The organism is Bacillus cereus group sp. BfR-BA-01383, assembly GCF_022663495.1.
GTDB lineage: Bacteria > Bacillota > Bacilli > Bacillales > Bacillaceae_G > Bacillus_A > Bacillus_A cereus_AU.
Genome location: NZ_JAKUFP010000028.1, coordinates 1 through 57,134 on the forward strand (window position 1 = coordinate 1; position 57,134 = coordinate 57,134).

Sequence of the window (57,134 nt, forward strand, 5' to 3'; positions counted from 1 at the left end):
AACTCTCCAATAAAGTTAGTTTGTCTAGCATCTAAAAATAAAAATTGACGTTTCACGTTGTTTGTTTCGTTCAGTTTTCAAAGAACTACTTTGTCGCTCATTTGCGACTTCCTTATGTTAACATCTTCGTTTTTCGATGTCAACTAAGTTTTTCAATTTCTTTTTTGTCGTTTTCTGCGTTTCTGCATCAGCGACGGTTATTAATTTATCATATACTAACTATTAACGTCAATACTTTTTAATAAAAATTTCTTTTTCTTACATAACGAATACATTCTTCTGCGCTAGCAATTCTCCGAAACAAACAAAAAATGATTTTATATCTTTCTTCCATCGCTTTTTTTACAACGGCATGAATACGCTCATCTTCAAAATCAAATAAAAGTTCTTCTAACTCTCTCTTCAATATGTATTCCATTTCTTTTCTCTCTTCTTTCGTCAGCATAAGCCCCAGCAAATCATCACCTCAATCATTCCTTACAGAGCAATAAACGTTCCGCTCATTTTCACTTATCAAAATCCTATCATTCATTATATCCACCGTTTACGATGTTAATCCCTTGTTCTCTTTTTTATATTTTAAGCATATATGTAACTGAAAAGGATTGGACAAAGGGGCGTAATATTATGTTTTTCTTTTTTATTACGAGTAAAAGAACTTTTAAACACATTAGCTTAATAGTGATACTTTCCTTATTTACGGCATGGCTTCTCTTTTTAAAAACATATTCACATGAGTCTGCTTTTTCAACCGCTACAGGACCTAAGGTAATTTACAAAGGAGACACAGCTAAAAAACAAGTTGCATTCACGTTTGATATTAGTTGGGGAGACAAAAAAGCTATTCCAATCCTTGATACACTTAAAGAAAGAGACATTAAAAATGCAACCTTCTTTCTTTCTGCTGCATGGGCAGAAAGACACCCTGATATTGTTGAACGCATCCTGAAAGATGGACATGAAATCGGTAGTATGGGCTATAATTACACGTCCTACACTTCTCTAGAAACAAATGAAATACGAAGAGATCTTTTACGTGCACAAGATGTTTTTACAAAACTCGGTGTGAAACAAGTCAAGCTATTACGTCCACCTAGTGGAGACTTTAACAAAGCAACACTTAAAATAGCAGAATCACTCGGATACACAGTTGTTCATTGGAGTAACAATTCGAACGATTGGAAAAACCCCGGTGTAAATAACATCGTTTCCACCGTCTCTAATAATTTGAAAGGTGGAGATATCGTCTTATTACATGCATCCGACTCTGCCCTTCAAACAAATAAAGCTTTACCACTGCTCCTGCAAAAATTAAAGAGTGACGGATATGAACAAATATCCGTATCACAGCTCATCTCCAACACCAGTACAAAAAGTGAAGATGTAAAGTAAGTTCCCTACCATCCCTCACACATAAAAAGCTCTACTACCTTTCACTAAGGTAATAGAGCTTTTTTTATCTCGATATTTGCAGTAGTACAACTACCGCTACGTAAAAATCCAAGAGAATCCTCTTAAATTAAGCTGATTTACTCGTTTTTCCAATTAAACGATGTAATACAAGTAGCTGATATGCATTACATAATAAAAGTGGTATAACCATTAAATATAACCAATCTGTATCATTAATTCGAAGCGCTGGTACCCATTCAAGAATTGTTACAACAACCATAAAAAACAGGGCGGGCACAAATGCTTTTTTATTCGTTTCTTTACTTTTTATATAAGCAACAATTGCTCCAAATACAAATAACATCCCAGCCACAAATATGTTATTCCCTAATGAAACTTCTCCATTTGCAATAAGTACGGATCTTAAATACACAAAATCAAATAATACAAATGCAATAAAGAAAAGCTGTACTACATTCCATAAAGAAGGTGACCGAAACATTCCTAATCCAAAACGATGGATTGTTAAATATGCAAAGAACCCCATCTGACTTATAACACTAAAAATAAATCCTACACCCATCAACCAGAAAGAGACCGCTAGAATCTCCCCGACGTCGAAATTTTGAAAAAACTTAGCGTACTTGTCCCACTCTAAAACAAATCCAATAAAGACCGTGCTAATCCCACCAAGAAACAACGTCGTTAAAAATAGTCGTACCCATTTGCGGCTATTCAAAACACATCCCCCATTATTCGTATATTTCTAATTAAATTGTATCAATGACAATTTCAAAAAGCTAGCCATGTTCATGTATAAATTCCTTAAAGATATTTATATTAAAAAAGAGAACTGTGTTGAAAGGAGTTCCAATTTATGAAACGGATGCTACTCGTTTTGATTTCTTCTTTTCTATTTATCGCACTTGTAGCATGTGCACAAGAAAAAGAAGCTAAATCCGAACTAGATTACGATCAAACAAAGAAAATGATTATTGATATTTTAAAAACCGACCAAGGAAAGAAAGCCATTCAAGATGTATTAACAGACGAAAAAATGAAACAAGCACTCATACTAGATGAAACGGTAGTAAAGAAAACGATTGAAGATGCAATGGTATCCGACAAAGGGCAACAATTCTGGGAAAAGCTCTTTAAAGACCCTGAGTTCTCATCTAAATTTGCAAAAAGTATGGGGAAAGAACAGACAAACTTAATGAAAACTCTCCTAAAAGATCCTGAATACCAATCAGGTGTTATAGAAATTATGAAGAATCCTGAAGTAGAAAAAATGATGCTACAAACAATGAAAAGCAAAGAATACCGTCAATATTTACAACAAGTACTAACAGAAACCGCTGAAAGCCCACTCTTCCAAGCTAAGATGATTGACATTATTAGTAAAGGTGTACAAAAAGCTGAAAAAGGCGGGTCTGATAAGAAAGAAGCCGGCGGTGAAGGTGGTTCCCAAGACGGGAACAAGGAACAACAGTAAAAATACTAACTATAATAATGAGTGGACAATATATGTATCGTCCACTCATTATTACTTTACTTTTGTGTAACTGCTGTTTTATCAATTACTGTCTCAGCTATCATACGATAAATAAGACCCGTTGTATGTGTATCTTCATATACTGACGGCGCAAAGTCCTCTTTATTCCAATCGGGTTGTTGAAGTGGGATTCGGCCAAGTACATTCGTTTGTAGTTCGGCAGCTAATTTATCTCCTCCACCTCTCCCAAATACATACTCTTTCTCACCAGTTACTTTACTTTCAAAATACGCCATGTTTTCAACAACACCAAGGATACTATGTTCAGTACGTAAAGCCATCGCTCCAGCACGCGCTGCTACGAACGCCGCTGTTGGATGAGGCGTCGTTACAATAATCTCCTTACAAGCCGGTAACATTGAATGTAAGTCTAGCGCAACATCACCTGTACCTGGAGGTAAATCTAATACTAAATAATCTAAATCGCCCCATTCTACTTCTGTGAAGAAGTGATTTAACATCTTCCCAAGCATTGGCCCTCTCCAAATAACTGGTGCATTATCTTCTACAAAGAATCCCATCGAGATTACCTTTACACCTAGTCGCTCCACTGGGATTATCTTATCGCCTCTTACAATAGGACGTTTTTCTATCCCCATCATATCCGGTACGCTAAAACCGTAAATATCCGCATCAATAATACCAACCTTTTTTCCTAGACGAGCTAAAGCAATTGCAAGGTTAACAGAAACTGTTGATTTTCCTACCCCACCTTTTCCACTCGCCACTGCTAAAAATGTCGTTTTTGAATTTGGTGATAATAAAGATTCGCTCTTCTCTTCTTGCGGTGGCGCAAACTGGGCTAATTCCTCTTCCGTAAATTCTGCAAAACGAAGTCCAACCGTTGCCGCCCCAAGTTCTTTTACTAACTTTACGATTCCAGCTTGCAATTGCATTTGCTCCGCTGTACCCATTTTTACAATGGCAATTTTAACACTCACATGTTCCTTCTCCGGCTTGACTGTTACCTCTTTAATCGCATTTGTTTCTTTTAACGTTTTATGTAAAAACGGATCTACAACCCCTTCTAACGCTTCCACTACTTGCTCTTTCGTTACCATAATTAGCCCAGCCCCCTGTATGAAAAATAACATAATGTTATTTAAGCTTCTCTTTTTATTCTTTAAATAAATGCGTTTACATTTCTAGTATAACATATTTTCCGAAAACTTCGTTAATGAGAGAAACTCAAAAAATCCTCCTTAATCTGGAGGATTTCCTTTTTCAGTGAAATAGCGTAATATACCACGATATATAGCAGCTGCTACTTTTTGCTGATATTTCTCCGAATTTAACATATATCTTTCATTCACATTCGATAAAAACCCTGCTTCAATTAAAGCACCTGGTGTTTTCGCATACTTTAATAAATATACATGAGAAATCGTTTTAGCAGAACGATCCGTATTCTCTAAACTCGTTCTCAGTTCAGCTTGTATAAATTTTGCAGCGCGTTCATTTTCAATTAAAGAACGGTAGTAGAACGTTTGTGCCCCTTTAGATCCACTACTAGTTAAAGCGTTTAAATGAATACTCGCAAAGAAGTCGACATCTGGTTTATTAATAATCTCCACACGCCTTCTTAAATCCTCCGCTTTACGTCTACTATACGACTTTGTATCTTTGTTAGCTAAGTCATAATCTCCCTCACGTGTTAAAATAACTAGCGCACCTTGTTCTTGTAAATAATCTTGTACTTTTTTCGTAATCTCAAGCGTAATATCTTTTTCGATAATATCCTTTCCACCAACAGCCCCTCCGTCTGGCCCACCATGTCCCGCATCGAGTACAATCACTTTCCCTGATAAGGGCAAATTCCAAGCACGCCACGATTTTGTAATTTGAAATTCTTGTTTAACTAAAAAAAACAAAACAACCGCAGCGAGCGCAAAAGAGATAATTCGAATTCTCTTCATACCTTTCCTCCTCCAGCTAGTCCCTCTAATTACTTATATGGGACAAGAGGAAAGTTTATGCTTGTCTTAATGAAGCTTTAATCGATATCTTCTTTCACCTTTTTCATATCCTTCCTGCCACCATAAGCCGATAAACTGCTGGCAAGATTCAAAAAGTAATTCCTCATCTTTTAATTTAATTTCTCGTATAGTCATACTCGTTAAAAATTGAAATAGCGTTTCAGTTAATTGTTGCTCTTCTTCTAAAGCTCTATATTTCACATCAAAAAATGATTCACCATAATAACCAAATTTACTGTATCTCGCTCCTAATAAATAAGATTCTATTCCTAGTTCAATACAGTAATCTTCATACTGACGATGAAGCTCTTGCATTTGAAAAGCATCACGAATATTTGAACGCAATGTTTTTAATGATAATTCTCGCAGCATCTTCCGTTCATATTTCAACTGCTTTTCTTTTTGTTTTTCTTGTAAGCTGACAATGACATTCATAGTACTTATAAACCTCCCTAATACGTATTAGTCTAAACTTCTAAAGAAGAAGCATACGCGAGGCAGTAGCACTAAAATATTCCAAACTACAAAAATTACAAAAGAGGAATGAAACATAAAAAAACCCCAACCAAAATGGTTGGGGTTTGTAGTTCGCAAAAATTAACGTTTTGAGAACTGAGGTGCACGACGTGCGCCTTTAAGACCGTATTTTTTACGCTCTTTCATACGTGCGTCACGAGTTAATAGACCTGCACGTTTTAGTGTTAGACGGTATTCTGGATCAGCTTTTAATAAAGCGCGAGAAATACCGTGACGAATAGCACCAGCTTGACCAGTGTATCCACCACCATTTACGTTTACAAGTACATCGTAGTTACCTAAAGTTTCTGTTGCAACTAGAGGTTGTTTCACTACTTCACGTAATGCAGCAAATGGGATATAGTTTTCAAAATCACGACCGTTAATGATAACGCGTCCTTCGCCTGGAACTAGGCGTACGCGCGCTACTGAACTCTTACGACGTCCAGTGCCATAGTATTGAACCTGTGCCAAAGTAAGCCCTCCTTTAATTGATTATCCGCGAAGTTCGTAAACTTCTGGTTTTTGTGCTTGGTGTGGATGCTCTGCTCCAGCATACACGTTTAATTTCTTAGATACTTGACGTCCTAAACGTCCTTTTGGAAGCATCCCTTTAATTGCAAGCTCTAACATTTGTACAGGGTAGTTTGTACGCATTTCTAGAGCTGTTCTTTGCTTAAGTCCACCTGGGTGGTTAGTGTGACGGTAGTAAATTTTATCGTTTAATTTATTACCTGTTAAATGAATTTTCTCAGCGTTAATAATAATTACATGATCACCCGTGTCAACGTGTGGTGTAAATGTAGGTTTGTTTTTACCACGTAAAATGGATGCTACTTCACTAGCTAGGCGACCTAAAGTTTGACCTTCAGCGTCAACCACATACCATTTACGCTCAACTTCGTTAGCTTTTGCCATAAAAGTCGTACGCATGTGTTTCCCTCCTCGTTATCTTTTCCATAGAAAAAATCTATTGTTTATCTTAAACACGATTTCCTTCCGGGGCTAATCGTGGTTTTAGAAACAATACCATATGTTATGATATACTTTTGAGTTTCTAATGTCAAGCAAATGTTACACCAGGATTAGTTGTTATAGTTTACCTGCCATAAGTAAAGTCCATGACCTGGAGCCATCTTTCCAGCAAACTGACGATTTTGTTTCGCTAAAATCTCTGGAATGCTATCTGGATCAAGCTTTCCTTGCCCTACGCTAAGTAGCGTTCCAACAATAATCCTGACCATATTATATAAAAATCCATTACCTACAAAACGAAAAATTAATTCATCATCTTGCTCAATTAACTCGATTTCATAAATTGTTCGCACTTTATCTTTTTTGTCAGTTTTTGCCGAACAAAAAGAAGTAAAATCATGCGTTCCAATAAAATAAGGAATCGCTTTTCTTATAGAGTTTATTTCGAGTGGATATGGATATTGATATACGTAATTTCTACGGAATACATCCGCAGTTTTTGATAATAATACACGATAACGATATTCTTTTCTCTCAACACCGTAACGGGCATGAAATTCTTCTGTTTTTTTCTCTACCTGTCTGATAACAATATCATCCGGCAACATTGTGTTTAAAGCGTTACTCCATTGCCACTCTTCAAGAGACAAAGGGGTATCAAAGTGTATTACTTGTCCTTTGGCATGAACGGTAGAATCCGTTCTGCCCGATGCCTGAACACGAACAAGTTCGCCTTTATGCAATTTCTGCAATGCTTTCTCTATCTCTTGTTGAACAGTACGATGCTGCGGCTGAATTTGATAACCGCAAAAATGCATGCCATCATATGCAACCGTACATTTTATTCTATCCATTTCTCTATTCTCCATTACGATCGCACCCATGCCAAAATACAAGCTAAACAAAGTAAGCTTATAATTGTTACTGTATCGCCTGTTTTCCAGCGTAGTTGCCTAAATTTAGTACGTCCTTCGCCACTTTGATATCCACGGGCTTCCATCGCAATTGCTAAGTCTTCTGCACGCTTAAAAGCACTAATAAATAGCGGAACGAGTAGTGAGATAATAGCTTTCATCCTATCTTTTATCGGCCCTCCGGCAAAATCAATACCACGTGACGCTTGTGCCTTCATAATTTTACTCGTTTCATCCATTAATGTCGGGATAAAACGAAGTGAAATTGACATCATTAATGCGATTTCATGAACGGGAACTTTTATGCGCTTCAACGGCTTTAATAACGTCTCCAAACCATCTGTAATTTCAATAGGTGTCGTCGTTAACGTTAATAATGTCGTCATTAGAATAATAACGAAGAAGCGTATAGAAATATATATTCCTTGCTCTAATCCTTTTTCATGTATAGAAAACCAACCAAGTTGGAATAGTACATCCCCTTCTTTATTTGTAAAAATATGCAGGAAAAATGTAAAAAGAAAAATCCATAAAATTGGTTTTAAGCCCGAAAGTACATAACGAATCGGCACTTTTGCAAAAAATAAAGCAATGAGTGCATATAAAAATAAAAATCCATATGAAATCGCATTATTTGCCAAGAAAACAACAAATACATATAAAAAGACAATCAGCAGCTTCGTACGTGGATCAAGTTGATGAATAAGTGAATTCCCTGGGATATATCTCCCAATAATCAACTGCTGCATGATTCATGACCACCTTTTCGTAACACCTGCACAACTTCATGAGTAAGATCCTCTAAAGATAAGGTAGCCTTTGGAATTGAAATACCAAACTTCTCTTCAATTGCACGTTTATACTTTAAAGACATAGGAAGATCCACACCGATTTCTTCCAATTCATCAGCATGTGAAAATACTTCCTCTGCACTTCCTTGCAAAAAGACCGTTCCTTTATGCATGACTACAATCTGCTCTGCATACTTAGCAGCATCCTCCATATTATGCGTTACAAGGATAACTGTAAGACCTTTCTCCTTATGTAGCTTATAAAACATCTCCATAAGTTCATTCTGTCCTTTGGGATCTAGTCCTGCTGTAGGTTCATCTAATACAAGCACTTCGGGTTCCATCGCCAGTACACCCGCTATCGCAACACGCCTCATTTGTCCACCACTTAACTCGAACGGAGAACGTGTTAATAGTTCTGGCTCTAATCCTACAAGTTCAATTGCCTCTCTTGCCTTTTGCTTCGCTTCCTCTACAGATACCCCAAAATTCGTAGGACCGAAACAAATATCTTTCTCCACAGTCTCTTCAAACAACTGATGTTCTGGGAATTGAAAGACAACCCCTACTTTTTTACGTAGTGGCTTTAGCTTCTTTTCTTTCTTTCCTGCCGAAATGAAATGTTCACCAATTTGAACTGTACCATTTGTCGGCTGCAATAAACCATTTAAATGTTGAATCATCGTCGACTTACCTGAACCAGTATGACCGATAATGGCATAATAGCCCCCACTTGGAAACGACACGTCTATATCATAAAGTGCACGCCTTTCAAATGGAGTTTTATATTGATAACGATGTTCTACTTTTTGGAATGTAATCTCCAAAGTTCGTTCACCAAGCTTTCCATTGTAAGATGCGTATTTTGCAAGAGAATTTCATTTCTTTTTAATAATTCTGCTATTTTCACTGAAAATGGTACATCTAATCCAATTTCTTGGAGCATATGAGAGGACTTAAACATTTGTTCTGGGGTTCCTTCCTCTAATATTTCTCCCTTGTTTAAAATAATAACACGGTCTGATTGTGCCGCTTCTTCTAAATCGTGCGTAATTGATAACACGGTAATACCTTTTTGATTAACAAGTTGTCTAACCGTTTCTACTACTTCACGTCTCCCTTGAGGGTCTAGCATTGACGTTGCTTCATCTAGTATTAAAATAGATGGCTGAAGCGCTAAAACGCCTGCTATTGCGACTCGCTGCTTTTGCCCACCAGATAGCGAATGAGGTTCATCGTTAAGAAATTCTTCCATACGGACAAGTCGCAGGGCCTGTTCCAATCTTTCTATCATCTGTTCTCTTGGCATCCCAACATTCTCTAAGCCAAATACAACGTCATCTTGCACTGTTGTTCCAACAAATTGATTATCTGGATTTTGAAATACCATTCCAATTTGTTTTCGAACATCCCATACCGTTTCCTCTGATAAAACTATCGTGTCATTTACTGTAATAGTTCCTGATTCTGGTAAAAACAAACCATTCAATAATTTTGCAAGTGTAGACTTTCCTGAACCGTTTTGTCCGATAACAGATACCCATTCTCCTTCATATAAGGAAAATGAAACATCCTTTAATGCATAAGAGGCTGCCCCAGGATATTGAAATGATATATTTTCTGTCCGAAGTTTCTCTTTTTTCAATACAAGGCACCCTTTCCTTCGCCAAGTTAGCCTAATTTTTATATTTAAAAAAAAAGGGCCATGACCAGTTACTTGAAAAGAACTGTCCTGCCCCTTTAATTATCATTATACTAACTCGATAATTACCATTGGTGCTGCGTCTCCGCGACGTGGACCAATTTTTGCAATACGAGTGTATCCGCCTTGGCGCTCAGCATAGCGTGGAGCTACATCAGCGAATAATTTTTGAAGTGCATCTTGACCAGTCTCAGCGTTTGCAACTTCATTGCGAATGAAAGCTGCTGCTTGACGACGAGCATGAAGATCTCCGCGTTTACCTAAAGTGATCATTTTTTCCACTACAGAACGAAGTTCTTTTGCACGAGTTTCTGTCGTTTGGATGCGCTCGTTGATAATTAAATCAGTAGCTAAGTCACGTAACATAGCTTTACGTTGCGCACTTGTACGGCCTAATTTTCTGTATGCCATTCGTAGTTCCCTCCTTTGTTGATGGGTTTAAATCCTCAGTCGTCTTTACGTAAACCTAAACCTAATTCCTCAAGTTTATGTTTAACTTCTTCTAAGGATTTACGTCCTAAGTTACGAACTTTCATCATATCTTCTTCTGTTTTGTTCGCAAGCTCTTGTACAGTATTAATTCCTGCACGTTTTAAGCAATTATAAGAACGAACAGAAAGATCTAGTTCTTCGATAGTCATCTCAAGAACTTTCTCTTTTTGATCTTCTTCCTTCTCGACCATAATCTCAGCATTTTGTGCTTCATCAGTTAAACCAACAAAGATATTTAAATGCTCAGTTAAGATTTTGGCACCTAAAGAGATAGCTTCTTTTGGCCCGATGCTTCCATCCGTCCATACATCAAGCGTAAGCTTATCATAATTAGCCACTTGTCCGACACGTGTCTTTTCCACTTGGTAAGTCACACGTGATACTGGAGTATAAATAGAATCAATAGGAATTACTCCTATTGGTTGATCTTCGCTTTTATTTGCATCAGCTGGCGTATACCCACGGCCACGCTTTGCAGTTAAACGCACGCGGAAATGCGCATCCTTTGCTAACGTTGCAATGTGTAAATCTGGATTTAAGATTTCAACATCACTATCGTGAGTAATATCAGCAGCTGTGACAATACCTTCGCCCTGTACATCAATTTCCAACGTCTTCTCTTCTTCAGAGTAGATTTTAAGAGCTAACTTTTTCAAGTTTAAGATGATCGTCGTAACGTCTTCTACTACGCCCTCAACTGTTGAAAATTCATGTAATACGCCATCGATTTGGATAGCAGTAACAGCGGCACCAGGGAGTGAGGATAAAAGAATACGACGTAAGGAGTTACCCAAAGTAGTACCATATCCACGCTCAAGCGGTTCAATTACGAATTTGCCATATTTAGCATCTTCGTTAAGTTCAACCGTTTCGATTTTCGGCTTTTCGATTTCAATCATTAACTAAACCCTCCTTCAAAACGTCGAAACCCCGGTTAAACAAAGGTATAACCCCTGTCTAACCGAAAGTCCCCCTTAGGCAGTTCCCGATTGTGCACAACAAGCGATGTTTCTGTACGAAATTTCTCGATAATGCATCATATCCATTATAGACAAAAGGGAAAATTCTATACAGAAAAATTACACACGACGACGTTTTGGTGGACGACATCCATTATGAGGAACTGGAGTAACATCTCTAATTGCTGTTACTTCTAGACCTGCAGCTTGAAGAGCACGAATTGCAGCTTCACGACCAGCACCAGGACCTTTAACAGTAACCTCTAAAGTTTTTAAACCGTGTTCCATTGCAACTTTAGCAGCAGCTTCAGCAGCCATTTGCGCAGCGAATGGAGTAGATTTACGAGATCCACGGAAACCAAGTGCACCAGCACTAGACCAAGAAAGTGCGTTACCGTGAGTATCTGTAAGTGTTACGATTGTGTTGTTGAAAGTAGAACGAATATGAGCTATACCAGCTTCAATATTCTTTTTCACACGTTTTTTACGAGTGTTTGTTTTACGTGCCATTGTTAGTTCAACCTCCTTTACTTATTATTTCTTTTTATTTGCTACTGTACGACGTGGACCTTTACGTGTACGAGCATTGTTTTTAGAATTTTGACCACGAACTGGTAAACCACGACGGTGACGAAGACCACGGTAAGAACCGATCTCCATTAGACGTTTAATGTTAAGAGATACTTCACGACGAAGGTCTCCCTCAACTTTAATACGATCGATAACATCACGGATACGTCCTAGTTCGTCTTCCGTTAAATCACGAACTCGTGTTTCTGAAGAAATACCAGCTTCAGTAAGAATTTTTTCAGCAGTTGTGCGACCAATGCCGAATACGTAAGTTAAAGAAATAACAACGCGTTTGTCTCGAGGAATATCTACACCTGCGATACGTGCCATTCTGAATGCACCTCCTTCTGATTAACCTTGTTTTTGTTTATGTTTAGGGTTTTCACAAATAACCATTACTTTTCCACGTCTACGAATAACTTTACATTTTTCGCAGATTGGTTTAACTGACGGTCTTACTTTCATGTCTCGAACCTCCTTAAAGATTACGGAGTGCTATATTATTTAAAACGGTACGTAATACGACCACGATTTAAATCGTACGGAGATAATTCTACCGTAACTTTGTCTCCTGGTAAAATACGAATGAAGTTCATACGGATTTTACCAGAAACGTGAGCCAATACGACATGCCCATTCTCTAATTCTACTTTGAACATAGCATTTGGCAACGTTTCAAGAACGGTACCTTCGACTTCAATTACATCATCTTTAGCCATTCAATAGTTCTCCCTTCTTCAAATCAGTAACATTTTACACTGCTCTGAAATCCCGGAGAGCCAGCTACTTATAAAGTGGTAAGGATTTCGTATCCTGCTTCTGTAAGAGCAATCGTGTGCTCAAAATGGGCACACCATTTACCATCTACCGTTACCACTGTCCAGTCATCAGATAGTGTTTTTACATATCGTCTTCCTTGATTCACCATCGGCTCAACACAGATGACCATTCCCGGCTTTAATCTAGGGCCTCTATTTGGTGGACCATAGTGCGGGATTTGAGGGTCCTCATGTAAGTCTTGCCCGATTCCGTGACCAACATACTCCCTAACGATCGAGAATCCATTCTCTTCAGCATGGGTTTGAACCGCATGTGAGATATTTGATAATCTTTCGCCTGGTTTTACTTGTTCTAGACCAAGATACAACGATTTTTCTGTGACATCAAGTAGCTTTTGAACAGATTCAGAAATGTTTCCAACTGGATACGTCCATGCAGAATCTCCATGGTACCCATTGTATTTCGCACCAATATCGATACTGATGATATCGCCCTCTTGGAGCTTTCGCTTCCCTGGAATTCCGTGTACAAGCTCTTCATTTACAGAAGCACATATGCTCCCCGGAAATCCGTTGTATCCTTTAAAAGATGGCGTAGCACCATATTTTCGAATCGTCTTTTCCGCTATTTGATCGAGCTCTTTCGTTGTAATTCCTGGAGTAATATGCTGTTTCAACTCTTGATGAGTTAAAGCAACGATCCTGCCCGCTTCTCGCATGATTTCTATCTCGCGAGGAGTTTTGCAGATGATCATTACGCTAAGCCTCCGATGAGAACATCGATATCAGCAAATACTTTATTGATATCTTGCTCACCATTAATGCTTTGTAAGTAACCAAGCTCCTCATAGAAATCAAGCAAAGGTTTTGTTTGCTTAATATTTACATCTAAACGATTTGCTACAGTTTCTTCATTGTCATCAGAGCGTTGATATAATTCGCCACCACATTTATCGCACACGTCAGCTTTTGCTGGCGGATTGAATTCTAAGTGGTAAGTCGCACCGCACTCTTTACAAATGCGACGGCCTGTAAGGCGTTTTAATAACAACCCTGAATCCACATTAATGTTTAAAACATAGTCGATTTTTTTGCCAAGATCTTTCATAATCTCTTCAAGAGCTGATGCTTGTGCAACAGTTCGTGGGAAACCGTCTAGTAAGAAGCCTCTTACGCAGTCTTCTTGACTTAAACGTTCACGAACGATTCCGATTGTCACTTCATCTGGTACAAGAGCACCTTTATCAATAAAAGATTTTGCTTGTAAGCCCATTTCAGTTTCAGCCTTCATAGCTGCACGGAACATATCTCCTGTTGAAATGTGAGGGATGTTATACTTGGCAACAATCTGTTCGGCTTGTGTACCTTTACCAGCACCAGGAAGCCCCATTAAAATTAAGTTCATCCTTGTTCCCCCTCAGTACATGAGCATGTAGGGAAGACAATTCTTCCCACTTACTCACTGCTTGATAAACCCTTTGTAATGGCGTTTTACTAATTGGCTTTCTAGCTGCTTCATTGTTTCTAAAGCAACGCCGACAACGATTAACATACTCGTTCCGCCAATCTGTGCAGATGGAGGAAGATTTCCCAATTTCGTAAAGATAACTGGTAAGATTGCAATCGCTGCTAGGAAAATTGATCCTACAAAGGTCAAACGATACAAAATTTTGGTTAGATATTGTTCTGTATTCTTACCCGGACGAATACCCGGAACATATCCACCTTGCTTATTTAGATTCTCTGACATTTGCTCTGGATTAACCTGAACAAATGCATAGAAATATGTGAAGGCTACAATGAGCGCAACATATATGATCATTCCCACAGGGTGAGAATAGTTAAAGTTTGCAATAATCCACTGCGATACATCATGATCCGGGAAGAACTGTGCAATAGTTGGAGGTGTAATTAAGAATGAAACAGCAAAAATGACTGGAATAACACCCGCACTATTTACCTTAAGCGGTAAATGTGTGTTTTGTGCTCCAGCATGATTCCCATTCGCTCCTGTTACACGCTTCGCATATTGAATTGGGATCTTTCTAACAGCCTGTTGGATGAAAATAACACCCACAATAACTGCTAGCACAGCTAGTAAAATCAATACAACTTTAACGATACTCATGAACAATTGATCTCCGATATTTTGAAACTGTTGCTGATACACTTGAGATATAACACTTGGGATCGCTGCGGCAATACCAGCAAAGATAAGAATGGAAATACCATTACCTACACCTTTAGAAGTAATCTGTTCGCCTAACCACATTAAAAATGCAGTACCAGCAGTCAGTACCGTAGCAATGTATAAATAAGTGCTCCAACCAGGATTCAAAATTAATTGTCCACCTACCATACCGTTAAAACCGATCGACATACCAAACCCCTGAATAAACGCAAGAACAATTGTAAAGTAACGCGTGAATTGCGTTAATTTACGGCGGCCCATTTCACCTTGCTTCGACCATTCCGAAAATTTAGGAACAACATCCATCTGCAATAATTGCACGATGATGGATGCTGTAATATACGGCATGATTCCCATCGCAAAGATGGAGAAGTTTTTCAAGGCGCCACCGCCAAATGTATTTAGAATACCTAAGGCATTTAATTGATCTTGTGCTTTCAGTACGTCTCCATTTGTAAATGGCACTGGGATAAACGTGCCAATCCTGAATACGATTAACATCGCTAAAGTGAATAATATTTTACGTCTTATCTCAGCAACGCGCATAAAGTTGGAGATTGTACGAAACATTAGATCACCTCAACTGATCCGCCAGCTGCTTCAATTGCTTCTTTAGCACTTGAAGAGAACTTGTGCGCTTTAACAGTTAATTTTTTCTCTACTGCTCCGCTTGCAAGAATTTTAACACCGTCGTTTAACTTGCTGATAACGCCAGTTTCCAGCAATAATTCAGGTGTTACTTCTGTACCATCTTCAAAACGATTTAACGTTGATAAGTTTACAATAGTAAACTCTTTACGGTTAATGTTTGTGAAGCCGCGTTTTGGTAAACGACGGAATAATGGAGTTTGACCACCTTCGAAGCCAAGACGAACACCGCCGCCAGAACGTGCGTTTTGTCCTTTATGACCTTTACCAGCAGTTTTACCGTTACCAGAACCGATACCACGACCGACACGGTTACGTACTTTACGAGAACCTTCTGCAGGTTTTAATTCATGAAGTTTCATTCCCAGGCACCTCCTTATATTAATGAGTTATCCTTAAGCTTCTTTTACAGTTACAAGGTGAGAAACTTTGTTGATCATACCAAGAATAGCAGGAGTTTCTTCCTTAACTACAGTTGAATTCAACTTTTTAAGACCTAAAGCTTCTACCGTCGCACGTTGATCTTGTGGACGACCAATTACACTACGAGTGAGGGTAATTTCTAACTTTTTCGCCATTTGTTTTCCCTCCTTAACCTAGTAGCTCTTCTACAGATTTACCGCGTAATTTTGCAACATCTTCAGCGCGCTTAAGTTCGCTTAATCCGTTCACAGTAGCGCGAATCATGTTGATAGGTGTGTTAGAACCAAGAGATTTCGAAAGAATATCTTGTACACCAGCTAATTCAAGAACCGCACGAACAGGTCCACCAGCGATAACACCAGTACCCTCAGCAGCAGGTTTTAAGAATACTTCACCAGCTCCAAAATGACCGTTGATTGTGTGTGGAATTGTTGTACCAACTAATGGTACAGCGATTAAGTTTTTCTTAGCGTCTTCGATAGCTTTGCGAATTGCGTCTGGTACCTCTTGTGCTTTACCAGTACCGAATCCAACATGACCGTTTTTATCGCCAACTACAACTAGTGCAGCAAAGCGGAAACGACGACCACCCTTAACAACTTTCGCGACACGATTTATCGTAACTACACGTTCTTCAAGTTCTAATTTACTTGGGTCAATGCGATGCATCAATTTTCCCTCCTTTGACCATTAAAATTGTAATCCAGCCTCACGAGCAGCTTCAGCTAGAGCTTTAACACGGCCATGGTATAAGTAACCACCGCGATCGAATACTACTTCTTTAACGCCTTTCTCTACAGCACGCTTAGCAACTGATTCTCCAACTTTCGTAGCAGCTTCAGTATTGCTAGTACCGTTAAGAGCAAGGTCTTTATCAAGAGTAGATGCACTTACTAACGTTACACCATTCACATCATCAATAACTTGAGCGTAAATATGTTGGTTAGAACGGAACACGTTTAAACGTGGACGTTCTGCAGTACCAGTAAGTTTAGCACGTACACGTGCATGTCTTTTCTTACGAGTCGCATTTTTATCAGCTTTAGTGATCATTCTTGTCACTCCTTTCTCTCACCTAACGGGTTTACTTAGCAGTTTTACCTTCTTTACGACGAACAACTTCGCCTTCGTAACGAATACCTTTACCTTTATATGGCTCAGGAGCACGTACAGCACGGATGTTAGCAGCAAATTCGCCAACACGTTGCTTGTCGATACCTTTAATTACGATTTTAGTTGGTGCAGGTACTTCAACTTCAAGACCTGCTTCCGGAGTCATTTCTACTGGATGAGAATAACCTACGCTTAATACAAGTTTATCTCCTTGTTTTTGAGCACGGTAACCAACACCGACTAATTCAAGTCCGCGTGCGAAACCTGTAGTTACACCTTCAACCATGTTTCCGATTAAAGCACGAGTTGTACCGTGTAATGCACGGTGTTCCTTCTGTTCAGATGGACGCTCAACTGTTAGTGTATTTTCTTCAATTTTGATAGACATATCAGCATTGAATGTACGAGTTAATTCACCTTTAGGGCCTTTTACTGTTACAGTATTGTCTTCTGCAATTGTAATAGTAACACCTGCAGGGATTTCAAGAATCTTTTTACCAATACGAGACATGTGGTCACACCTCCGTTCGTTTTAAATATATATTACCAAACGTATGCTACTACTTCTCCACCAGTTTGTAATTGACGAGCGTCTTTGTCTGTCATTACTCCCTTAGATGTAGAAACAAGAGCGATACCTAATCCGTTAAGTACACGTGGTACTTCATCAGCTTTAGCGTAAACGCGTAAGCCAGGTTTACTGATACGTTTTAATCCAGTGATTACACGTTCATTGTTTGCACCATATTTCAGGAAAATACGAAGGATACCTTGTTTGTTATCCTCGATGTATTCTACATCACGAATGAAACCTTCACGTTTTAAAAGTTCAGCGATCTCTTTTTTGATTTTAGAAGCAGGAACCTCTAATTTCTCATGACGTACCATGTTCGCATTACGGATGCGAGTAAGCATGTCTGCAATTGGATCTGTCATCACCATGTGTTTTACCTCCTTCCCATTTGTGGGTTTTACCAACTAGCTTTTTTAACACCAGGAATTTGACCTTTATATGCAAGTTCACGGAAACAAATACGGCAAAGCTTAAATTTGCGGTATACAGAATGCGGACGACCGCAGCGTTCGCAACGTGTATACTCTTGTACTTTAAACTTAGGAGTACGCTTTTGTTTCGCTATCATAGATTTTTTAGCCACGTTTTCGCCTCCTCTACTTAGCGTTGGTTTCCATTATTTTTGGAATGGCATACCGAATTGTGTTAAAAGTTCACGAGCTTCTTCATCAGTTTTCGCTGTAGTAACGATTACGATGTCCATACCGCGGACTTTGCTTACTTTATCATAATCAATCTCAGGGAAAATAAGTTGCTCTTTAACACCTAATGTGTAGTTCCCACGACCATCGAATGATTTCTTAGAAACACCACGGAAATCACGTACACGTGGTAAAGAAACCGATACTAATTTGTCGAAGAACTCATACATTTGCTCGCCACGTAAAGTTACTTTCGCACCGATTGGCATACCTTCACGAAGACGGAAACCAGCGATTGATTTCTTAGCACGAGTTACAACAGGTTTTTGACCTGCGATTTGCGTTAATTCTTCTACTGCATTGTCTAAAGCTTTTGAGTTAGATACCGCGTCACCAACACCAGTGTTGATTACGATCTTTTCGATTTTCGGTACTTCCATCACAGATTTATAGTTAAACTTGCTCATTAGAGCAGGAGTAATTTCCTTTTGGAACTTCTCTTTAAGGCGATTCAATGAAGTGACCTCCTTTCTTAAGAAAATTATTTATCTAATAATTCACCAGATTTTTTTGCAATACGAACTTTTTTACCATCTTCTACTTTGAAGCCTACACGAGTAGGTTCACCTGTTTTCGGATCTAAAATCATAACGTTAGAAACGTGAATAGGTGCTTCTTTAGTAATAATTCCACCTTGTGGATTTAATTGAGATGGCTTAGAGTGTTTTTTAACGATGTTAACACCCTCAACGATAACACGGTTTTGCTTTGGGAAAGCCACAAGGATAACGCCTTGTTTTCCTTTGTCTTTACCAGTGATTACCTGTACTTTATCACCTTTTTTTACATGCATCTTAATTCTGCACCTCCTTAGCAAGGCAATACCTTAAATTATAGAACTTCTGGAGCTAAAGAAACGATCTTCATGAAGTTGCTATCACGTAATTCACGAGCTACTGGTCCGAAGATACGAGTACCACGTGGGCTCTTATCGTCTTTGATGATAACCGCTGCGTTTTCATCAAATTTGATATAAGAACCGTCCGGACGACGAGCTCCGCTCTTCGTACGTACTACTACTGCTTTAACAACGTCACCTTTTTTAACAACGCCACCTGGTGTTGCTTGTTTTACCGTAGCAACGATAATATCACCAATGTTAGCATATTTACGACCAGAGCCGCCTAATACTTTAATTGTTAAAAGTTCACGTGCACCAGAGTTGTCAGCAACTTTCAAACGAGATTCTTGTTGGATCATGTTATGAAACCTCCCTTCGGACTAAAAATTCCGATTCGTCTATTTAGATAATAACCGCTTCTTCAACGATTTCAACTAAACGGAAACGCTTAGTAGCAGAAAGCGGGCGAGTTTCCATGATTTTAACGATATCGCCAAGTTTCGCTTGGTTTTGCTCATCATGGGCTTTGTACTTCTTAGAATACTTAACACGTTTTCCGTACAAGGAATGAGTTTTGTAAGTTTCAACTAAAACTGTAATCGTTTTGTCCATTTTGTCAGACACTACACGACCAGTATAAACTTTGCGTTGGTTACGTTCGCTCACTATGCAAACCTCCCCTCAATTTATCGATTAATTCCGATCTCTCTTTCACGAACTACAGTTTTCATACGAGCAATCGCTTTACGCACTTCACGAATGCGAGTTGGATTCTCTAATTGTCCTGTAGCAAGTTGGAAGCGAAGATTAAACAACTCTTCCTTTAAAGCTTTAACTTTTGTTTCGATTTCGGCAGTGGTTAATTCACGAATATCATTAGTTTTCATTAGATTCACCACCATTTTCTTCACGTTTTACGAATTTACATTTCACAGGTAACTTGTGAGCTGCAAGACGTAATGCTTCGCGTGCTACCTCTTCAGATACACCCGCGATTTCGAACATAATTTTCCCAGGTTTTACTACTGCTACCCAGCCTTCTGGTGCCCCTTTACCGGAACCCATACGTACTTCTAGAGGTTTTGCAGTGTAAGGCTTAGAAGGGAAAATTTTAATCCATACTTTACCGCCACGTTTCATGTAACGAGTCATTGCACGACGAGCAGCTTCGATTTGACGGTTTGTAATCCATGAAGCAGCTTGTGCTTGTAAACCGAATTCACCGAAAGCAATTTCAGTTCCACCTTTTGCACGACCACGCATTTTACCACGATGCTCTCTACGATATTTTACGCGTTTTGGCATTAACATATTATTTTCCTCCTTCCTCAGAAGCTTTCTTTTTTGTAGGAAGGACTTCTCCACGGTAGATCCATACTTTTACGCCTAATTTACCGTATGTTGTATCAGCTTCAACTGCTGCATAGTCAATATCAGCGCGAAGTGTATGAAGTGGAACAGTTCCTTCACTGTAAGATTCTGCACGAGCGATATCAGCTCCGCCAAGACGACCAGAAACCTGTGTTTTAATACCTTTAGCACCTGCACGCATAGCACGTTGAATAACTTGCTTTTGTGCACGACGGAATGATACACGGTTTTCTAATTGACGAGCGATGTTTTCGCCTACTAATTTAGCGTTAAGATCAGCTCTCTTAACTTCTAAAATATTGATGTGTACACGCTTGCCTGTTAATTGGTTAAGAGCTTTACGAAGTGCTTCAACTTCAGTACCACCTTTACCAATTACCATACCAGGTTTTGCAGTGTGAATTGTAACATTTACACGATTTGCTGCACGTTCGATTTCTACTTTAGCAACAGCAGAATCTTTTAAGCGTACAGTAATGTACTCACGGATTTTGATGTCTTCATGTAATAATGTAGCGTAATCTTTCTCAGCGAACCAACGAGATTCCCAGTCACGGATAACACCGACACGAAGACCAATTGGATTAACCTTCTGACCCATCGATTATCCCTCCTTCTTTTCTGATACCACAACTGTGATGTGGCTTGTGCGTTTGTTAATTTGGCTTGCACGACCCATTGCACGTGGACGGAAACGTTTCAACGTTGGACCTTCGTCAACGAAGACTTTTTCAACAACTAGGTTGTTAATATCCATCTCATAATTGTGCTCTGCATTTGCGATTGCAGATTTTAAAACTTTTTCTACAACTGGAGAAGCAGTTTTTGGTGTGTGGTTAAGGATAGCAATCGCTTCACCCACTTGCTTACCTCGGATTAAGTCTACTACTAAACGAACTTTACGAGGAGCAATACGAACTGTTCTCGCTACTGCTTTAGCTTGCATTGAAGTGCCTCCTCTCATTATCTTCTAGTTTTCTTATCGTCAGCAAGGTGACCTTTATACGTACGAGTTGGTGCGAATTCACCTAACTTATGGCCAACCATATCCTCAGTGATGTACACAGGTACGTGTTTACGACCATCATATACAGCGATTGTGTGTCCGATGAACTGAGGGAAGATAGTTGAACGGCGAGACCAAGTTTTAACAACTTGTTTTTGCTCAGATGCAACTAATTTTTCCATTTTGCTCATTAAGTGATCATCGACAAATGGTCCTTTTTTTAAGCTACGAGCCATTTTGGTGCCTCCCTTCGTGATTGGCGTACGGTTCTTGAAATGAACCGTACTACAATCCCATTATTTTTTACGACGACGAACGATAAATTTATCAGACGCTTTGTTTTTCTTACGAGTCTTGAATCCAAGAGTTGGTTTACCCCATGGAGACATTGGAGACTTACGTCCGATTGGAGAGCGTCCTTCACCACCACCGTGTGGGTGATCAACCGGGTTCATTACAGAACCACGAACTGTTGGGCGCTTACCTAACCAGCGAGAGCGACCTGCTTTACCGATTTTGATAAGTTCGTGTTGTTCGTTACCAACTTGACCGATTGAAGCGCGACAAGCAGATAATACAAGACGTACTTCACCAGAAGTTAAACGTACAAGTACGTATTTACCTTCTTTACCAAGTACTTGAGCTGATGTACCAGCAGAACGAACTAATTGTCCGCCACGACCAGGCTTAAGCTCGATGTTATGAACAACAGTACCTACTGGAATGTTGATTAATGGTAATGCGTTACCGATTTTGATGTCAGCTTCTGGGCCAGACATAACTTCCATACCTACTTCTAAAGATTTAGGAGCAAGAATGTAACGTTTTTCACCGTCAACGTAGTTAATTAATGCGATATTCGCAGAGCGGTTTGGATCGTATTCGATCGTAGCAACGCGTCCTGGAATTCCATCTTTGTTACGCTTAAAGTCGATGATACGGTATTGACGCTTATGTCCGCCACCTTGATGACGTACAGTAATTTTACCTTGGTTATTACGACCAGCCTTTTTGCTTAAAGGAGCAAGTAAAGACTTTTCTGGTCTGTCAGTCGTGATTTCAGCGAAATCATTCGTAGTCATGTTACGACGACCGTTAGTAGTTGGATTATACTTTTTAATTCCCATCTCAATTTCCCTCCTTCTTTAGTAAGAATTAAACGCCTTGGAAGATTTCGATTTCTTTGCTGTCAGCAGTTAGCTTAACGATTGCTTTACGACGACGGCTAGTAAAACCAGCGTGACGACCAACACGTTTTGCTTTCGGCTTGTAGTTCATGATGTTTACTTTGTCTACATTAACACCAAAGATCGCTTCAATAGCGTCTTTAACTTCTGTTTTATTAGATTTAACGTCCACGTCGAACGTATATTTTTTTTCAGCCATCATTTCCATAGAACGTTCAGTGATAACTGGGCGCTTAATGATATCACGAGGATCTCTCATTATGCAAGCACCTCCTCTACTTTTGCCACTGCCGCTTTTGTCATGATTAACTTATCATGATGAAGCACATCTAGCACGTTTACGCCATCAGCAGTGATTACTGTTACTCCAGGGATATTGCGAGCAGATAACTCTACAGATTCGTTTGCATCAGCAGTTACGATAAGAGCTTTCTTCTCAACAGTTAATCCTTTAAGTACTGTTACCATGTCTTTTGTTTTTGGTGCATTTAACACTAGGTCTTCAAGAACTACAATGTTGTTCTCAACTACTTTAGTAGCTAATGCAGATTTGATTGCTAAACGACGAACTTTCTTAGGAAGTTTGTACGCATAGCTTCTTGGTGTAGGTCCGAATACCGTACCACCACCACGCCATTGAGGAGAGCGGATAGAACCTTGACGAGCACGTCCAGTTCCTTTTTGACGCCATGGTTTACGACCACCACCGCGAACTTCAGAGCGAGTTTTTACTTTGTGTGTACCTTGACGTAAAGATGCACGTTGCATCATTACAGCTTCGAAAAGTACAGCTTCATTTGGTTCGATACCGAAAATAGCTTCAGCTAATTCGATTTCACCAACCTGTGAACCAGTTTGGTTATATACAGTAACTTTTGGCATTGGAATTCCTCCTTCCTATTGTGAATTATTTGCTAACCTTCACAGCGCCTTGAACAACTACAAGAGATTTCTTAGCACCTGGAACGTTACCTTTTACTAGTAATAAGTTGCGCTCAGTGTCAACTTGAACGATTTCTAAGTTTTGGATAGTAACTTGGTCTCCACCCATACGTCCAGCAAGTTTTTTACCTTTGAATACACGGTTCGGAGCAACTGGCCCCATTGAACCTGGACGACGGTGATAGCGAGAACCATGAGACATAGGTCCGCGAGATTGTCCGTGGCGTTTGATAACACCTTGGAAACCTTTACCTTTAGAAATTCCTGTTACGTCAACGATTTCACCTGCAGCGAAAACTTCAACTTTTACCTCTTGACCAACCTCTAATCCGTCCACGTCTGCATCGCGGATTTCGCGAATGAAGCGCTTAGGAGTTGTAGATGCTTTAGCAGTGTGGCCTTGTTCAGGTTTGTTAGTTAACTTTTCACGTTTATCTTCGAATCCTAACTGGATTGCGTTGTAGCCATCAGTTTCAGTTGTTTTCTTTTGAAGAACAACGTTTGGATTAGCAGCGATTACCGTTACTGGGATTAACTCACCGTTCTCAGCAAATACTTGAGTCATACCGATCTTTCTTCCTAAGATTCCTTTGGTCATGAGTTACACCTCCTACATTTTTAAGTTATATAAATTATAGTTTGATTTCGATATCTACACCAGATGGTAAGTCTAAACGCATTAATGAATCTACTGTTTGTGGAGTAGGACTCACAATATCGATTAAACGTTTGTGTGTGCGCATTTCGAATTGCTCACGAGAATCTTTGTACTTATGAACAGCACGAAGAATTGTGTAAATAGTCTTCTCAGTTGGTAATGGGATCGGACCAGAAACTGTTGCCCCAGAACGCTTAGCTGTTTCTACAATTTTCTCAGCTGATTGATCAAGAATACGGTGATCATAAGCTTTTAAACGGATACGAATTTTTTCTTTTGCCATTATTTTCCCTCCTTCGTTCGCCTATTTCTAAAATAGACCTTCTCCATGGAAATTTCCCCACACCATGCCATGGCAAAGCGGCCGGGTGTGTCAGCAACCTTCCACTTCATCGCAGTCAAAGACCAACATTGTTTATTATACAATGTTATTCGTCTAGATGCAAGCATCTTTTTGTTTGCATCTGCTTTTCTCTACTTTTGCTATTATACATGGCACTTTAAAGAATTTCAAGTTTTCATCTAACAGAATTCGTTTTACAGTTTCTGGGTTTTGTTTTATTGATTTTATATACTATAGAAGAAACTCGTCAAAACAAAAAATATGATCTCGTTCATTATATAAATGCAAATAAAAAACCCAAGGGAAAATCCCTTGGGTTTTTATATATCAGTTAAGATTACTCAACGATAGTTGCAACTACACCGTAACCTACTGTACGTCCACCTTCACGAATAGAGAATTTAGTTCCCTCTTCGATAGCGATTGGAGCGATAAGTTCGATAGTCATTTCGATGTTGTCACCAGGCATTACCATTTCAGTACCTTCTGGTAATTGGATGATACCAGTTACGTCAGTTGTACGGAAGTAGAACTGAGGACGGTAGTTAGCGAAGAATGGAGTGTGACGTCCACCTTCTTCTTTAGATAATACGAAAACTTCAGCTTTGAATTTAGCGTGAGCTTTTACAGAGCCAGTTTTAGCAAGAACTTGTCCACGTTGGATGTCTTCACGAGCAACCCCACGAAGTAGAGCACCGATGTTGTCTCCAGCTTGAGCTTGGTCAAGAAGTTTACGGAACATTTCTACACCAGTTACAGTTGTAGAAGCATTCTCTTCAGCAAGACCGATGATTTCTACTACGTCACCAACTTTAACGATACCGCGCTCAACACGACCAGTAGCAACTGTACCACGACCTGTGATAGAGAATACGTCCTCGATAGGCATTAAGAATGGTTTGTCAGTTTCACGTTCTGGAGTTGGGATGTAAGCATCAACTTCAGTCATTAATTCGATGATTTTTGCTTCCCAATCAGCTTCTCCTTGAAGAGCTTTAAGAGCAGAACCTTTGATTACAGGAATGTCGTCGCCTGGGAATCCGTATTCAGATAATAGGTCGCGAACTTCCATTTCTACTAATTCTAATAATTCTTCGTCGTCTACCATGTCGCATTTGTTTAAGAATACAACGATGTAAGGAACACCTACTTGACGAGAAAGAAGGATGTGCTCACGTGTTTGAGGCATTGGACCATCAGCAGCAGATACTACTAAGATACCGCCGTCCATTTGAGCAGCACCAGTGATCATGTTTTTAACATAGTCAGCGTGACCTGGGCAGTCAACGTGTGCATAGTGACGAGTTTCAGTTTCGTACTCAACGTGTGCAGTTGAGATTGTGATTCCGCGCTCTCTTTCTTCTGGAGCAGCGTCGATTTGATCGTATCCGCGTGCTTCAGCACCACCAGCTTTTGCAAGAACTGTAGTGATCGCAGCAGTTAATGTAGTTTTACCATGGTCAACGTGGCCGATTGTACCGATGTTAACATGGGGTTTAGAACGTTCGAATTTAGCTTTAGCCATTCTAAATTCCTCCTTAGTTTATATAGGTTATTTTATATTTAGACTAGAAAGTGAAACTTAAGCCTCACTTTCTAAGCTTACATAAGTAGTTATACTTGAACAATCGATAAAAATCAATTATTCACCTTTATTTTTTTTAATAATTTCTTCAGAAACAGACTTTGGTACTTCTTCATAATGATCAAATGTCATTGAGAATGTTCCGCGTCCTTGAGTGTTAGAACGTAATGCTGTCGCATAACCGAACATTTCAGAAAGTGGAACCATAGCGCGAACAACTTGTGCGTTACCGCGAGCTTCCATACCTTCTACACGTCCACGACGAGATGTTACGTCACCCATGATATCTCCCATGTACTCTTCAGGAATTACAACTTCAACTTTCATCATTGGCTCAAGAATTACTGGGCTACATTTAGAAACCGCAGCTTTAAGTGCCATAGATGCAGCGATTTTGAACGCCATCTCAGATGAATCGACATCATGGTAAGATCCGTCAACTAATGCAGCTTTAATGTCAACTAGTGGATAACCAGCTAGTACACCATTTTTAAGTGCATCTTCAAGACCTGCTCCAACAGCTGGGATGTATTCACGTGGAACTACACCACCGACGATCTTGTTTTCGAATTCGAATCCTTTACCTTCTTCGTTAGGTTCAAACTCAATCCAAACGTGACCGAATTGTCCACGACCACCAGATTGACGAGCGAACTTACCTTCAACTTTCGCAGCAGCGCGGAAAGTCTCACGGTATGCTACCTGAGGAGCACCAACGTTTGCTTCCACTTTGAATTCACGACGCATACGGTCAACGATGATATCAAGGTGAAGTTCACCCATACCAGCGATGATAGTTTGGCCAGTTTCTTGGTCAGTGTGAGCACGGAATGTTGGATCTTCTTCAGAAAGCTTAGATAATGCTGTACCCATTTTATCTTGGTCAGCTTTAGATTTTGGTTCGATAGCTACAGAGATAACTGGCTCTGGGAATTCCATAGACTCAAGGATAACAAGGCTCTTCTCGTCACAAAGAGTATCACCAGTAGTAGTATCTTTTAAACCAACAGCAGCAGCGATGTCACCAGCGTAAACTGTTGAAATCTCTTCACGGCTGTTAGCGTGCATTTGTAGGATACGACCTACACGCTCACGCTTACCTTTAGTTGAGTTTTTCACGTATGATCCAGAGTTTAACACACCAGAGTACACACGGAAGAACGTTAACTTACCAACGTAAGGGTCAGTCATGATTTTGAATGCTAAAGCTGCGAATGGTTCTTCATCGCTAGACTTACGTTCTACTTCTTCATCTGTATCCGGAAGAGTACCTTTAATAGCAGGTACATCTAATGGAGATGGTAGGTAGTCGATAACTGCGTCTAACAGAATTTGAACACCTTTGTTTTTGAATGCAGAACCACAGATTACTGGGAAGAATTCTACAGAAGTTGTAGCCTTACGGATACCAGCTTTAAGCTCTTCAATAGTGATTTCTTCACCTTCTAGGTACTTCATCATCATTTCTTCATCAAGCTCAGCTACCGCTTCAATAAGTTTTCCACGGTATTCTGCAGCTAATTCTTTATGCTCTTCAGGAATTTCGACACGCTCGATGTCTGTTCCTAAATCGTTACCGTACATGTAAGCACACTCTTCAACAAGGTCAATGATACCATTGAACTCATCTTCAGCACCGATTGGTAACTGAATTGGATGTGCGTTTGCTTGTAAACGATCGTGGATTGTTCCTACAGAGTATAAGAAGTCTGCACCGATCTTATCCATTTTGTTAACGAATACGATACGAGGTACGCCGTAAGTAGTAGCCTGACGCCAAACAGTTTCTGTTTGTGGTTCTACACCAGATTGTGCATCAAGTACTGCTACCGCGCCATCAAGTACGCGTAAAGAACGTTCTACTTCTACTGTGAAATCTACGTGTCCAGGAGTATCAATGATGTTTACACGATGACCTTTCCATTGTGCTGTAGTTGCAGCAGAAGTAATTGTGATACCACGCTCTTGCTCTTGCTCCATCCAGTCCATCTGAGATGCACCTTCGTGAGTTTCACCGATTTTGTGAATACGTCCTGTATAATACAGAATACGCTCAGTAGCTGTTGTTTTACCAGCATCGATGTGAGCCATGATACCAATATTACGAGTGTTTTCTAAAGAGAACTCTCTTGCCATTTGGTGTCTTGCTCCTTCCATATATGGATTGGATTTTTTATTTTAAGTAGCAAAAAAGCCACTTTATATTGTTACATATGTCAGTATGTCCAGTACCCTCATTATGTAAAACGAGCGCCCAACGAAAGGGAGAGGCATTCTCCCTCTCCACACTTTCATAAGCGACAAATAAAGCGGTTTATGCTTACATTTATTTTACGTTGAATCCTACCAACGGTAATGAGCAAATGCTTTGTTAGCTTCTGCCATTTTATGAGTATCTTCACGTTTCTTAACAGATGCACCAGCGTTGTTAGCTGCATCTAAGATTTCGTAAGCTAGACGCTCTTCCATAGTTTTTTCACCACGAAGACGAGCATAGTTTACTAACCAGCGAAGACCTAAAGTTGTACGGCGTTCTGGACGAACCTCAACTGGAACTTGGTAGTTAGCACCACCAACACGACGAGCGCGTACTTCAAGAACAGGCATGATGTTCTTAAGAGCTTGCTCGAATACTTCCATTGGTTCTTTATCTGAACGTTCACGAACGATATCGAAAGCGTTATAAAGAATTGTTTGAGATTTACCTTTTTTACCGTCAACCATCATTTTGTTGATTAGGCGTGTTACAAGTTTCGAATTGTACATTGGATCTGGTAACACGTCACGTTTTGCAACAGGTCCTTTACGAGGCATATTGAGTTCCTCCTTTCATTTTAAATTTATTATTTTTTAGCAGGTTTTGGTCGCTTAGTACCATATTTAGAACGTCCTTGCATACGTTTGTCAACACCAGCTGTATCAAGCGCACCACGAACGATGTGGTAACGTACCCCCGGTAAATCCTTTACACGACCACCGCGAATTAATACTACGCTATGCTCTTGTAGGTTATGACCGATACCTGGGATGTAAGCTGTAACTTCAATACCGTTTGTTAAACGTACACGAGCGTATTTACGTAACGCTGAGTTAGGTTTCTTTGGAGTCATTGTACCAACACGAGTACATACACCACGTTTTTGAGGTGCAGAGATATCAGTTGATTTTTTCTTTAAAGAGTTGAACCCTTTGTTTAACGCAGGTGATTTAGATTTCCATACTTTATCAGTACGACCATTTCTCACTAATTGGTTAATAGTAGGCATTTGATTATCCTCCCTTCGCATGTTTGTATGACCACATATCCAGGTGGTTCATTATTAGTTGAAAACAAAGTTTTTGCAAGGGAGAACAAATGCTCTCTCCTCACAAAAACAGTTTTAACTTATTATTCCTATTGCTGAAGCTCCCACTTGAATCCCCGAAACTTTTCCAAGTTTACGAACTGATTCAACTTTTGTTATGGGTATGTTATGTTGCAATGCAGTACGAATGATAACATGGGTTAACCGCACGTCAGCATCTTCCGCAATGACAACTTCTTTAACTATACCATTTTTAATTGCTTCCAATGTGCGTTTATGACCCACGACTACATTTTCAGCATTTGACACTTTTTGATAAGACATATAAATATCCTCCAAAGCATCGTTCAGGAGCAACCTTGATTATAGTAACATTTTGACTCATACAATGTCAACTAGGATTAGCTGTTTTTATACAAAATTTACGACGGAAAATTTTACTGTTCCACATAAACTTCATCGTTTTCTACATTCATGTTATCTTGTGTTGTTTTTACAAGATCCACTTTTCGATAACGATTCATACCTGTTCCAGCAGGAACAAGCTTACCGATAATAACATTCTCTTTCAATCCTAGAAGCTCATCGCGTTTACCTTTAATTGCTGCATCCGTTAGAACACGAGTTGTTTCTTGGAACGAAGCTGCAGATAAGAACGAATCTGTTTCAAGTGAAGCTTTTGTAATACCAAGTAGAACTGGTCTAGCTGTTGCTGGTTGTTTACCTTGCAGTAACACCTTCGCATTCGCATCAGTAAACTGATGGATATCTAGTAATGTTCCTGGTAATACATCTGTTTCACCTGCATCACTTACACGAACTTTACGCAGCATTTGACGTACCATTACTTCTACGTGTTTGTCACCAATTTCTACCCCTTGCATACGGTATACTTTTTGAACTTCACGTAATAAGTATTCTTGAACTGCTGTAATGTCCGTTACTTTTAGTAATTCTTTCGGATCAATAGAACCTTCTGTTAACTCTTTACCGTGGCTAATTGGCTGTCCTGGAGTTACTTTCAGACGAGCACCGTAAGGAATAGCATACGTACGAGCTTCAACTTCACCCTGTACAACTACTTCTTGGCGATCTTTAACATCGTTGATCGCTGCGATAACACCGTCGATTTCACTGATAACTGCCTGACCTTTCGGATTACGAGCCTCGAAGATCTCTTGGATACGAGGTAAACCTTGAGTGATATCATCTCCGGCAACCCCACCTGTATGGAACGTACGCATCGTTAACTGTGTACCTGGCTCACCGATAGATTGAGCTGCGATAATACCTACCGCTTCTCCTACTTCTACGTCTGTACCAGTTGCTAAGTTACGACCGTAACACTTCTTACATACACCGTGGCGAGTGTTACACGTAAACGCTGAACGAATGTTTACAGTTTCAACACCCGAATTTTCAACGATATGAGCAATATCTTCAGTAATTAATTGATTTTCAGCAACTAATACTTCACCTGTTTCAGGATGTTTTACAGTTTTTCTTGCAAAACGTCCAACAAGACGATCATATAACGACTCAATAACTTCATTACCCTCTTTAATCGCACCGATTAATAAACCGCGATCTGTTCCACAATCATCTTCACGAACGATTACATCTTGTGCAACGTCTACAAGACGACGTGTTAAGTAACCAGAATCGGCAGTTTTAAGTGCTGTATCGGCAAGACCTTTACGCGCACCATGCGTAGAGATGAAGTACTCAAGTACTGTTAAACCTTCACGGAAACTTGATTTGATCGGAAGTTCAATGATACGACCAGATGGATTGGCCATCAGACCACGCATACCAGCAAGCTGAGTAAAGTTCGATGCGTTACCACGGGCACCGGAATCACTCATCATGAAGATTGGATTGCGTTTATTCAAGGATTTCATCAGTTTACCTTGGATAACATCTTTTGCATTACTCCAAATAGAGATAACGCGATCGTAACGTTCTTCTTCCGTGATTAAACCGCGACGGAATTGTTTAATTACATTATCTACTTTTGCTTGCGCTTCATGGAGAATTTCATCTTTTTCGCCTAATACAAGAATGTCAGATACCCCAACTGTAATACCAGCTTTTGTAGAGTACTTAAATCCTAAGTTTTTCATACGGTCAAGCATGCGTGATGTTTCCGTAATTTGGAAACGTTTGAACACTTCCGCAATGATGTTACCAAGGATCTTCTTGCTAAATGGCGCCACTTCTTCGCGACTCGCAATAATCTCTTTAATGTTCGCACCTTTTTCAACGAAATACTCCGCTGGAGTTTCTTTTTCAAGGTTTGAGTTTGTTGGTTCATTAATATAAGGGAACGACTCTGGTAAGATTTCGTTAAATATTAATTTACCAACTGTTGTTAATAGAAGCTTACCTTTTTGCTCTTCAGTAAATGTTACGTTATTTACTGAACTTGCTGCAACTGCAACACGTGTGTGCAGATGTACATATCCGTTTTGATATGCAAGTATTGCTTCGTTTGCATCTTTGAAGACCATACCTTCACCGATTGCACCTTCACGCTCAAGTGTTAAGTAATAGTTACCTAATACCATATCCTGAGATGGAGTAACAACTGGCTTACCGTCTTTCGGATTCAAGATGTTTTGTGCCGCTAACATAAGAATACGAGCTTCTGCTTGTGCTTCTGATGATAAAGGTACGTGAACCGCCATTTGGTCACCGTCAAAGTCAGCGTTGTATGCAGTACATACAAGTGGATGAAGACGGATTGCGCGACCTTCTACTAATGTAGGCTCAAACGCCTGGATACCAAGACGGTGAAGTGTTGGTGCGCGGTTTAGAAGTACTGGATGCTCTTTGATCACAGATTCTAAAACGTCCCAAACTTCAGGTTGTACACGCTCGATTTTACGTTTCGCACTCTTAATGTTGTGTGCTAATCCTTTACCAACTAACTCTTTCATAACGAAAGGTTTGAACAGTTCAAGCGCCATTTCTTTCGGTAATCCACATTGATACATCTTTAAGTTCGGTCCTACAACGATTACAGAACGGCCAGAGTAGTCAACACGTTTACCTAATAAGTTTTGACGGAAACGTCCTTGTTTACCTTTAAGCATGTGAGATAGTGATTTTAATGGACGGTTACCTGGTCCAGTAACTGGACGGCCACGACGACCATTATCGATTAATGCGTCTACAGCTTCTTGTAACATACGTTTTTCGTTTTGAACGATGATGCTTGGTGCACCTAAGTCCAATAGACGTTTTAAACGGTTGTTACGGTTAATTACACGACGATATAAGTCGTTTAAATCAGAAGTAGCAAAACGTCCACCATCTAACTGTACCATTGGGCGTAGTTCTGGCGGGATAACTGGTAGAACATCTAGGATCATCCAAGATGGCTCATTTCCAGAGTTACGGAATGCTTCTAATACTTCTAGACGTTTAATAGCACGAGTACGACGTTGTCCTTGCGCTGTTTTTAGTTCTTCTTTTAAGAAGTCTACTTCTTTATCTAAATCGATGTCTTGTAGTAGCTTTTTAATTGCTTCTGCACCCATAGCAGCTTGGAATGTGCTACCATATCGATCACGATATGCACGGTATTCTTTTTCAGAAAGTAATTGCTTCTTATCAAGTGGTGTATCTCCACTTTCTGTTACAACATAAGAAGCGAAGTAAATTACTTCTTCAAGCGCGCGAGGGGACATGTCTAAGACAAGTCCCATGCGGCTCGGGATACCTTTGAAATACCAAATATGAGATACAGGAGCAGCTAATTCGATATGACCCATACGTTCACGACGAACTTTTGCACGCGTTACTTCAACGCCACATCGATCACAAACTACACCTTTATAACGTACACGTTTGTATTTTCCGCAATGACATTCCCAGTCCTTTTGTGGTCCGAAAATACGCTCACAGAACAAGCCATCTTTTTCAGGCTTTAACGTACGATAGTTAATTGTTTCTGGTTTCTTAACTTCACCGTATGACCAAGAACGAATCTTGTCAGGTGAAGCAAGTCCAATCTTCATATATTCAAAGTTATTTACATCTATCAAGGGGCCTACCTCCCTTTTAGTCTACAGGTTATCCCAATTATTCCTTAGTTGTCTCAACTTCAACATTCAATTTATCTGCTGATTGATGATCATCGTCATCTTCCGTATCACGCATTTCAATTTCTGTATCGTTGATTGACATCATTTTAACGTCCATACCTAAACTTTGCAGTTCTTTAATCAATACTTTGAATGATTCAGGAACGCCTGGTTCTGGAACATTTTCACCTTTAACAATAGCTTCATACGTCTTAACACGTCCAACAACGTCATCAGACTTCACTGTTAAGATTTCTTGAAGAGTATAAGCAGCACCGTAAGCTTCAAGTGCCCAAACCTCCATCTCACCGAAACGCTGTCCACCGAACTGAGCTTTACCTCCAAGAGGTTGCTGCGTTACAAGTGAGTATGGTCCAGTAGAACGAGCATGAAGTTTATCGTCAACCATGTGCGCAAGTTTGATCATATACATGACACCAACAGATACGCGGTTATCGAATGGTTCACCAGTACGTCCGTCATACAGGATTGTTTTCGCGTCATTTGCCATACCAGCTTCTTCAATTGTGCCCCATACATCTTCCTCACGAGCACCATCGAATACTGGTGTTGCAATGTGAATACCAAGGTATCTTGCTGCCATACCAAGATGAAGCTCTAATACCTGACCGATATTCATACGAGATGGTACCCCTAATGGGTTTAACATGATATCGATTGGCGTACCGTCTGGTAAGTAAGGCATATCTTCTTCTGGTAAAATACGAGAGATAACACCCTTGTTACCGTGACGTCCGGCCATCTTGTCACCTTCAGAAATTTTACGTTTTTGAACGATATATGCACGTACAAGTTGATTCACGCCTGGTGGCAATTCATCGCCATCTTCACGGTTGAATACTTTTACGTCTAAGATAATACCGCCACCACCGTGTGGTACACGTAGTGATGTATCACGTACTTCACGTGCTTTTTCACCGAAGATTGCATGTAATAGACGTTCTTCTGCTGTTAATTCTGTTACACCTTTAGGTGTTACTTTACCAACAAGTAGGTCTCCATCTTTTACTTCAGCACCGACGCGAATAATACCGCGCTCGTCAAGGTTACGAAGTGCATCTTCTCCAACATTCGGAATATCACGTGTAATTTCTTCTGGTCCAAGCTTCGTATCACGAGCTTCTGATTCATATTCTTCAATATGAATAGAAGTGTACACATCATCTTTTACAAGGCGCTCACTCATAATGATCGCATCCTCATAGTTATAACCGTCCCATGTCATGAAGCCAACAAGCACGTTACGTCCAAGTGCTAGTTCACCTAATTCCATAGAAGGACCATCCGCAAGGATTTCACCTTTTACAACTTCATTTCCAACACTTACGATTGGACGTTGATTGTAACAAGTTCCTTGGTTAGAACGAATGAATTTCTGCATTTTGTAGCGATCTAAATCGCCTTTTACTGTTTGACCGTCAACTTCTACATAGCGACGTACCCAAACTTCACGTGCTTCTACGCGTTCAACAACACCAGGATGTTTACAGATCACTGCAGCTCCTGAGTCTTTTGCTGATACGTACTCCATACCTGTACCTACAATCGGAGATTCCGGATTCATTAACGGAACCGCCTGACGTTGCATGTTCGCTCCCATAAGTGCGCGGTTAGAGTCATCGTTTTCTAAGAACGGAATACAAGCTGTCGCTGCCGACACTACTTGTTTTGGAGATACATCCATGTAGTCGATGCGTTCTTTATTTGTGACAATGTTTTCACCACGGAAACGAGCTACGATATCTTCATCAAGGAATTCCCCTTCTTCAGATAATTTCATATTCGCTTGGGCTACAACATAATTATCTTCTTCATCTGCTGTTAAATAATCAACATGCCCTGTTACAAGACCAGTTTCTGGGTCAACACGACGGTATGGTGTTTCGATGAAACCAAACTCATTTACTTTCGCGAACGAAGATAATGAGTTAATCAAACCGATGTTTGGTCCCTCTGGCGTTTCAATTGGACACATACGACCGTAGTGAGAGTAGTGAACGTCACGTACTTCAAAGCCTGCGCGCTCACGCGTTAAACCACCGGGTCCTAATGCAGATAGTCTTCGTTTGTGAGTTAACTCTGCTAATGGGTTTGTTTGGTCCATGAACTGAGATAACTGAGAACTTCCGAAGAACTCTTTAATAGATGCAATAACAGGACGAATATTAATTAATGCCTGTGGTGTAATTGCATTTGTATCTTGAATCGACATTCTCTCACGAACAACACGTTCCATACGAGAAAGACCGATACGGAATTGGTTTTGTAATAGTTCTCCTACAGAACGCAGACGACGATTTCCTAAGTGGTCAATATCATCTGTATCCCCTACTTTGTATAGTAAGTTGAAGAAGTAACTAATAGAAGCAAGAATATCACCTGGTGTGATGTGTTTTACATCGCGAGTAATATTTGCATTCCCAATTACGTTGATAGAACGTTCGCCCTCTGATTCAGGAGCATAAATCTTAATAGATTGCAGCTCAACATCGCCTTCTACCACTCCACCCATTGGTTTCGCTGTTTTGAATCCAATGTTTTTCTCTAAGTAAGGTAAAATGCGATCCAGTGTACGACGATCTAAGATTGTTCCTTCTGCCGCTAAAATTTCACCAGTTTCTGGATCCACTAATGTTTCAGCTAAACGTTGGTTAAACAATCTGTTTTTAATGTGTAGCTTTTTGTTGATCTTATAGCGACCTACATTTGCTAAATCGTAGCGCTTTGGATCAAAGAAACGAGACACAAGTAAGCTCTTTGCATTTTCTACTGTTGGTGGTTCACCAGGACGTAGGCGCTCATAAATTTCAAGCAATGCTTTTTCTGTGCTATCTGTGTTGTCTTTTTCTAACGTGTTGCTTAAGTATTCGTTATCACCTAAAAGCTCGGTGATTTCTTGATCAGAGCCAAACCCTAATGCGCGTAACAAAACAGTTACAGGAAGTTTACGCGTACGGTCAATACGCACATATACAACATCCTTAGCATCTGTTTCATACTCTAACCAAGCTCCGCGGTTTGGAATTACAGTAGCAGTAAAACCACGTTTTCCGTTTTTATCCACTTTGCCACTATAGTATACGCTTGGAGAGCGAACTAACTGGGAAACGATAACACGTTCTGCACCGTTAATTACGAATGTTCCAGTCTCTGTCATGAGTGGGAAATCTCCCATGAACACATCTTGTTCTTTTACTTCACCAGTTTCCTTGTTGATTAGACGCACTTTTACACGAAGTGGTGCTGCATACGTCACATCACGCTCTTTGCATTCTTCTACAGAGTATTTAGGTTCACCTAAGCTGTAGTCGATAAATTCAAGCGATAGATTTCCCGTAAAGTCTTCAATCGGAGAAATGTCTTGGAACATTTCTCGCAAACCCTCATCAAGAAACCACTGATAAGAAGAGGTTTGAATTTCGATAAGATTTGGTAACTCTAATACTTCACTAATACGGGCATAACTTCTTCGTTGGCGGTGGCGTCCGTATTGAACTAGTTGACCTGTCAACTGCTTCACCCCTCAAATCATGAGTATTATAAATGCACAAAAAAATTTGTGCAAAATCACAAATAAATACAACTACTGCTATTAGCGTAGTTTTTTTCTCTTAAAGATAAATACGTTGAGTCTTTCTACCTGCTCAAAAAAGAAAAATGGCTTCTATAAGAAAACCATCATTCTGTTTCATAATCTGCTGATTTTACTATCTTTTCCAAGAGAAACAAAAATATACATCTTTCTCAACGCAGAAAATCATATATTGGCATTGTATAATGTTAACATAGCCAAAAATAACCGTCAACGTTTTTTTGATTTTATGATATAATATCCTTTTTTCTTTTCTACAACTTCAACTTCAGAAAATACTTCTTCTAGTTTTTTCAGTGCAGATGGTGCACCCTGCTTCTTTTGAATAACAATCCACAGTTCTCCACCTGGAACTAAATACTCCTCAGCCTTTTCTAAAATCTCATGCACGATATCTTTACCAGCACGAATTGGAGGGTTAGATAGAATAACAGCATACTTGCCATCTACATTTTCATAGACGCTACTTTGAAAAATACGTATATTCTCGATTCTGTTATTAGCGGCATTTTCTTTCGCAAGCCCAAGCGCCCTTTCATTCACATCCACCATGTGAACTTCACGACCTTGAAACTCTTTCGCTAACGACAAACCGATAGGACCGTATCCGCAACCTACGTCTAATATATCACCTTTAATATCCGGCATTTGAAACGCTTCAATTAAAAGACGGGAACCAAAGTCCACCTCGTTTTTCGAAAACACCCCATGGTCAGATAAAAAAGTAAATTGAGATCCACGAAGTGCAAATTCCCATCGTTTACGATCACTTTTACTAGAAGGGTCGTTAGAAAAATAATGGTCTGCCATATGGCCACCTCTTTTCTTTACAGTTAAAAAAAAAGCTCGCATGAGAGCGAGCTTTTTTAAAGCATCAAAAGTTAATTACTTAACTTCTACAGCAGCGCCAACTTCTTCAAGTTTAGCTTTCATTTCTTCAGCTTCCTCTTTAGAAACGCCTTCTTTGATTGCTTTTGGAGTGTTGTCAACTAATTCTTTAGCTTCTTTTAAGCCAAGACCAGTGATTTCACGTACAGCTTTGATAACTTTGATTTTTTGAGCGCCAGCACTTGCAAGTACTACGTCAAACTCAGTTTTCTCAGCAGCAGCTTCACCAGCGCCACCAGCTACAGCTACAGGAGCAGCAGCAGTTACGCCGAATTCTTCCTCGATAGCTTTTACTAAGTCGTTAAGTTCTAATACAGTCATAGATTTAACTGCTTCAATGATTTGTTCTTTAGTCATTGTAAATATCCTCCCTTAAATAGGTTTGTATTGTTTTATAGATAACAAGTAATTATCTTTTAAAAAATTAAGCGCCTTGCTCTTCCTTTTGTTCTGCAACTGCTTTAGTAGCAAGTGCAAGGTTACGGATTGGAGCTTGAAGAACGCTAAGAAGCATAGAAAGTAAGCCTTCACGTGATGGAAGAGTAGCGATAGCTTTAACCTCATCAAGTGTTACAAGTTTACCTTCGATTACGCCCGCTTTAATTTCTAAAGCTTCATGTTTTGTAGCGAAGTCGTTTAATACTTTCGCAGGAGCAACTACATCCTCGTTACTGAACGCGATTGCGTTTGGTCCTGTTAAGAATTCATTTAACTCAGCCATTTCAGCAGATTCTGCAGCACGACGAGTTAGAGAGTTTTTGTAAACTTTGAACTCAACGCCAGCTTCACGTAATTGCTTACGTAATTCTGTTGCTTCAGAAACTGTTAAACCACGGTAGTCAACAACGATTGTAGATTTACTAGCGCGAAGTTTGTCCGCGATTTCAGTTACAACTTGTTGTTTAGTTTCGATTACTTTGCTCATGTTATTACACCTCCTGTAGATTATATAGAAGATGTACCGAAAGTGCACTAAAAACCTCCATGCCCAACTTGTAGACATGGAGGCATATAGTCACAGAAAAAAATTCCGCTTCGTATATTAACACCTAGGTAGGAAATTAAGTCTATTGACACCTACTGTCTACGGTACACTATTTAAATTCACAACATAAATGATTATATAAAAACTTCTTTATGAAGTCAACTTCCAATTTTTACGCTAATGTAGAAACGTCTACACGTACGCCAGGTCCCATTGTAGAAGCAACTGTTACGTTCTTCATGTAAGTACCTTTTGCAGCAGCTGGCTTAACTTTTTGTAAAGTGTCAGCAATTGTTTTGAAGTTTTCTACTAGTTTAGCATCTTCGAAAGATACTTTACCGATTGGAACGTGGATGTTACCAGCTTTATCAACGCGGTATTCAACTTTACCAGCTTTGATTTCGTTAACAGCTTTAGTTACATCGAAAGTAACTGTTCCAGTTTTAGGGTTTGGCATTAAACCTTTAGGTCCTAATACGCGACCAAGTTTACCAACTTCACCCATCATGTCAGGAGTTGCTACTACTACATCGAAATCGAACCAACCTTGTTGGATTTTACCGATGTAATCAGCATCGCCTACGAAGTCAGCTCCAGCAGCTTCAGCTTCTTTAGCTTTTTCGCCTTTAGCGAATACTAATACACGTTGTACTTTACCAGTACCATGTGGAAGAACAACTGCACCACGGATTTGTTGGTCAGCTTTCTTAGGGTCAACACCTAAACGGAATGCAGCTTCTACAGTTGCATCAAATTTAGCTGTGTTTGTTTTCTTTACTAATTCTACTGCTTCTGTTGCAGAGTAAGCAGCTGCACGATCAACAAGCTTTGCAGCTTCTACGTACTTTTTACCTCTTTTAGCCATTTTTATTTCCTCCTCGAATGTGGTTTTAGCGGAATAACCTCCCACGTTTACGCTTATTTTCAGGTATAACCTGAGGATGCGCGCCATCCATTTATTTAAAAACGATAATCATTTACGATAATAAAGGTTGCGAATTGGAATTCCAGACCCGCAACCTTTTTAAAAAAAACAAATCGAATTAGTCTTCGATAACGATGCCCATACTGCGTGCAGTACCTTCAACCATACGCATTGCAGCTTCTACGCTAGCAGCGTTTAGGTCAGGCATTTTAGTTTCAGCGATTTCGCGTACTTTATCACGCTTAACAGTTGCCACTTTATTACGGTTTGGTTCACCAGAACCAGACTCAATACCAGCTACTTTCTTAAGAAGAACAGCAGCAGGAGGAGTTTTAGTAATGAAAGTGAATGAACGGTCCTCAAATACCGTAATTTCAACAGGGATGATAAGACCAGCTTGATCTGCTGTACGAGCGTTAAACTCTTTACAGAAGCCCATGATGTTAACACCTGCTTGTCCTAATGCTGGACCAACCGGTGGAGCTGGGTTAGCTTTACCTGCAGGAATTTGAAGCTTTACCATTTTAATTACCTTTTTAGCCACGAGACACACCTCCTTAAGTCCGTGATGTGGTCAATTGGACAGTGATTTGCCCTCCCACGTCATATTTTATCGTAGCGATAAAATCTTTCAAAAAACGTCTCCGATAACGAAGACGTACTGACTTAAAAGATATTATCACTTTTTACAATTCATTTCAAGTTTCATTTTATAATTTTTCAATTTGATGGAAGTCAAGTTCAACCGGAGTCTCGCGGCCAAACATGTCTACAAGCACACTAACTTTTTTCTTCTCCACATCAATTTCTTCAATTGCACCTGTATAATCGGCGAATGGCCCTTCATTTACACGTACTGTCTCATGAAGTTCAAAGTCGAAATCAACCACTTCATTGTCCATTCCCATATGCTTCATGATGGTAACAACTTCCTCTTCCAATAGAGGTGATGGTTTAGATCCAGATCCTGAAGAACCAACAAAACCTGTTACACCCGGTGTATTACGAACAACATACCAAGAATCATCAGTCATGATTAGTTCTACTAACACGTAACCTGGGAACACTTTTCTTTTCATTAATTTTTCTTTACCGTTTTTCATTTCTACTTCTACTTCTTCCGGGACAACAACACGGAAAATTTTATCTTGCATACCCATTGATTCTACACGTTTCTCTAGGTTTGCTTTTACTTTATTTTCATATCCAGAATAAGTATGGACAACATACCAACTTTTTTCCATTCATTTAGGACGAGCGTCCTTCCCTCCCTGACGTGCATTTTTTTGCGCAAATGAAAAAACCCGTTCACCGGGCTTTTACACAGTTCTTATAAATAACATTATATCATGGATAAGTGCTTCTTATTCAAGAATTAACCAAGAATTAACCGAATTAAAGAAGAAATGCCCATATCAACTACTGCGAAGAAAATCGCAAAGAAGACAACTGTAGCGATAACTGTCGCTGTTGAGCGAAGTAATTCATCTTTTTTAGGCCAACTTACTTTTTTCATTTCGCGACCTACATCGCCGAAAAAGTTCGTTAAACGCATCTACGGGACCTCCAATTTATTATTTCAATTATTTATTTTGTTTCCTTGTGAACTGTATGCTTATTGCATGTTTTACAAAACTTCTTTATCTCAAGTCGCTCTACTGAGCTCGTATCTTTCATCGTAGAGTAGTTTCGATTTTTACACTCTTCACATGAGAGTACAACTTTTTTCCTCATCAGTTACACCAGCCTTGTAACATTATGTCCCTAAAAATGTATCATACAACAAAAGACAATGTCAATGTCATGACTCTTACTCTCTTCGCAAAAAGAAAACAGGTGAATTACTTTACACCTGCGCTACTTGCTATGAATTTAAAGTTGTACTCTCTCTCATCTCCATATATCTTTCCAATTTCCTTTTTACACGCTGCAATGCGTTATCAATAGATTTCACATGTCTGTTTAACTGTTCTGAAATTTCTTGATAGGAACGTCCATCTAAGTATAAAGATAGTACCTTTCTTTCTAAATCGCTTAATAATTCAGATATTTTTGATTCTATGTCTGTATATTCTTCCTGACTTATAATCATTTCTTCAGGATCAGTTACTTTCGCTTCCGAAATAACATCTAATAGCGTTCGATCCGATTCCTCATCATAAATTGGCTTATCTAAAGATATATATGAATTTAACGGAATATGTTTTTGCCTTGTTGCTGTTTTAATAGCGGTAATAATTTGTCGAGTGATACATAGTTCAGCAAATGCTTTGAATGAAGACAGCTTGTCCTCTTTATAATCACGAATTGCTTTAAACAATCCAATCATACCTTCTTGAACAATATCTTCTCGATCGGCACCCACTAAGAAATAAGATCTTGATTTCGCGCGAACAAAGTTCTTATATTTGTGAATCAAATATTCTAGAGCGTCAGTATTACCTTTTCGAACTAACTCAACGATTGCCTCATCCTCTAAATCACGAAATGTAACGTCGCCTACACTTACGAAGCCTGCTTCCACTTTGATCCCTCCGACCGCTATTTATTTAGCAATATTATACAGTAAAAAGATAAAGAGCGTCAATGCTTCAACGCTCTCCTCTTCTTAATTTTTCTAATTTTTCTGTAATATCTTTACTAAATATCTTTCGCATGGCGGGTTGCTTTTCTTTCGTGTCTTTTGTACGTCTTCTTACTTGTTGCTCCATCGCCTGTACTTCCAACTCTAATTCACGTGCAGATTTCCGAAGGGCGCCTTGCGCAAATATAATCCATTGTTCCGTATAATCAGAAGTGGCAACATATATTTGTGTATTTATATTTCTAAGCTCAATCGCAAGTTGCTCTATCTTTTCATCCGCAGTTTGATTCTTTCTCGTGAATATTACTTCCACACGCGATTGTTTCATCTTTTTTTCAATACCATGAACTGTATAGGCATCAAAAACTATCATTACCTTTGTTCCTGTATAACCTTGATAATCCGCCATCTTATCAATCAGTGCGTCTCTTGATGATTGCAAATCTACATCCCGCAGTTTCTTCAAGTCTCCCCAAGCTCCGATAATGTTGTAGCCATCAACGATTAAAATGTCGTTCATTTCTTATTTACCAATTTCGTTACGTTTACGATATACCTCATACATTAACAAACTTGCGGCTACTGAAGCATTTAAGGATGTAACTTTACCAACCATCGGTAAAGTGATTAGGAAATCACACTTTTCACCAATAATACGACTCATACCTTTTCCTTCACTTCCAATTACTAAGCCGATTGGCATATTTCCATCTAAATGACGATAATCCGTTTTCCCTTTGGCATCTGTACCAGCAATCCAAAGTCCACGTTCTTTTAATTCATCAATTGTACGAGATAAATTTGTCACGCGTGCAACAGGAATGTATTCAATTGCCCCAGTCGATGCCTTCGCAACTGACGCGGTAAGTCCTACAGCCCTTCTTTTCGGAATAATAATCCCATGAGCTCCCGTTGCATCAGCAGTACGCATAATAGAACCTAGGTTATGCGGATCTTCAATTTCATCTAAAATTAAGAAGAATGGATCTTCGTTACGTTTCTCTGCCACCTTAAATAAATCTTCTAACTCAGCATATTGATATGCAGCCACTTGAGCAATTACACCTTGATGATTACCCTCAACTAATTGATCTAACTTCTTCTTTGGTGCATGTTGTAAAATAATCTTATTCTCTTTCGCTAATGCTAGTACAATCTGCACTTGCCCTTTGGCAGCACCTTCTGCGATCCAAATCTTATTAATATCTCTTCCTGATCGTAACGCTTCAATTACAGGGTTACGTCCGATAATATATTCACTACTCATGATGATGTGCCCCCTTCCTTTTCTTCTAAAACAGCAATTGCTTTATATACAATTTCATCTAATCTTTCACGATTATTTAATAAGTGATGATAACCGATTAATGCTTCAAAAGCTGTACTATGTCGATATGTTTGTACATCCGTATTTTTTGGAACGGTACCCGAATTCGCATTGCGCCCTCTTCTTAATACCGCCTCTTCTTCCTCTGTCAAAAATGCCGTCTCTAATAAATGATAAACAACTTTCGCCTGTGCTTTTGCCGAAACAAAGCTCGTCCCTAAGCGATGTAATTGATTAGGGCGAACTGTTCCTTTTTGAAGGAGGTGATAGCGGATATATTGTTCATATACCGCATCACCCATATATGCTAACGCTAAGCTGTTTAATTGCTTTGCATCGATCATTCTTATCCTCTTTTCCATCTTGTACCTTGAGCGGTATCTTCTAAAATAATATTACGTTCTTTTAAATCATCGCGAATTTGATCAGATAATGCGAAATCACGATTTTTACGAGCTTCAATACGCTTTTGGATAAGCTCCTCAATTTCTTCATCAAGCAATTCTTCTTGTGTTAATTCTAAACCTAAAATATCAAATAATGTTTCAAGTTGTTTTATATACGCTTCAATTACCACTTTAGAAGTATGTTCTTCTAACAAGTATTGATTTGCGTGATTTGCTACATTATATAATTCAGTAATCGCATTAGCCGTATTGAAATCATCATCCATTGCTTCTTCAAATGCACTCTGGAATTTTTCCATTTCAGCTAACCATTTCTCATTATGATCTGTTAAATTTGTGCTACTCTCCATACGATGCTTTAAGTTACCGTAAGCCGTTTTAATTCTTTCTAGCCCGTTATTCGTGCTTTGTAATAACTCTTCACTAAAGTTAATCGGATGACGGTAATGTACTGATAGCATAAAGAATCTAATTAACTGCGGATCATATTGCTTAATGATATCGTGAACTAAAATGAAGTTTCCAAGCGACTTAGACATCTTCTCATTATTAATATTAATATATCCATTATGCATCCAGTAACGTGCAAATGTTTTTCCTGTTAATGCCTCTGACTGTGCAATTTCATTTTCATGATGAGGAAACGCTAAATCTTGACCACCAGCATGAATATCAATTGTGTCCCCTAAGTACTTACGTGCCATCGCTGAGCATTCAATATGCCATCCTGGACGTCCTTTACCCCAAGGGCTTTCCCAGAAGATTTCTCCTTCTTTCGCAGCTTTCCATAAAGCAAAATCAAGAGGATCTTGTTTCTTTTCTCCTACTTCAATACGCGCACCGTGACGTAAATCTGCAATTGGTTGATGCGATAATTTACCGTAACCTTCGAATTCTTTCGTTCTAAAGTACACATCACCTTCTGATTCATACGCATACCCTTTATTCACAAGTTCTTGAATAAACTCAATAATGATATCCATATTTTCCGTTACGCGTGGATGAACCGTTGCATGTTTGCAACCTAACGCTGTTACATCTTCAAAGTAAGCTTCAACAAAACGATCTGCAATTGTTGGCACATCTTCGCCTAATTCATTTGCCGCCTTAATTAATTTATCATCCACATCAGTAAAGTTAGATACATACTGCACATCATATCCTTTATATTCTAAATAACGGCGTACTGTATCAAATACCATAGGTGGTCTTGCATTCCCAATGTGAATGTAGTTATAAACTGTAGGGCCGCACACATACATCTTTACCTTATTTTCTTCTAATGGAATAAACTCTTCCTTTTGACGTGTTAACGTATTATAAATGTGAATAGTCATTTTTATCCTTCCTTTCTACCTTTACTTCAAGTTGCTTTTTCAATTTATCAAGTTCTACTTCCATAACCTTTAATTTATCAAAAATCGGATCCGGAAGATCAGAATGATTTAATTCTTGACCAATCTTTACTCCATTTCGAATAACGACTCGACCAGGTATACCTACAACTGTAGAATGCGCAGGGACTTCTTTTAATACAACAGATCCTGCTCCAATTTTAGAATTCTCTCCAACTGTAATAGAACCTAGTACTTTAGCACCTGTTGCAATTAATACATTATCCTGAATTGTAGGGTGCCTCTTCCCCTTCTCTTTACCCGTACCACCTAATGTAACACCTTGATAAATTGTTACATTATCACCAATTTCACACGTTTCTCCAATTACAACACCCATTCCATGGTCAATGAAAAAACGACGACCAATAGTTGCTCCTGGATGAATCTCGATGCCAGTAAAGAAACGACTAACTTGTGAGATCCAACGTGCAATAAAGAAGAAATTCTTTTTATAAAAAGCATGTGCAATTCGATGAGACCAAACTGCATGTAATCCAGAGTAGGTCAAAATGACTTCGAAATAACTTCGTGCCGCTGGATCCTGTTCAAAAACGACTTCAATATCTTCCCGAAGCCTCTTAAACATCGATGTCCCCTCCCCTTTATGGGCTGCTTTTTCGAGTGAACTAACTACCTTAACTCCCCATTTATCCTCTAAATCTTTATACAAGGAGATAAAACTTATACTCATACCTATTTATATGGTATAAAAAAAAGACGCCTCTGTCATATTGACAGAGACGCCTTTTAAGCGCGGTTCCACTCTGTTTAGGCTAAAGAAAGCCTCAAACTCATCCATGATAACGGTTTGCACCGCTTCTGTTTACTTTGGCGCCCTAAGACGTTCCGCGAAATACTTCGCTGTTCAACAGAAGACTCGAAGGGGCATTTCAAAAATCCGCTTATAAACCACTTCCAGCCCAAAGGTGGTTCTCTCTGTAAAAAGCCTGATTTTCTACTTCTCCTTCTCGTCGCTTTTCCTTATTAGGTTTTAAGTATACTTATTATATTTCTAAACCTAGAAAATGTTAACCAATTACTTTTTGAATACGATTTAAAACTTTTTCTTTTCCAAGAAGAGCAATCGCATTAGGAAGTTCTGGACCGTGTGTTTGTCCAGTAGTCGCAACACGGATTGGCATAAATAAGTTTTTACCTTTATGTCCCGTTTCCTTTTGAACCGCTTTAATAGCTGCCTTAACTGCTGCTGGCTCCATTGCTTCTAGAGCTTCTACTTGACCAGCAAATGCACGAAGTACTTCAGGTACTTGTTCACCTTTTAATACTTCTTGTCCTTCTTCTTCGTAATCAACGTGATCTTTAAAGAACATTTCAGAAAGCTCTACAATTTCAGCTCCAAAGCTCATTTGGTCATGATATAAAGCAATTACATCACGAACCCAAGCTTGTTCTTGTTCGCTTAAGTTTTCACCTACGCGACCAGCTTTCACTAAGTGCGGTAAGCTTAGTTCAACAACCGTATCTAAATCTTGCTTTTTCATATATTGGTTGTTCATCCATTTTAGTTTTTGAGAATCAAACAATGCAGGCGATTTTGATAAACGAGCTGCATCAAACATTTTGATAAACTCATCTTGAGAGAAGATTTCTTCTTCCCCTACCGGCGACCAGCCTAATAGTGCAATAAAGTTAAAGATTGCTTCTGGAAGATATCCAAGCTCTTTATATTGCTCAATAAATTGAATAATAGATTCATCACGCTTACTTAATTTTTTACGGCTTTCATTTACAATTAAAGTCATATGACCAAATTGCGGGATATCCCAACCGAAAGCTTCATAAATCATCATTTGTTTTGGCGTGTTTGAAATATGATCATCACCACGAAGTACATGTGTAATCTCCATTAAGTGATCATCTACTGCTACTGCAAAGTTATAAGTTGGGATTCCATCTTTTTTCACGATAACAAAATCGCCGAAATCATTTGAATGGAATGCAACCTCATCTTTTACGATATCTTTAAATGTGTAATTACGATCAGCTGGTACACGGAAACGAATACTTGGAATACGTCCCTCAGCTTCAAATTCTTTAACTTGTTCTTCAGTTAAATCACGGTGGTTACCAGCGTAACGAGGTGTTTCACCACGAGCAATTTGCCCTTCACGCTCTGCTTCTAGCTCTTCTTCTGTCATATAACATTTGTAAGCTAAACCACGCTCTAATAAATCTACATATAATTTTTTATAAATATCTAAACGCTCTGTTTGACGATATGGTCCAAATTCACCACCAACATCAACACCTTCATCCCAGTCCATACCGAGCCATTTCAAGTATTTTAATTGGCTTTCTTCTCCACCAGCAACATTACGTTTTACATCAGTATCTTCAATACGAATAATAAACTTACCATCTTGATGACGAGCAAATAAATAATTAAATAATGCCGTACGCGCATTTCCGATATGTAAGTGTCCTGTTGGACTTGGCGCATAGCGCACTCTCACTTGCTTTTCCATAATTGGTACACCTTCCATTCTTAATGTCAACACATTCTATAATTGTACACCAAAAAAATGTGATTATCCATCTTACGAATTAAAAACCATTATTTTTTCTGCAATAATACAACTGCTTGAGAAGCAATCCCTTCTTCTCTACCTGTAAATCCTAATTTTTCTGTTGTTGTTGCCTTTACATTAATATTATCAATAGACGTTTCTAATAGTTCACTAATACGTTTACGCATACTTTCGATATGCGGTGCCATTTTTGGCTTTTGAGCAATAATTGTACAATCTAGATTTCCTAACTCATAACCTTGTTCACGCACAAATTCCCAAACTTTTTGTAACAATATAGCTGAATCTGCATCTTTAAAGGCAGGATCTGTATCCGGAAAATGCTTCCCAATATCTCCTGCTGCAATTGCTCCTAAACATGCGTCAGCAATCGTATGTAACAATACATCCGCATCCGAGTGACCAATTAATCCTTTCTCATGGGGAATTGTAATTCCGCCGATAATTAATGGTCTACCTTCCGCAAATTCATGTACATCAAAACCTTGTCCAATTCGAAACATTCTTTACATCCTCCTCAAGCTAAACTACTGAGCTTTATGATTCTATATTATATCGCTATCCCTATAAAGAAAAGCCCGGCCGTTGCCGAGCTTTTCTTTACTATAATGTCATCACTACTATTTCTTATGAACACGAAGGAAACTTTCAGCAATTAGTAAATCCTCCGGAGTCGTCACTTTAATATTATAATAACTCCCATCCACTACGCCTACTTGCTTCCCAATGCGTTCTACGAGACTTGCATCATCTGTACCAAGAAAACAGCCCTGCTTTGCACTTCTATGAGCTTCTAATAAAAGAGGAACAGAAAATCCTTGCGGTGTTTGGACAGCTTTAAGCTGAGAACGTTCTATCGTTTCAACAACAACACCCTGTTCCACTTTCTTAACTGTATCCTTCACTGGCACTGCACAAATGGAAGCACCATGTTTTTCCGCTGCAGTTAATACATCTTGAATCATTTTATTCGTTACAAACGGGCGAGCACCATCGTGCACGAGAACATATTCAACTCCGTCCACATGATGCAGCGCATTATACACACTATCTTGTCTTTCAGCTCCGCCCTGAATAAATTGTACCTGTTTTCCAACTGGGTACTTCTGCATTAACTCCTCAAAATAAGGACGTTCCTCTTCGTTAATTGCCATAATAATACTTTTACATGCTTTATCTTTTTCAAAAGCACGTAATGTATGCACAATGATCGGTACTTCATTTATAAGTAAGAACAACTTATTTTTGCCAGCACCCATCCGTTTTCCTTGACCCGCTGCTGGAATAATTAATGTATACATATTAATAATCCTCTACTTATAATGCTTTTTCTAATAATTTACGTTTTGCGAAAATCATACGACCAGCCGATGTTTGCAACACACTTGTAACAAGTACATTGAGTTGTGAACCGACAAATTCTCGACCATCTTCTACTACAATCATCGTACCATCATCTAAGTATGCAACACCTTGATTTTGCTCTTTACCATCTTTTACAACATAAACACTTAGTTCTTCGCCAGGGAGTACAACTGGTTTAATTGCATTTGCTAAATCGTTAATGTTTAACACTGTTACTCCTTGTAATTCAGAAACTTTGTTTAAATTGAAATCATTTGTTACAACAGTTCCACCAGTGATTTTCGCTAACTTTACAAGCTTGCTATCCACTTCTTGGATATCCTCGAAATCACCTTCATAAATTTCTACCGGAATTGGCATCTCTTTTTGAATACGATTTAAAATGTCTAATCCTCTGCGGCCACGATTACGCTTTAAAGCATCAGAAGAATCAGCAATATGCTGTAGCTCTTCTAATACGAATTGAGGAATCACAATGGTTCCTTCTAAAAACTTCGTTTGGCAAATATCAGCAATACGTCCGTCAATAATTACACTCGTATCGAGAATCTTCCAATGAGCTGTAGATTTTTCTACTTCTCCCTCGATCTCTTCGTTCTCACTATTGTTCTTTTTCTTACCGCCACGTTGTGGTAATGTAAATAAACCCAGTAATTCATTTCTCTTTTTAAACCCTACTTGGAATCCTAAATACCCAAGTAAAAGGGTAAAGAACACTTGTAATACTGTACTAATGACTGGGATTGTAAATTCACGAATTGGTATCAAAATTAAATATGCAACAATAAGACCAGAAATTAACCCTAGAGTACCGAATAAAACATCCGCTACAGGCGCCTTTACAAGTGCTTCCTCAATATGCTTAATAAGTTGAACAATATAATCCACAAGCCAAAATGTGGTTAAAAATAAAATAATTGCACCAATAATCGCACGAACATACGATCCCTCGAGCCATGGAACAGCACCGATATCCATTACATTAATAACTTTTGGGATTAAGAAAATCCCTAACGCTCCTCCGATCACTAAAAAGAAGAGCTGTACGATCCGTTTTAACATCCAACCACCTCCTACTCATTATTAACCATTGTTTTGCTAATCAAAACGCCGAATGCAAAAGCGGACGTGTTTTTTTGTAAATAGTTTTATTTACCAATATACCATATCATATACCAAAAATGTTCTAGTGTCGTTATATTATGGAATCAATGTAATATTCTTAATTGTGTCTACTCATATAGAGATGCTCTTGAATTCTTTTTAGACCCTCTCGTATTTTCTTCGCTCTAACTTCCCCAATTCCTTCCACATCATCCAATTCATTAATAGTCGCACGACAAACACCTTGCAATGTTTTAAATCGATTAATTAAATTTTCAATGATAAGTGGCGGAACACGAGAAATTTTGCTTGTGATTCGGTATCCTCTAGGCGTCACACTTTCTTCCAAACTCATTTGCCCTGGATAGCCAAGCAATTTAACTAAATCGCTATCCTCTAAAAGCTGTGTATTTGCAAGATCTTGTAACTTTTTCAAAATTTGATGATGGTCTTGTGTTTTTTCTTGATAATAATCTTTAATTAATAACGCTGCCTCTGCCTCTAAATCAGCTAGTAATTCTGTCAGTTGTAGACGAATTAACCTACCTTCTGTTCCTAACTCATGAATATAGCTCAATATTTCATTTTTAATACGCAGTACCATTTCAACGCTATGTAAAACATGAACCACCTCAGACATTGTAACGACCTCTTCAAATTCTAGAATGCCCAAATTCGTAATACCATCATTCCATACAGCCTTATATTTTTCTAACGTTTGAATAGCTTGATTTGCCTTTGTTAAAATAACCCCTATATCTTTTAGTGTATAACGTAAATTCCCTTGATATAGGGTAATTACGTTACGTCTTTGTGAAATAGCCACAACAAGGCTACCTGTTTGCTTTGCTACACGCTCTGCCGTTCGGTGACGCATACCCGTTTCAATAGAATCAATAGATGACTCTGGAACTAGCTGTGCGTTCGCAATTAAAATTTTACTTCCAGTTTCATTTAAAATAAGTGCCCCATCCATTTTTGCTAATTCATATAAACTGGCAGGAGAGAATGCACAATTAATATGAAAACCTCCATCAACAATACTTTTAATCTGCTCATTATATCCAAGAACAATTAATCCCCCTGTTTGTGCGCGAAGTACATTATCTATCCCTTCGCGCAGTGGTGTTCCTGGAGCAACGAGCTGTAAAATATTAATCATACTTTTAACACGTTGCTTGTTTTCTTCCATAGCCTAGCCTCCTAATGTCAAACGAAGCGCTTCCCCTAAATTAGATACACCTACTACCTCAATCCCATCCGGAATTGTCCATCCTCCCAAATTTTTTCTAGGGATAATAGCACGTTGAAATCCTAATTTGGCTGCTTCTTGTACACGTTGTTCAATTCTTGATACTCTTCTTATTTCTCCAGTTAGTCCTACTTCTCCTATTACCGCATCAGTTGGTGCAGTAGGTTTATCTCTGAAACTTGAAGCTATACTTAAAGCCACGGCCAAATCAATTGCTGGTTCATCTAATTTCAAACCACCTGCTACTTTTAAATATGCATCTTGATTTTGCAATAATAAACCTGTTCTTTTTTCTAATACCGCCATAATAAGCGATACACGGTTATGGTCTATTCCCGTCGCCATTCTTCGAGGATTTCCAAAACTAGTAGGGGAGATTAATGCTTGTATTTCTACTAAAACCGGTCTTGTTCCTTCCATTGAGGCAACCACTGTTGATCCTGCGACCCCGACTGGCCTTTCCTCAAGGAAAATTTCCGAAGGATTTAAGACTTCTGCAAGACCAAGCTCTTTCATTTCAAAAATACCCATTTCATTCGTAGAACCAAAACGATTCTTCACAGCTCGCAAAATACGATATGTATGATGACGGTCTCCTTCAAAGTAAAGAACTGCATCGACCATATGTTCTAACATACGGGGTCCTGCAATTGCCCCTTCTTTTGTCACATGTCCGACGATAAAAATAGGGATTCCTTTCGTTTTTGCGAGTTTCATTAATTCTGCTGTACATTCACGTACTTGTGCCACACTTCCAGGAGCTGACGTCACTTCGGGTAAATGTATCGTTTGAATAGAGTCAATAACAACAAAAGCTGGATTCATCTCTTCAATATGTGCTGCAATTCGCTGTAAGTCAGTCTCTGCTACAACAAATAAATTACTACCCTTTACATGCAAACGATCTGCACGCAGTTTTATCTGCTTTGCTGACTCCTCTCCTGATATGTATAGTACATCATATGAAGAATCTGCTAATTGCGATGAAATCTGTAATAGCAATGTTGATTTTCCAATCCCAGGATCTCCACCAATAAGTACTAAGGATCCATCTACAATCCCGCCACCCAGTACACGGTTAAACTCTTGAAATTTTGTTTCAATACGCGCCTCAGATTTTGTTTCTACTTCTGTTAAGCGTCTTGGTTTTGTTACTTCTGATTGAATCGCATTTGCATAATTAAGGCGCCTTGATGATACAACCGGTTCCATCTCTTCAACAAGTGTATTCCATTGACCACATCCAGGGCATTTCCCCATATATTTTGGTGACTGATAACCACACTCTTGACATGTAAATTTTGTTTTCTTTTTAGCCATATCTTTTTATAGTTCACTTCACTTTCATCTATAAACGTTTATCCTTCTCGTACAAGAAAGAGGGCTATCGCGTAGCCCTCTTTGTTTGTCTATACTTATTTTACCTTTTCCGCACTATGAATGACAAATGATTCTCCTTCTACATCAAAGATAACTTTTTGTCCTTTCTCAATAGCGCCTTTTAACAGTTCTTCTGATAGTCTATCTTCCACATGTTTTTGAATTGCCCTACGAAGCGGACGAGCACCGTACTCACGATCAAACCCTTTATCAGCAATTGCTGAAATCGCCCCTTCTGTTAAGTGTAATTCAATCTCTTGTTCTTTCAAGCGATTGACTAATTGATTAACCATAAGCGTTACAATCTCTTGAATATGTTTTTTCTCAAGCATATGGAATACGATAATTTCATCAATACGGTTTAAGAATTCTGGACGAAATGCCTTTTTCAGTTCATCCATTACTTTACCTTTCATATCTGAATAATCGCGGCTCTCATCTTGTACGTTAAATCCAAGATGTTTATTACGTTTTAACGCCTCTGCACCAACGTTAGATGTCATAATAACAATTGTATTACGGAAATCCACTGTACGTCCTTTAGAATCTGTTAAACGACCATCTTCTAATACTTGTAGTAAGATATTAAACACATCAGGATGAGCTTTCTCTACTTCATCTAATAGGACAACTGAATACGGCTTACGACGAACCTTCTCTGTTAATTGTCCACCTTCTTCATATCCAACATATCCTGGAGGTGATCCAACTAAACGAGAAGTAGAATGCTTTTCCATGTACTCAGACATATCGATGCGGATCATTGCATCCTCATCACCGAACATAGATTCTGCCAATGCCCTTGCTAGTTCCGTTTTACCTACACCAGTCGGTCCTAAGAAAATAAATGAGCCAATTGGACGTTTCGGATCTTTTAATCCCGCTCTCGCACGACGAACAGCTTTTGCCACAGCTACGACTGCTTCATCCTGTCCAATTAAACGATCGTGTAAAATTGATTCTAAGTTTAATAATTTATCCGTCTCTGTTTGTGCAAGTTTAGAAACCGGAATACGTGTCCATGTGGAAACGACATTTGCAATATCTTCTACTGTTACTTCTGAGTTTTCTTTTCCTTGCTGCTCTTTCCACTGGCGCTTTGTATCTTCTAACTTTTCACGTAAACGTTGTTCCATATCACGTAAGGAAGCAGCTTTTTCAAATTCTTGGCTTTGTACAGCTGCATCTTTTTCTTTTCTAATTTCCTCAAGCTTCACTTCAAGCTCTTTTAAGTTTGGCGGTGTTGTATAAGAACGTAAGCGCACTTTTGATGCAGCCTCATCAATTAAATCGATTGCTTTATCAGGTAAGAAACGGTCTGTAATGTAACGATCTGAAAGTTTTACAGCCGCATCGATTGCATCGTCTGTAATAGATACACGGTGATGCGCCTCATAACGATCACGTAAACCTTTTAAAATTTGAATTGATTCTTCTAAGTTTGGTTCATCAACATGAATTGGTTGGAAACGTCTTTCTAATGCCGCATCTTTTTCAATATATTTACGATACTCATCTAAAGTTGTTGCACCAATACATTGTAATTCACCACGTGCTAAAGATGGTTTTAAAATATTTGATGCATCGATTGCACCTTCTGCTCCACCTGCACCAATTAATGTATGAAGCTCATCGATAAATAGAATAATGTTTCCAGCTTGACGGATTTCATCCATCACCTTCTTTAAACGATCTTCAAATTCACCGCGATATTTTGTTCCAGCTACAACTGTACCCATATCTAATGTCATAACACGCTTATCTCTTAAAGTTTCAGGAACTTCATTATTTACAATTTGCTGTGCTAATCCTTCCGCAATTGCCGTCTTACCTACACCAGGCTCTCCAATTAATACTGGATTGTTTTTTGTTCTACGGCTTAACACTTCAATTACACGTTGAATTTCTTTACTACGTCCAATAACAGGATCCAAACGATTTTCACGTGCAACGACTGTTAAATCACGTGCTAAACTATCAAGCGTCGGTGTATTTGCATTTGTTGATGAACCGCCTTGGTGGCCAGAACTAGCTTCGTTACTTCCAAGAAGTTGTAACACTTGTTGTCTTGCCTTATTTAGACTTACACCTAAATTATTTAAAACACGTGCCGCTACCCCTTCGCCTTCACGGATTAAACCAAGTAAAACATGTTCTGTTCCAACGTAGGAATGACCCAGTTTACGTGCTTCATCCATAGACAACTCAATAACCTTTTTAGCACGAGGTGTGTAATGTACTGTTTGTGAGGCTTCTGTCCCACGCCCGATTAATGCTTCTACCTCTTTTTGAACTTTCTCTGGGCTTAATCCAAGGGCAATTAACGCTTTTGCTGCAATTCCTTCGCCTTCGCGTACAAGCCCAAGTAAAATATGTTCTGTTCCAATATTATTATGCCCAATGCGAATTGCTTCCTCTTGAGATAAAGCTAATACTTTCTGTGCTCTTTCTGTAAATCTTCCAAACATCATAGAAATCGCCTCCTACTTGCGCTTAGTTTTTTTCAATACGTAATCGCTCACGGATCAAGGTTGCTCTTCGATAATCTCTTTCTTCTGGCCCTAAAGGTCCTCCTGCATATTGTTGTAAAATACCCGGCTGCGTAAGAACCATTAGCTCAGTCAAAATATTTCTCGATATACCTTTTATATAACCTAGATCAATACCAAGTCGTAAATCTGATAAGCAAGTAGCCGCCTCCGCAGATTGAATTAAACGACTGTTTGCTAGTGTGCCATAAGAGCGAAAAACTTTATCTTCAAGTCCAATACTTGAATTTTGTACAATTAATTCTCTAGCCATTTTTTCCTGTTGTATGATTTGTTGAATGACACTCTTTAAATCTACAATAATATCTTCTTCAGATTTCCCTAACGTCATTTGATTTGACACTTGAAATATATTACCTAACGCTTCGCTACCTTCACCGTATATTCCTCTTACTACTAACCCTAATTTTTGAATTACTTGTATAATACGGCTAATTCTTTTCGTTAAAACCAGTCCCGGTAAATGGATCATTACAGAAGCTCTTAATCCTGTACCAACGTTAGTAGGACAACTCGTAATATATCCAAGGGATTCATCAAAAGCATATTCAACCTCTTCCTCAATCCAATTATCTATTTGATTGGCACTTTGAAGCGCCTCTGATAACTGCAATCCTGAAAATAGGCACTGAATCCTAATATGATCTTCTTCATTAAGCATAACACTAATATGTTCGCTCTCTGACAATAGACATGCTCCATATTCTGTTCCTGCAAGATTGGGACTAATTAAATGTTTTTCGACCAAAACCCTCCTTTGAAGAGGAGTTAATTCATTCATTTTTAATAGTTCAAACTCTCCAAAAGGTTCTACCGTTTTATTTATAAATTCCTTTTTAAATAATTCATGAATCTGTTTAGCTTCTTCTTCGCTTTGCATAGTAGAGAATTGATATTTTTTAAAATTACGAGCCAAACGAATTCGACTACTTAAAACAATATCAGAATCAGGGCCATCCCCCTTCATCCATGGACTAATCGCTTCATTCATAATTTTGTCCAGTGACATAGAACTATTCCCCCTCTCTATGCTCACTAAGCTGATTTTCAAGACCTCGAATTTTATCTCTTATCTCAGCGGCTTTCTCAAATTCCTCATTCTGTACGTATTGTTTCAGAATGAGTTTTAGTTCATCTAATTCTTTCTTTAAGTGAACATTTCCTTCTATACATTCCGGAATTTTTCCACAATGATCTGTATGCCCACCGTGA

Annotated in this window: 73 protein-coding genes and 2 other annotated features (1 of these 75 running past the window's edge); of the genes, 2 read left to right on the forward strand and 71 right to left on the reverse strand. The window is 39.0% G+C overall.

Features of this window, described 5'->3' with window-relative positions; translation table 11 throughout:
* Positions 1-238 precede the first annotated feature (238 nt).
* Positions 239-457 carry a hypothetical protein gene (locus tag MR065_RS20455; RefSeq protein ID WP_242214929.1) on the reverse strand — a complete coding sequence of 73 codons (219 nt, stop codon included), beginning with the start codon at positions 455-457 and terminating at the stop codon, positions 239-241.
* 170 nt (positions 458-627) lie between these two features.
* Here MR065_RS20455 and pdaB point away from each other — a divergent pair, with 170 nt between their 5' ends.
* A complete protein-coding gene (pdaB, locus tag MR065_RS20460; protein WP_242214931.1) occupies positions 628-1,392 on the forward strand; it encodes a polysaccharide deacetylase family sporulation protein PdaB in 765 nt (254 codons plus the stop codon).
* Between the two features lie 127 nt (positions 1,393-1,519).
* Here pdaB and kbaA read toward each other — a convergent pair whose 3' ends face one another.
* Positions 1,520-2,131 (reverse strand): KinB signaling pathway activation protein KbaA, encoded by a 612-nt coding sequence (kbaA, locus tag MR065_RS20465; protein ID WP_242214932.1) that lies wholly within the window; start codon positions 2,129-2,131, stop codon positions 1,520-1,522.
* Between the two features lie 138 nt (positions 2,132-2,269).
* On the opposite strand from kbaA, the gene gerD reads away from it, so the two are divergent.
* A complete protein-coding gene (gene gerD / locus MR065_RS20470; RefSeq protein WP_071711509.1) occupies positions 2,270-2,887 on the forward strand; it encodes a spore germination protein GerD in 618 nt (205 codons plus the stop codon).
* A gap of 56 nt (positions 2,888-2,943) precedes the next feature.
* On the opposite strand, the gene MR065_RS20475 is transcribed toward gerD, so the two are convergent.
* The 69 genes from MR065_RS20475 to MR065_RS20815 form a co-directional block, all read right to left on the reverse strand.
* Positions 2,944-4,008, reverse strand: coding sequence for an Mrp/NBP35 family ATP-binding protein (locus MR065_RS20475; RefSeq protein ID WP_242214933.1), 1,065 nt, complete (start codon positions 4,006-4,008; stop codon positions 2,944-2,946).
* A 141-nt stretch (positions 4,009-4,149) separates the two neighbouring features.
* The gene (gene cwlD, locus MR065_RS20480; protein ID WP_000822440.1) at positions 4,150-4,863 is read right to left on the reverse strand and encodes an N-acetylmuramoyl-L-alanine amidase CwlD; all 714 of its coding nucleotides are present in this window, start codon (positions 4,861-4,863) and stop codon (positions 4,150-4,152) included.
* Between the two features lie 66 nt (positions 4,864-4,929).
* Entirely contained in the window at positions 4,930-5,358 is a 429-nt protein-coding gene (locus MR065_RS20485) for a DUF2521 family protein (protein ID WP_097904644.1), read from the reverse strand.
* 162 nt (positions 5,359-5,520) lie between these two features.
* Positions 5,521-5,913: a 30S ribosomal protein S9 gene (gene rpsI, locus MR065_RS20490; protein ID WP_000079986.1), complete on the reverse strand. Its 393-nt coding sequence runs from the start codon at positions 5,911-5,913 to the stop codon at positions 5,521-5,523.
* A 21-nt stretch (positions 5,914-5,934) separates the two neighbouring features.
* On the reverse strand, positions 5,935-6,372 hold the full coding sequence (gene rplM, locus MR065_RS20495; protein WP_001260793.1) for a 50S ribosomal protein L13: 438 nt from the start codon (positions 6,370-6,372) through the stop codon (positions 5,935-5,937).
* A 152-nt stretch (positions 6,373-6,524) separates the two neighbouring features.
* On the reverse strand, positions 6,525-7,268 hold the full coding sequence (gene truA / locus MR065_RS20500; protein WP_060633077.1) for a tRNA pseudouridine(38-40) synthase TruA: 744 nt from the start codon (positions 7,266-7,268) through the stop codon (positions 6,525-6,527).
* A 14-nt stretch (positions 7,269-7,282) separates the two neighbouring features.
* A complete protein-coding gene (locus MR065_RS20505) occupies positions 7,283-8,077 on the reverse strand; it encodes an energy-coupling factor transporter transmembrane component T family protein (RefSeq protein WP_097904643.1) in 795 nt (264 codons plus the stop codon).
* Complete coding sequence (locus MR065_RS20510) at positions 8,065-8,946, reverse strand: energy-coupling factor ABC transporter ATP-binding protein (protein WP_242214934.1); 882 nt, start codon at positions 8,944-8,946, stop codon at positions 8,065-8,067. The genes MR065_RS20505 and MR065_RS20510 overlap by 13 nt, the downstream gene beginning before the upstream one ends.
* The gene (locus MR065_RS20515) at positions 8,922-9,764 is read right to left on the reverse strand and encodes an energy-coupling factor ABC transporter ATP-binding protein (RefSeq protein WP_242214935.1); all 843 of its coding nucleotides are present in this window, start codon (positions 9,762-9,764) and stop codon (positions 8,922-8,924) included. The genes MR065_RS20510 and MR065_RS20515 overlap by 25 nt, the downstream gene beginning before the upstream one ends.
* 105 nt (positions 9,765-9,869) lie before the next feature.
* Positions 9,870-10,232 carry a 50S ribosomal protein L17 gene (gene rplQ, locus MR065_RS20520; RefSeq protein WP_000331490.1) on the reverse strand — a complete coding sequence of 121 codons (363 nt, stop codon included), beginning with the start codon at positions 10,230-10,232 and terminating at the stop codon, positions 9,870-9,872.
* Positions 10,233-10,267: 35 nt separating this feature from the next.
* On the reverse strand, positions 10,268-11,212 hold the full coding sequence (locus MR065_RS20525) for a DNA-directed RNA polymerase subunit alpha (protein ID WP_000569643.1): 945 nt from the start codon (positions 11,210-11,212) through the stop codon (positions 10,268-10,270).
* Positions 11,213-11,392: 180 nt separating this feature from the next.
* A complete protein-coding gene (rpsK, locus tag MR065_RS20530) occupies positions 11,393-11,782 on the reverse strand; it encodes a 30S ribosomal protein S11 (RefSeq protein WP_000101797.1) in 390 nt (129 codons plus the stop codon).
* Positions 11,783-11,806: 24 nt separating this feature from the next.
* Positions 11,807-12,172 (reverse strand): 30S ribosomal protein S13, encoded by a 366-nt coding sequence (gene rpsM / locus MR065_RS20535; RefSeq protein WP_000090792.1) that lies wholly within the window; start codon positions 12,170-12,172, stop codon positions 11,807-11,809.
* A gap of 21 nt (positions 12,173-12,193) precedes the next feature.
* Positions 12,194-12,307 (reverse strand): 50S ribosomal protein L36, encoded by a 114-nt coding sequence (gene rpmJ, locus MR065_RS20540; protein WP_000868344.1) that lies wholly within the window; start codon positions 12,305-12,307, stop codon positions 12,194-12,196.
* 35 nt (positions 12,308-12,342) lie between these two features.
* A complete protein-coding gene (gene infA / locus MR065_RS20545; RefSeq protein ID WP_001029884.1) occupies positions 12,343-12,561 on the reverse strand; it encodes a translation initiation factor IF-1 in 219 nt (72 codons plus the stop codon).
* 68 nt (positions 12,562-12,629) lie between these two features.
* Positions 12,630-13,376, reverse strand: a complete 747-nt coding sequence (gene map, locus MR065_RS20550; protein WP_048374299.1) for a type I methionyl aminopeptidase — start codon at positions 13,374-13,376, stop codon at positions 12,630-12,632.
* Positions 13,376-14,026 (reverse strand): adenylate kinase, encoded by a 651-nt coding sequence (locus tag MR065_RS20555; protein ID WP_001048996.1) that lies wholly within the window; start codon positions 14,024-14,026, stop codon positions 13,376-13,378. The genes map and MR065_RS20555 overlap by 1 nt, the downstream gene beginning before the upstream one ends.
* Before the next feature lie 54 nt (positions 14,027-14,080).
* Complete coding sequence (gene secY, locus MR065_RS20560; protein ID WP_242214936.1) at positions 14,081-15,382, reverse strand: preprotein translocase subunit SecY; 1,302 nt, start codon at positions 15,380-15,382, stop codon at positions 14,081-14,083.
* Positions 15,382-15,822, reverse strand: coding sequence for a 50S ribosomal protein L15 (gene rplO / locus MR065_RS20565; protein ID WP_000766083.1), 441 nt, complete (start codon positions 15,820-15,822; stop codon positions 15,382-15,384). Before rplO ends, secY begins: the two co-directional genes overlap by 1 nt.
* Positions 15,823-15,855: 33 nt before the next feature.
* A complete protein-coding gene (gene rpmD, locus MR065_RS20570) occupies positions 15,856-16,038 on the reverse strand; it encodes a 50S ribosomal protein L30 (RefSeq protein ID WP_001085234.1) in 183 nt (60 codons plus the stop codon).
* 13 nt (positions 16,039-16,051) lie between these two features.
* A complete protein-coding gene (rpsE, locus tag MR065_RS20575; RefSeq protein WP_000554646.1) occupies positions 16,052-16,552 on the reverse strand; it encodes a 30S ribosomal protein S5 in 501 nt (166 codons plus the stop codon).
* Between the two features lie 21 nt (positions 16,553-16,573).
* Entirely contained in the window at positions 16,574-16,936 is a 363-nt protein-coding gene (rplR, locus tag MR065_RS20580; RefSeq protein WP_000628818.1) for a 50S ribosomal protein L18, read from the reverse strand.
* Between the two features lie 31 nt (positions 16,937-16,967).
* A complete protein-coding gene (gene rplF, locus MR065_RS20585) occupies positions 16,968-17,507 on the reverse strand; it encodes a 50S ribosomal protein L6 (protein WP_000086554.1) in 540 nt (179 codons plus the stop codon).
* Between the two features lie 32 nt (positions 17,508-17,539).
* The gene (gene rpsH / locus MR065_RS20590; protein WP_000245511.1) at positions 17,540-17,938 is read right to left on the reverse strand and encodes a 30S ribosomal protein S8; all 399 of its coding nucleotides are present in this window, start codon (positions 17,936-17,938) and stop codon (positions 17,540-17,542) included.
* Positions 17,939-17,967: 29 nt separating this feature from the next.
* Positions 17,968-18,153 (reverse strand): 30S ribosomal protein S14, encoded by a 186-nt coding sequence (gene rpsN / locus MR065_RS20595; protein WP_001085700.1) that lies wholly within the window; start codon positions 18,151-18,153, stop codon positions 17,968-17,970.
* A gap of 33 nt (positions 18,154-18,186) precedes the next feature.
* On the reverse strand, positions 18,187-18,726 hold the full coding sequence (gene rplE / locus MR065_RS20600) for a 50S ribosomal protein L5 (RefSeq protein WP_098307110.1): 540 nt from the start codon (positions 18,724-18,726) through the stop codon (positions 18,187-18,189).
* A 26-nt stretch (positions 18,727-18,752) separates the two neighbouring features.
* Entirely contained in the window at positions 18,753-19,064 is a 312-nt protein-coding gene (rplX, locus tag MR065_RS20605) for a 50S ribosomal protein L24 (RefSeq protein WP_000558200.1), read from the reverse strand.
* A 38-nt stretch (positions 19,065-19,102) separates the two neighbouring features.
* On the reverse strand, positions 19,103-19,471 hold the full coding sequence (rplN, locus tag MR065_RS20610; protein WP_000615912.1) for a 50S ribosomal protein L14: 369 nt from the start codon (positions 19,469-19,471) through the stop codon (positions 19,103-19,105).
* A gap of 43 nt (positions 19,472-19,514) precedes the next feature.
* On the reverse strand, positions 19,515-19,778 hold the full coding sequence (rpsQ, locus tag MR065_RS20615; RefSeq protein WP_000004106.1) for a 30S ribosomal protein S17: 264 nt from the start codon (positions 19,776-19,778) through the stop codon (positions 19,515-19,517).
* Between the two features lie 20 nt (positions 19,779-19,798).
* The gene (rpmC, locus tag MR065_RS20620) at positions 19,799-19,999 is read right to left on the reverse strand and encodes a 50S ribosomal protein L29 (protein ID WP_000855718.1); all 201 of its coding nucleotides are present in this window, start codon (positions 19,997-19,999) and stop codon (positions 19,799-19,801) included.
* Positions 19,989-20,423, reverse strand: coding sequence for a 50S ribosomal protein L16 (rplP, locus tag MR065_RS20625; RefSeq protein WP_000928969.1), 435 nt, complete (start codon positions 20,421-20,423; stop codon positions 19,989-19,991). The genes rpmC and rplP overlap by 11 nt, the downstream gene beginning before the upstream one ends.
* A 1-nt stretch (position 20,424) precedes the next feature.
* Positions 20,425-21,084 carry a 30S ribosomal protein S3 gene (rpsC, locus tag MR065_RS20630; protein ID WP_000529958.1) on the reverse strand — a complete coding sequence of 220 codons (660 nt, stop codon included), beginning with the start codon at positions 21,082-21,084 and terminating at the stop codon, positions 20,425-20,427.
* Between the two features lie 3 nt (positions 21,085-21,087).
* Positions 21,088-21,429: a 50S ribosomal protein L22 gene (gene rplV, locus MR065_RS20635; RefSeq protein ID WP_001148024.1), complete on the reverse strand. Its 342-nt coding sequence runs from the start codon at positions 21,427-21,429 to the stop codon at positions 21,088-21,090.
* A gap of 17 nt (positions 21,430-21,446) precedes the next feature.
* Positions 21,447-21,725 carry a 30S ribosomal protein S19 gene (rpsS, locus tag MR065_RS20640; RefSeq protein WP_000124454.1) on the reverse strand — a complete coding sequence of 93 codons (279 nt, stop codon included), beginning with the start codon at positions 21,723-21,725 and terminating at the stop codon, positions 21,447-21,449.
* 60 nt (positions 21,726-21,785) lie between these two features.
* Positions 21,786-22,616: a 50S ribosomal protein L2 gene (gene rplB, locus MR065_RS20645; RefSeq protein WP_000511583.1), complete on the reverse strand. Its 831-nt coding sequence runs from the start codon at positions 22,614-22,616 to the stop codon at positions 21,786-21,788.
* Between the two features lie 28 nt (positions 22,617-22,644).
* Complete coding sequence (gene rplW / locus MR065_RS20650) at positions 22,645-22,935, reverse strand: 50S ribosomal protein L23 (protein ID WP_001205557.1); 291 nt, start codon at positions 22,933-22,935, stop codon at positions 22,645-22,647.
* Positions 22,935-23,558: a 50S ribosomal protein L4 gene (gene rplD, locus MR065_RS20655; RefSeq protein ID WP_002115319.1), complete on the reverse strand. Its 624-nt coding sequence runs from the start codon at positions 23,556-23,558 to the stop codon at positions 22,935-22,937. The genes rplW and rplD overlap by 1 nt, the downstream gene beginning before the upstream one ends.
* A gap of 25 nt (positions 23,559-23,583) precedes the next feature.
* Positions 23,584-24,216: a 50S ribosomal protein L3 gene (gene rplC, locus MR065_RS20660; RefSeq protein WP_000160209.1), complete on the reverse strand. Its 633-nt coding sequence runs from the start codon at positions 24,214-24,216 to the stop codon at positions 23,584-23,586.
* Positions 24,217-24,250: 34 nt separating this feature from the next.
* On the reverse strand, positions 24,251-24,559 hold the full coding sequence (rpsJ, locus tag MR065_RS20665; RefSeq protein ID WP_001040595.1) for a 30S ribosomal protein S10: 309 nt from the start codon (positions 24,557-24,559) through the stop codon (positions 24,251-24,253).
* A 397-nt stretch (positions 24,560-24,956) separates the two neighbouring features.
* Positions 24,957-26,144 carry an elongation factor Tu gene (gene tuf / locus MR065_RS20670; protein WP_001029617.1) on the reverse strand — a complete coding sequence of 396 codons (1,188 nt, stop codon included), beginning with the start codon at positions 26,142-26,144 and terminating at the stop codon, positions 24,957-24,959.
* Between the two features lie 117 nt (positions 26,145-26,261).
* Positions 26,262-28,340, reverse strand: coding sequence for an elongation factor G (gene fusA / locus MR065_RS20675; RefSeq protein WP_098268761.1), 2,079 nt, complete (start codon positions 28,338-28,340; stop codon positions 26,262-26,264).
* Positions 28,341-28,547: 207 nt separating this feature from the next.
* Positions 28,548-29,018 (reverse strand): 30S ribosomal protein S7, encoded by a 471-nt coding sequence (rpsG, locus tag MR065_RS20680; RefSeq protein ID WP_001137492.1) that lies wholly within the window; start codon positions 29,016-29,018, stop codon positions 28,548-28,550.
* Positions 29,019-29,047: 29 nt separating this feature from the next.
* Positions 29,048-29,470 (reverse strand): 30S ribosomal protein S12, encoded by a 423-nt coding sequence (gene rpsL, locus MR065_RS20685; RefSeq protein WP_001142341.1) that lies wholly within the window; start codon positions 29,468-29,470, stop codon positions 29,048-29,050.
* Between the two features lie 114 nt (positions 29,471-29,584).
* Complete coding sequence (locus MR065_RS20690) at positions 29,585-29,833, reverse strand: 50S ribosomal protein L7ae-like protein (protein ID WP_000121833.1); 249 nt, start codon at positions 29,831-29,833, stop codon at positions 29,585-29,587.
* A gap of 113 nt (positions 29,834-29,946) precedes the next feature.
* Entirely contained in the window at positions 29,947-33,558 is a 3,612-nt protein-coding gene (gene rpoC / locus MR065_RS20695; RefSeq protein WP_098989768.1) for a DNA-directed RNA polymerase subunit beta', read from the reverse strand.
* Positions 33,559-33,595: 37 nt separating this feature from the next.
* Positions 33,596-37,129, reverse strand: a complete 3,534-nt coding sequence (gene rpoB / locus MR065_RS20700) for a DNA-directed RNA polymerase subunit beta (RefSeq protein ID WP_242214937.1) — start codon at positions 37,127-37,129, stop codon at positions 33,596-33,598.
* A 291-nt stretch (positions 37,130-37,420) separates the two neighbouring features.
* Complete coding sequence (locus MR065_RS20705) at positions 37,421-38,020, reverse strand: class I SAM-dependent methyltransferase (RefSeq protein ID WP_242214938.1); 600 nt, start codon at positions 38,018-38,020, stop codon at positions 37,421-37,423.
* Positions 38,021-38,095: 75 nt separating this feature from the next.
* Positions 38,096-38,455 (reverse strand): 50S ribosomal protein L7/L12, encoded by a 360-nt coding sequence (rplL, locus tag MR065_RS20710; RefSeq protein WP_000159737.1) that lies wholly within the window; start codon positions 38,453-38,455, stop codon positions 38,096-38,098.
* 67 nt (positions 38,456-38,522) lie between these two features.
* Positions 38,523-39,023 (reverse strand): 50S ribosomal protein L10, encoded by a 501-nt coding sequence (gene rplJ / locus MR065_RS20715; RefSeq protein WP_000048718.1) that lies wholly within the window; start codon positions 39,021-39,023, stop codon positions 38,523-38,525.
* A gap of 39 nt (positions 39,024-39,062) precedes the next feature.
* Positions 39,063-39,206: a sequence feature (ribosomal protein L10 leader region), on the reverse strand.
* 49 nt (positions 39,207-39,255) lie between these two features.
* Positions 39,256-39,948: a 50S ribosomal protein L1 gene (gene rplA / locus MR065_RS20720; RefSeq protein ID WP_057526845.1), complete on the reverse strand. Its 693-nt coding sequence runs from the start codon at positions 39,946-39,948 to the stop codon at positions 39,256-39,258.
* A 178-nt stretch (positions 39,949-40,126) separates the two neighbouring features.
* Entirely contained in the window at positions 40,127-40,552 is a 426-nt protein-coding gene (rplK, locus tag MR065_RS20725) for a 50S ribosomal protein L11 (RefSeq protein ID WP_001085872.1), read from the reverse strand.
* A 166-nt stretch (positions 40,553-40,718) separates the two neighbouring features.
* On the reverse strand, positions 40,719-41,252 hold the full coding sequence (nusG, locus tag MR065_RS20730; RefSeq protein WP_000415794.1) for a transcription termination/antitermination protein NusG: 534 nt from the start codon (positions 41,250-41,252) through the stop codon (positions 40,719-40,721).
* A gap of 131 nt (positions 41,253-41,383) precedes the next feature.
* Positions 41,384-41,563 (reverse strand): preprotein translocase subunit SecE, encoded by a 180-nt coding sequence (gene secE, locus MR065_RS20735; protein WP_001241321.1) that lies wholly within the window; start codon positions 41,561-41,563, stop codon positions 41,384-41,386.
* 32 nt (positions 41,564-41,595) lie between these two features.
* The gene (rpmG, locus tag MR065_RS20740) at positions 41,596-41,742 is read right to left on the reverse strand and encodes a 50S ribosomal protein L33 (protein WP_012260172.1); all 147 of its coding nucleotides are present in this window, start codon (positions 41,740-41,742) and stop codon (positions 41,596-41,598) included.
* 130 nt (positions 41,743-41,872) lie between these two features.
* Complete coding sequence (locus tag MR065_RS20745) at positions 41,873-42,532, reverse strand: RNA polymerase factor sigma-70 (protein ID WP_097904636.1); 660 nt, start codon at positions 42,530-42,532, stop codon at positions 41,873-41,875.
* A 67-nt stretch (positions 42,533-42,599) separates the two neighbouring features.
* Entirely contained in the window at positions 42,600-43,112 is a 513-nt protein-coding gene (locus MR065_RS20750) for an NYN domain-containing protein (RefSeq protein ID WP_151624162.1), read from the reverse strand.
* 3 nt (positions 43,113-43,115) lie between these two features.
* Positions 43,116-43,859, reverse strand: a complete 744-nt coding sequence (gene rlmB / locus MR065_RS20755) for a 23S rRNA (guanosine(2251)-2'-O)-methyltransferase RlmB (protein ID WP_098268757.1) — start codon at positions 43,857-43,859, stop codon at positions 43,116-43,118.
* Entirely contained in the window at positions 43,856-44,263 is a 408-nt protein-coding gene (locus tag MR065_RS20760; protein WP_098769030.1) for a Mini-ribonuclease 3, read from the reverse strand. The genes rlmB and MR065_RS20760 overlap by 4 nt, the downstream gene beginning before the upstream one ends.
* 2 nt (positions 44,264-44,265) lie before the next feature.
* Positions 44,266-45,663 (reverse strand): cysteine--tRNA ligase, encoded by a 1,398-nt coding sequence (cysS, locus tag MR065_RS20765; RefSeq protein WP_098989771.1) that lies wholly within the window; start codon positions 45,661-45,663, stop codon positions 44,266-44,268.
* Complete coding sequence (cysE, locus tag MR065_RS20770) at positions 45,644-46,309, reverse strand: serine O-acetyltransferase (RefSeq protein ID WP_150985228.1); 666 nt, start codon at positions 46,307-46,309, stop codon at positions 45,644-45,646. Before cysE ends, cysS begins: the two co-directional genes overlap by 20 nt.
* Positions 46,310-46,456: 147 nt before the next feature.
* Positions 46,457-46,704, reverse strand: a binding site (T-box leader).
* A gap of 47 nt (positions 46,705-46,751) precedes the next feature.
* Entirely contained in the window at positions 46,752-48,209 is a 1,458-nt protein-coding gene (gene gltX, locus MR065_RS20775) for a glutamate--tRNA ligase (RefSeq protein ID WP_242214939.1), read from the reverse strand.
* Between the two features lie 89 nt (positions 48,210-48,298).
* Entirely contained in the window at positions 48,299-48,775 is a 477-nt protein-coding gene (gene ispF, locus MR065_RS20780; protein WP_000488380.1) for a 2-C-methyl-D-erythritol 2,4-cyclodiphosphate synthase, read from the reverse strand.
* 117 nt (positions 48,776-48,892) lie between these two features.
* Positions 48,893-49,573: a 2-C-methyl-D-erythritol 4-phosphate cytidylyltransferase gene (ispD, locus tag MR065_RS20785; protein ID WP_242214940.1), complete on the reverse strand. Its 681-nt coding sequence runs from the start codon at positions 49,571-49,573 to the stop codon at positions 48,893-48,895.
* A 16-nt stretch (positions 49,574-49,589) separates the two neighbouring features.
* Entirely contained in the window at positions 49,590-50,699 is a 1,110-nt protein-coding gene (locus tag MR065_RS20790) for a PIN/TRAM domain-containing protein (protein ID WP_097904629.1), read from the reverse strand.
* Between the two features lie 160 nt (positions 50,700-50,859).
* Positions 50,860-51,933: a DNA integrity scanning diadenylate cyclase DisA gene (gene disA / locus MR065_RS20795; RefSeq protein ID WP_097904628.1), complete on the reverse strand. Its 1,074-nt coding sequence runs from the start codon at positions 51,931-51,933 to the stop codon at positions 50,860-50,862.
* A 3-nt stretch (positions 51,934-51,936) separates the two neighbouring features.
* Positions 51,937-53,313 carry a DNA repair protein RadA gene (radA, locus tag MR065_RS20800; RefSeq protein ID WP_097904627.1) on the reverse strand — a complete coding sequence of 459 codons (1,377 nt, stop codon included), beginning with the start codon at positions 53,311-53,313 and terminating at the stop codon, positions 51,937-51,939.
* A 95-nt stretch (positions 53,314-53,408) separates the two neighbouring features.
* Complete coding sequence (clpC, locus tag MR065_RS20805; protein WP_097904626.1) at positions 53,409-55,844, reverse strand: ATP-dependent protease ATP-binding subunit ClpC; 2,436 nt, start codon at positions 55,842-55,844, stop codon at positions 53,409-53,411.
* 22 nt (positions 55,845-55,866) lie between these two features.
* Positions 55,867-56,931, reverse strand: coding sequence for a protein-arginine kinase McsB (locus MR065_RS20810; protein WP_242214941.1), 1,065 nt, complete (start codon positions 56,929-56,931; stop codon positions 55,867-55,869).
* Positions 56,932-56,935: 4 nt separating this feature from the next.
* Positions 56,936-57,134, reverse strand: the end of a protein-coding gene (locus MR065_RS20815; RefSeq protein WP_242214942.1) for a protein-arginine kinase activator protein McsA. The gene runs 350 nt beyond the window's last position; the window shows 199 of its 549 coding nt (coding positions 351-549); the start codon falls outside the window, past its right edge; its stop codon occupies positions 56,936-56,938.

Bases quoted from the DNA above. Each gene is read 5' to 3' on its own strand.
- rpsH (WP_000245511.1), bottom strand. From the start codon at position 17,938: ATGGTGATGACAGATCCAATTGCAGACATGCTTACTCGCATCCGTAAT.
- rpmD (WP_001085234.1), bottom strand. From the start codon at position 16,038: ATGGCGAAAAAGTTAGAAATTACCCTCACTCGTAGTGTAATTGGTCGT.
- cysS (WP_098989771.1), bottom strand. From the start codon at position 45,663: ATGACTATTCACATTTATAATACGTTAACACGTCAAAAGGAAGAGTTT.
- pdaB (WP_242214931.1), top strand. From the start codon at position 628: ATGTTTTTCTTTTTTATTACGAGTAAAAGAACTTTTAAACACATTAGC.
- ispD (WP_242214940.1), bottom strand. From the start codon at position 49,573: ATGTATACATTAATTATTCCAGCAGCGGGTCAAGGAAAACGGATGGGT.
- tuf (WP_001029617.1), bottom strand. From the start codon at position 26,144: ATGGCTAAAGCTAAATTCGAACGTTCTAAACCCCATGTTAACATCGGT.
- rplN (WP_000615912.1), bottom strand. From the start codon at position 19,471: ATGATCCAACAAGAATCTCGTTTGAAAGTTGCTGACAACTCTGGTGCA.
- rpsK (WP_000101797.1), bottom strand. From the start codon at position 11,782: ATGGCACGTAAAACAAACACTCGTAAAAAACGTGTGAAAAAGAATATT.
- rplL (WP_000159737.1), bottom strand. From the start codon at position 38,455: ATGACTAAAGAACAAATCATTGAAGCAGTTAAATCTATGACTGTATTA.
- MR065_RS20555 (WP_001048996.1), bottom strand. From the start codon at position 14,026: ATGAACTTAATTTTAATGGGGCTTCCTGGTGCTGGTAAAGGTACACAA.
- fusA (WP_098268761.1), bottom strand. From the start codon at position 28,340: ATGGCAAGAGAGTTCTCTTTAGAAAACACTCGTAATATTGGTATCATG.
- MR065_RS20760 (WP_098769030.1), bottom strand. From the start codon at position 44,263: ATGATCGATGCAAAGCAATTAAACAGCTTAGCGTTAGCATATATGGGT.
- infA (WP_001029884.1), bottom strand. From the start codon at position 12,561: ATGGCTAAAGATGATGTAATTGAAGTCGAAGGTACCGTTCTTGAAACG.
- secY (WP_242214936.1), bottom strand. From the start codon at position 15,382: ATGTTTCGTACAATCTCCAACTTTATGCGCGTTGCTGAGATAAGACGT.
- cwlD (WP_000822440.1), bottom strand. From the start codon at position 4,863: ATGAAGAGAATTCGAATTATCTCTTTTGCGCTCGCTGCGGTTGTTTTG.
- rplB (WP_000511583.1), bottom strand. From the start codon at position 22,616: ATGGGAATTAAAAAGTATAATCCAACTACTAACGGTCGTCGTAACATG.
- rpsE (WP_000554646.1), bottom strand. From the start codon at position 16,552: ATGCATCGCATTGACCCAAGTAAATTAGAACTTGAAGAACGTGTAGTT.
- rplQ (WP_000331490.1), bottom strand. From the start codon at position 10,232: ATGGCATACAGAAAATTAGGCCGTACAAGTGCGCAACGTAAAGCTATG.
- rpsM (WP_000090792.1), bottom strand. From the start codon at position 12,172: ATGGCACGTATCGCAGGTGTAGATATTCCTCGAGACAAACGCGTTGTT.
- rpsG (WP_001137492.1), bottom strand. From the start codon at position 29,018: ATGCCTCGTAAAGGACCTGTTGCAAAACGTGACGTGTTACCAGATCCA.
- MR065_RS20485 (WP_097904644.1), bottom strand. From the start codon at position 5,358: ATGAATGTCATTGTCAGCTTACAAGAAAAACAAAAAGAAAAGCAGTTG.
- rplC (WP_000160209.1), bottom strand. From the start codon at position 24,216: ATGACCAAAGGAATCTTAGGAAGAAAGATCGGTATGACTCAAGTATTT.
- MR065_RS20790 (WP_097904629.1), bottom strand. From the start codon at position 50,699: ATGTTAAAACGGATCGTACAGCTCTTCTTTTTAGTGATCGGAGGAGCG.
- ispF (WP_000488380.1), bottom strand. From the start codon at position 48,775: ATGTTTCGAATTGGACAAGGTTTTGATGTACATGAATTTGCGGAAGGT.
- rpmJ (WP_000868344.1), bottom strand. From the start codon at position 12,307: ATGAAAGTAAGACCGTCAGTTAAACCAATCTGCGAAAAATGTAAAGTT.
- rpmC (WP_000855718.1), bottom strand. From the start codon at position 19,999: ATGAAAACTAATGATATTCGTGAATTAACCACTGCCGAAATCGAAACA.
- map (WP_048374299.1), bottom strand. From the start codon at position 13,376: ATGATCATCTGCAAAACTCCTCGCGAGATAGAAATCATGCGAGAAGCG.
- rplO (WP_000766083.1), bottom strand. From the start codon at position 15,822: ATGAAACTTCATGAATTAAAACCTGCAGAAGGTTCTCGTAAAGTACGT.
- radA (WP_097904627.1), bottom strand. From the start codon at position 53,313: ATGGCTAAAAAGAAAACAAAATTTACATGTCAAGAGTGTGGTTATCAG.
- gerD (WP_071711509.1), top strand. From the start codon at position 2,270: ATGAAACGGATGCTACTCGTTTTGATTTCTTCTTTTCTATTTATCGCA.
- MR065_RS20505 (WP_097904643.1), bottom strand. From the start codon at position 8,077: ATGCAGCAGTTGATTATTGGGAGATATATCCCAGGGAATTCACTTATT.
- rplM (WP_001260793.1), bottom strand. From the start codon at position 6,372: ATGCGTACGACTTTTATGGCAAAAGCTAACGAAGTTGAGCGTAAATGG.
- MR065_RS20750 (WP_151624162.1), bottom strand. From the start codon at position 43,112: ATGAACGACATTTTAATCGTTGATGGCTACAACATTATCGGAGCTTGG.
- rpsC (WP_000529958.1), bottom strand. From the start codon at position 21,084: ATGGGTCAGAAGGTTAATCCAATTGGTCTTCGTGTCGGTGTTATCCGT.
- rpsS (WP_000124454.1), bottom strand. From the start codon at position 21,725: ATGGCTCGTAGCTTAAAAAAAGGACCATTTGTCGATGATCACTTAATG.
- rplR (WP_000628818.1), bottom strand. From the start codon at position 16,936: ATGATCACTAAAGCTGATAAAAATGCGACTCGTAAGAAAAGACATGCA.
- rpmG (WP_012260172.1), bottom strand. From the start codon at position 41,742: ATGAGGAAAAAAGTTGTACTCTCATGTGAAGAGTGTAAAAATCGAAAC.
- rplF (WP_000086554.1), bottom strand. From the start codon at position 17,507: ATGTCTCGTATTGGTAAAAAGATTCTTGAAATCCCTGCAGGTGTTACT.
- clpC (WP_097904626.1), bottom strand. From the start codon at position 55,844: ATGATGTTTGGAAGATTTACAGAAAGAGCACAGAAAGTATTAGCTTTA.
- nusG (WP_000415794.1), bottom strand. From the start codon at position 41,252: ATGGAAAAAAGTTGGTATGTTGTCCATACTTATTCTGGATATGAAAAT.
- MR065_RS20705 (WP_242214938.1), bottom strand. From the start codon at position 38,020: ATGGCAGACCATTATTTTTCTAACGACCCTTCTAGTAAAAGTGATCGT.
- secE (WP_001241321.1), bottom strand. From the start codon at position 41,563: ATGCGTTTAACGAACTTTTTCGGCGATGTAGGTCGCGAAATGAAAAAA.
- rplV (WP_001148024.1), bottom strand. From the start codon at position 21,429: ATGCAAGCTAAAGCAGTAGCGAGAACAGTTCGTATTGCTCCTCGTAAA.
- rplX (WP_000558200.1), bottom strand. From the start codon at position 19,064: ATGCATGTAAAAAAAGGTGATAAAGTACAGGTAATCACTGGTAAAGAC.
- gltX (WP_242214939.1), bottom strand. From the start codon at position 48,209: ATGGAAAAGCAAGTGAGAGTGCGCTATGCGCCAAGTCCAACAGGACAC.
- rpsL (WP_001142341.1), bottom strand. From the start codon at position 29,470: ATGCCTACTATTAACCAATTAGTGAGAAATGGTCGTACTGATAAAGTA.
- MR065_RS20690 (WP_000121833.1), bottom strand. From the start codon at position 29,833: ATGTCTTATCAAAAAGTGTCAAATGCTGAAAATGTAGTCGTGGGTCAT.
- rlmB (WP_098268757.1), bottom strand. From the start codon at position 43,859: ATGAGTAGTGAATATATTATCGGACGTAACCCTGTAATTGAAGCGTTA.
- rplD (WP_002115319.1), bottom strand. From the start codon at position 23,558: ATGCCAAAAGTTACTGTATATAACCAAACTGGTTCACAGGTTGGTGAA.
- rplW (WP_001205557.1), bottom strand. From the start codon at position 22,935: ATGAGAGATCCTCGTGATATCATTAAGCGCCCAGTTATCACTGAACGT.
- truA (WP_060633077.1), bottom strand. From the start codon at position 7,268: ATGGATAGAATAAAATGTACGGTTGCATATGATGGCATGCATTTTTGC.
- MR065_RS20525 (WP_000569643.1), bottom strand. From the start codon at position 11,212: ATGATTGAAATCGAAAAGCCGAAAATCGAAACGGTTGAACTTAACGAA.
- rplJ (WP_000048718.1), bottom strand. From the start codon at position 39,023: ATGAGCAAAGTAATCGAAACTAAACAACAAGTTGTAACTGAAATCGCG.
- disA (WP_097904628.1), bottom strand. From the start codon at position 51,933: ATGGAAGAAAACAAGCAACGTGTTAAAAGTATGATTAATATTTTACAG.
- rplA (WP_057526845.1), bottom strand. From the start codon at position 39,948: ATGGCTAAAAGAGGTAAAAAGTACGTAGAAGCTGCAAAGCTTGTTGAT.
- rpsJ (WP_001040595.1), bottom strand. From the start codon at position 24,559: ATGGCAAAAGAAAAAATTCGTATCCGTTTAAAAGCTTATGATCACCGT.
- MR065_RS20810 (WP_242214941.1), bottom strand. From the start codon at position 56,931: ATGTCACTGGACAAAATTATGAATGAAGCGATTAGTCCATGGATGAAG.
- cysE (WP_150985228.1), bottom strand. From the start codon at position 46,309: ATGTTTAAGAGGCTTCGGGAAGATATTGAAGTCGTTTTTGAACAGGAT.
- MR065_RS20475 (WP_242214933.1), bottom strand. From the start codon at position 4,008: ATGGTAACGAAAGAGCAAGTAGTGGAAGCGTTAGAAGGGGTTGTAGAT.
- rplP (WP_000928969.1), bottom strand. From the start codon at position 20,423: ATGTTAATGCCAAAACGCGTAAAATATCGTAGAGAGCATCGTGGTAAA.